This is a genomic window from Burkholderia sp. Bp9142 (assembly GCF_003853415.1).
Lineage (GTDB): Bacteria > Pseudomonadota > Gammaproteobacteria > Burkholderiales > Burkholderiaceae > Burkholderia.
The window spans coordinates 1-57449 of record NZ_QTPP01000023.1 but is presented as its reverse complement, the minus strand read 5'-3'; the positions used below and the strand labels follow the sequence as shown (position 1 = coordinate 57449).

Below are 57449 nucleotides of genomic sequence, written 5' to 3'. Positions count from 1 at the left end.
GACACATCATTCATGCAACGGGATGGATCGACGTTCAGTCCGATCAGCGCAAAACCATGGCCGAGCAGATCATCCAGTTTTCTCCGGTCGCCGTTAAAAAGACGCACCTCGGGTTGTGGAACCAACGCCCCCTCGGGGCCACGCCGGTGACGACGCGGCAAACCCAAGTAGGCGTTCTTTCGATAAACGGGCATCGGCTTGAAGCCGCCCTCCTGAAACCAGCGCCTGAGCGGCGGAATGGCGCGAATGATGCCGAGCGAGGCGTCCCGCAGCAGCGTTGCGGACAGACTGCGCGCCGACACGACGTCCTTGAGAAGGACGGACGTATCGATCATTGCCTTCGCATGTGCATGTCGTTCCGACTGGTACGTGTCGAGCAACGCCTCGCCCGCGAGGCCCCGCAATACAAGGTCGAGCTTCCAGCCGAGGTTGTAGGCATCGCGAACGCCCGAACTTGCACCCTGCCCCATGAACTGCGGCGTCATGTGGGCGGCATCGCCGCCGAGCAGCACGCGTCCGACCCGCCACTTCGACGCGATAAGCGCGTTGAACGTATAGACGAGTTTGCGCTTGACCACGAACTGGTCGGGGTCGACAAACATAGAAAGATATTTCCTGACCGTTTCCGGTCGCTCCATGTTTTCCTTCGTTTCACCCGGCATCAGCATGAATTCGAACCGGTGGAATTTACCCGGCTGAACACAGCTCACGACTGGCAGCTTCGGATCAACGACAAAATTGAAATACGGCAGGTGACGCAACGCGTCGGTTCCCGGCTTGCGTTCGAGGTCCACCACGAGCCACGGTTCCGGAAAGCTCTTGCCGGACATCTCGATGCCAAGCTTCGTGCGAACGATGCTCCGGCCTCCATCGGCGCCCACTAGATAGCGCGCCCGTAGCGTCCTGATATCGGAGTCGCCATCCACGCGCGCGAGGGCGTCAGTACTGTCACTGAACCGCGCTTCACGTGTCGTCTGATGCGTAACGCTCACACTGTCAGTGTCCTGTACGAAATCGACAACCTCTCGGCCGCGGCGCACCTCGACGTTGGGGTAACGTGCGAGCGTCTCGGCCAGCGTCGTCTCCAGGTAAGGCTGGTAAAAGAAGTTGATCACCGGCCAGCCGAATGGCCGCTTCCGCGGCATGTACTGAGTAAGCGGCGTGCCGTCGCGTCGAACGAGTTGGACCGGTGTCTCCATCATCATCCGCGACTGCACCTCGTCAACCACATTGAGATGCTGAAAGATCCGCATGCACTCGTCGTCTGTATAGACGGCTCGTGCGTTGCCGTAGAACACGGGTTCACGTTCGAGCACGACGACTTGGTGACCGGCCTGGCCAAGCATGTGCGCGAGGATGAGGCCGGTCGGTCCCAATCCTACGATCGCGACATCGCACGCATCATTCGGATGCGTTCCGTTCATGACTGCTCTCCTTGTACAGAAAATTCCGGACGCACCAGGGAAGCGAGCGCGCGACGAACACGGCCGAGCCTAACTCCCAGGTTGAGGTTTTCGGGACGATGCCCCCACAGACTGATGCCCTGATAAACCGTCGGCCGCCACGTCCGCTCGTCGACGACGATTGGATTCCATCCGAGTTCAATCTCGAAACCCGATGGCGTCTCGACATAGAAAGAAAGTTCGCGATCGTTTGGATGCTGGCCGATCGCATTGGCGATTGGATAACCCATCGCACGGCACCGCAGATAGGCCTGCGTCACATCGTCGATCGACGCGCACTGGAGATTCATGTGGTGAATCTGCGTGCGCAGCGGATTCAGGCGAATGCCGCGCGTCGATGCAGTCGCGAACGAATGGTGTCGTTCGTTGAATCGCAGGAAGGCGAAATCGAGGTTCAGACCGTCGATCTTGTCTTCAATTTCGTCGGACAGGCGCGCATCGAACACCTCCTTCCAAAACGTCTGCATCACTTCGGGTTGCCGGGTCGTCACGGCGACGTGCCCCATCCCGGAAGCGCCGGTCACGAAACCCGTAGCCTTCATTTGCAGAGGTTGTTCGCCAAAAACTGCGGTCGTGAACAGTTCGGTGCGCAGTTTCTTCGGACCCGCGAAGTACCAGAACCGCTCCACGCCACGCATCGCGGCCTCATCGCGGCTCCCTTCGGCGACGCGAATCCCCCGTGCGGACATGCGTGCGATGGCAAGCTCGAGCGCAGCCTCGTCATCCAGTTGCCATCCGATCGCAATGACGTCTTCCGCTGCGCCGTCGCGAATAATCAGGCGGCGCTGATGCGCATCAATTCGGCATGCGACGACCCGCGTATCGGATGTATCGACATGCAGACCAAGCCCCTCGGACGCGAACGTCGACCATTCGCGAAGCCGGACCGATTCGGCCAGCAGGTAGCCCATTCGCACCCGGCCGAACAGGCTGTTTATGGTTGGCCGCGGACTAACGATAGTAGGCATGACATCACACTCCGCTTATCGAGACGCGGCTGCGCGTGCCTTGGCATCGCTCTGCGCCAGGAACGCCAGCACGGCGGCATTGAATTCGTTCGCCCGCTCCCATTGAACCCAGTGACCGGTATTGCTGAACATATATGAGTCGCAGTTCGGCATGCGTTGCTGGAGCGCACGCGCGCCGCTTGGACGGTTGACCTTATCGTCAGCTCCCCACAACACGAGTGTCGGATTGCGCACCGACGCCAGTCGCGCGTCTCGCGTGAAGTCGATCTTGCTGAACTTTGGAATACCCTTCGGGCCAAGCAGCGGGGGGCTCGCGACGACCTCCGGGTCGATACTGGCCTGAAAGCGCTCCTGGATCACAGCTTCCGGCACGAGGTTACCGTCGAAGACCAGATCACCTCGAATGAACTCAGTGAGTTTCTCGAGGCTCGGGCCGGAGCCCTTGTAGTAGTTCAGCAAACGCTTGAGGCCAGGAGTCGGAATCTGCCGCGTCGTATTGACGCCGCCCGGCCCCATCAGCACCAGTCGATCGATCGCATTGGGCCGCTCTAGCGCCATGCGCAACGCGCAGGCCCCCCCGAGCGAATTCCCGATCGCATGCGCATGTCGGACGCCGAGCGCATCGAGCAACCCGAGCATGCTCGCAGCCAAGTCGCCGAATGGATCGCTGCGATCGACACCCTTGGTCGACTTGCCGTATCCGGGCATATCCGGCACCAGCACCCGGTAATGACGAGCAAGCGCTTCAATGTTGCGCGCGTAATTCGACACACCCGATGCACCCGGTCCGCCACCATGCAGCATCAGGACGGCGGGCCCTTCGCCCGCTTCCGCTAGAAAGATTCGCCGGGCGCCGACCCGAACGGTGCGCTGGTTCATTGCATGCGTGATGGACGGGATATCCATGGCGTCGATTGCTCCTGATTTCGCGAGGGTTGATTCATTGTAATGAGATAGTTGTCATTATGACAATACTATCGTTTTTACCTACCGATGACTCTGACGCCCCTCGTCCGCACCATATAATCGGCACATGAGTGAATCCACGACCATTGACCATCGGACCCGCGTGGCGGCCCAACGCCGCGAGCGGATGCGTGCGCGGCTGATCGAAAGCGCGATGCTGGTTTTTGCAGAAAAAGGGGTCGGTGCCAGTGTCATCCAGGACGTCATTGCGGCAGCCGATGTGTCGCAGGGCACCTTCTACAACTACTTCCGAACGAACGAGGAACTACTCGAGGCGGTGACACAGGAACTCAACAATGAGTTGCTTCGCCTGATCGAGACGGAAGTAGGCGCGTACGAAGATCCGGCCCGAAGAATCGCGTGCGGCGTGCGGATGTTTCTTCATGCCGCACGCGCCTATCCACTGCTGGCCCGGTTCATTTCAGCGGCCGGCCTGCATGCCGCCGGCCCCAGCAGCCTGATATACGTGTACCTACCGGTCCACATCCAGCAAGGACTGGCGGCCGGCAGGTTCCAGGGCGTCACGGTCGAGCTGGCGCTCGACGTGATCGCCGGAATCGCGCTGACCACAATCCAACGCTTCACCGACAACGGTGAAATGGCTGAAGAGCCCGAACAAATCGTGGCAGCAATTCTGCGGGGCTTGGGTGTTGAAGGAGAGGAAGCGCGGACGCTTGTGCTTGGCGAACTGACACCGATCACGCCGCCTGAAACGTCCTTACTAGAGCGCGGCCGCATGCGCGCGGAGAAGGAGCCCGACGCCGAGTCGGCGTGATTGCGCGAGCGCATTTGCGCTAAAGATCTGCGCTGGACCTCAATACTTGGCGGCACATATCAACCGGAAGTCTTCTCCCGCACCGCGTTGTGCAGATGCAACTTCATGAAATCGGCCGCCGCCTCGCGCTGATCGGTGATCAACAGATCGATCAGCGTCAGGTGTTCGCGACATCGACGCTCCGCCTGGTCGCGATCGACCGCTTTGCGGTACTCCATCAGGCGACGCAACCGGTCGAGACGACGCAGGCCGTCGAGGATGAAGACATTGCCCGAACACGCGGCGATCGTCTCATGCAGCCGGCTGTTCGCATCGAACAGCGCGGCCGGCGACGCGGTGCGCGCGCCGCCGTTCGCGAGCGCTTCCTGCTCGACGCGGCAGCGCATCAGCGCATCGCGGTCGACGCGGAACGTCGGCTCGAGGATCCCCGCCGCCTCGATCAGAAGCCGGTACCGGTAACCCTGTCGATAGGTCTCTGCGGACGTCAGCACCGACTGGAACATCCAGCCGTGCCCCGGCCGTCGTTCGATCCATCCCTCCTGCACCATCCGGCGCAGGATCGCGTTCAACTGCGCGCGCGTCACGCCGTAGCGGCGCATCAGCTCGTTCTCGGTCACGCGATCGGGGAGCTTGCCGGCGAGCCGGTCCTCCGCGATCGACAGGTAGGTGTCTTCGTCCGCGGCGGTGTCCGCCAGCTCCGGTGAATCGACCGCGTCGAGCGGCGCAGCGCTTTCGGCGACCGCATAACCGCCGTCGGGATGCGGCATCACGACCGCGCGAGCGGCCAGCCGCTTCAGCGCCTCGCGCACCGGCGAGCGCGACACGTTGAACTGCTCCGCCAGCGAACGCTCCGGCAAACGCGTGCCGGGCGCCATGCCGGAATTGGAAATGTGCTGATGAATGTTCGACGCGAGCACGTCGGCGAGAGCGCGGGTCATGGCGAATCGGATCACGAAAGACGACCGCATCGTACCACAGCCACCACATGGTCTTATGCGACTACACCAGACCACAAATCCCACCATGTAGGCAGCGACAAAACGAGCGACACATCGTCCCTTAGCTGGCGAATTTCTGGAAATCTCCCCGTCCACATCGAATAGACCCAGGAATCGGCGTTTACCCTCGCCGGTACTTTGAAACATCAAAAAACACTTTACATGGTCTTTTGAGTTCGTAAAATACCAACCATTCCAACCAGCACATCGTTCAAGGAGATCCATGTGCAGCGCAGGCAACTACTCGGCGCAAGTCTCGCGGCAATCGGCGGCCTTGCGCTGTCACGCGCGGGTTCGGCCGCCTCGTCATCCGACAGCGCGGGAGCAGCGATGAACGTCGATCCGCAGGACTACCCGACTCGCCCACTCGCGGCGCTGCCGTCGGGAAGTTGCGACTGCCACGTGCACCTGTTCGACGCGGCGCGCTTCCCGTTCGCGCCGAACCGCTCGTACACGCCGGGGAGCGCACGCGTCGCCGACCTGCTCGCGTTCGAGTCGCGGCTCGGGATCGAGCGGATCGTGCTGGTCCAGCCGAGCGTGTACGGCACCGACAACGCAGCCCTGCTCGCGGGCCTGCGGGAACTCGGGCTGCATCGCGCACGCGGCGTCGCGGTCATCGATCCTCACACCGCAACGCATGCCGAACTACAGGCGCTGCATGACCAGGGCGTGCGTGGCATCCGGCTGAACCTGCAGGTGCGCGGCGAGCGCGACCTGTCCGTGGCGTCGGCCCAGTTGCGGCGCGCGTCCGATGTGGTCGCGCCGCTCGGATGGGCAGTCCAGATCTATGCGGACCTGGACGTCGTCGCGGGTCTCGCGTCAGACATCACCCGACTCGACGCCCCCGTCGTGCTCGACCATTTCGCGGGCGCGCGCGCCGACAAGCTGCTTGGCCAGCAGGCCGCGTTCGCGACCGTCGTCGATCTCGTGAAGCACGGCAACGCGTACGTGAAGCTGTCCGCGCCGTACCGCGCATCGCGGCAGGCGCCGCAGTTCGACGATCTCGCGCCGATCGCACGCGCGCTGATCGACGCGCGCCCCGATCGGATGCTGTGGGCGTCGGACTGGCCGCACACCGGCAGCGCCAGCAGCCGCGACGGCGATCTCACGCGCATCGAACCGTTTGGCCGCGAAGACGCCGGCGGCGCGCTGAACCAGTTGCTGGGATGGACGGATGCCGCGGCGCTGCGTCAGCGGATCCTCGTCGACAACCCAGCGCGGCTCTATCGCTTCGCCGAACGACCGGCCACCTGAACCCTTCCTCTCCACGAACACGGACACGAACACCATGTTTCGCACCTTGAATCCCGCCACGGAAACCATCGTGGCCACCTTCGACGCCGACTCGCCCGCGCGAATCGAGCAGGCACTTGCCGACGCGAGCACCGCGCAACGTCGCTGGGCGCGCGAACCGCTCGCCGTGCGCGCCGCGACCGTCGCACGCATCGGCGACGTGCTGCTGCGCCGCAAGACCGAGCTCGCCGCGCTGATCACGCTGGAAATGGGCAAGCCGATCGCCGAAGCGGAAGCCGAAGTCGACAAGTCCGCGTGGACGTGCCACTTCTACGCCGAACACGCGGCGCAGTATCTCGGCGACGAAGCCGTCGCGAGCAACGCGAGCGAGAGCTTCGTCGTGTACGACCCGCTCGGCGTCGTGCTCGCGATCATGCCGTGGAACTACCCGCTGTGGCAGTTCATCCGTTTCGCGGCGCCCGCGCTGTGCGCGGGCAACGGTGCGATCCTGAAGCACGCCGGCAACGTGCCGCAATGCGCGCTGGCGATCAACGCGGTATTCGCCGACGCGGACGTGCCGGCCGGCCTCGTCGCGTCTCTGCTGATCGAGCCGGACCACGTCGCTCGACTGATCGACGATCCGCGCATCGCGGCGGTCACGCTGACGGGCTCGACTGCGGTCGGCAAACTAGTTGCGTCGCAGGCCGGGCGCGCGATGAAGAAGCAGGTGCTCGAGCTCGGCGGCTCCGATCCGTTCATCGTGCTCGCCGACGCCGATGTCGAGGCGGCCGCGAAGGCCGCGGTGAAGGCCCGTTTCTCGAACACCGGCCAAAGCTGCATCTCGTCGAAGCGCTTCATCGTCGACCAGAAGATCGCAGATCGCTTCGTCGAGCTGTTCTGTGCCGGCGTCGCGCAACTGAAAGTGGGCGATCCGACCCAACGCGACACCACGATCGGACCGATGGCGCGCGCGAACCTGCGCGACGAACTGCATCGCCAGGTCGAGCGGACCGTCGAGGCCGGTGCAGTACTGAAGGCAGGCGGCGAGCCGCTGCCCGGCCCCGGCTTCTTCTACGCGCCGACGGTGCTCGACCACGTCGCGCCGGACATGGCCGCCGCGTGCGAGGAGACGTTCGGCCCGGTGGCCGCGATCCTGCGCGTCGACGGCATCGAGCAGGCGATCTCGCTCGCGAACGCGACGGAATTCGGGCTCGGCGCCGCGCTGTGGACCACCGACCTCGACGCCGCGCGCCAGCTCGTGCGCCGGATCGAAGCGGGCGCGGTGTTCGTCAACGGCCTGGTCGCATCGGATGCGCGGCTGCCGTTCGGCGGGATCAAGCAATCCGGCTACGGCCGCGAGCTCGGTGCTGCCGGCATTCGCGAATTCACCAACATCAAGACGGTCTGGTTCGGTCCGGCCCGCTGAATTTACGATTCGACTCAGGAGTCCTTCATGACGATCATGACGCCTTCGGGCGCAGCGCTGCTGCAACCTGACAACCTGCCGACCTACGATCGCGGCGGCGGCGCGAGCACCATGCCGCTGGTCGGCAAGTCCGTCGGCTCGGACAGCTTCATCACCGGCTACACGTCGTTCGCGCCGGGCGTCGAAATTCCGTTTCACAGCCACAACTGCCAGGAAAGCGTCGTGCTCGTCGAAGGCGACGCGATCCTCGACATCGACGGGCTCGAATACCGGCTCAAGCCGCTCGACACCACGTTCATTCCGCCGAACGTGCCGCACCGCTTCCGCAACGTGTCGAAGACGGCGCCGATGAAGATCCTGTGGATCTACGCACGCACCGACGCCACGCGCACGCTCGCCGACGGCGGCGAGACGCGGGCCGTATCGGCCGAACACCAGACTTCCTCGAAATAACCGGATCGAATCATCATGCGCATCCTCGTTCTCCCCGGCGACGGCATCGGCCCCGAAATCATCGCGGCATCGATCGACGTTCTTGACAAATCTGATCGCCTGTTCGATCTCGGCCTCCAGTACGACTACGAAGACGTCGGCTTCGCGAGCCTCGACAAGCACGGCACGACGCTGCGCCCCGACGTGCTGGAAAAAGCCAAGAGCTACGACGGCCTGATTCTCGGCACGATCTCCCACGCCGACTACCCGCCGCCCGCGCAGGGCGGACGCAACGTGTCGGCCGCGTTCCGCTGCGATCTCGACCTGTATGCGAACGTGCGGCCGTCGCGCACGCGGCCGTTCCTCACGTCGAACATGCGTGAGGGCAAGCAGATGGACCTCGTGATCATGCGCGAGGCCACCGAAGGCTTCTACCCGGACCGCAACATGCACCTCGGCTGGGGCGAGATGATGCCGTCGCCGGACATGGCGCTGTCGGTGCGCAAGATCACGCGCCACTGCAGCGAGCGGATCGCGCGCCGCGCATTCGAACTCGCGATGAAGCGCAAGAAGAAAGTGACGGCGATCCACAAAGCGAACAGCTTCCACATGACCGACGGCCTGTTCCTCGAATCCGTGCGGCACGTGGCGAAGGACTTCCCGGAAGTCGAGCTCAACGACCTGCTCGTGGACGCGTCGACGGCGCATCTGGTCCGCGCGCCGGAACGCTTCGACGTGCTCGTCGCGACGAACTTCTACGGCGACATCCTCAGCGACCTCGCCGCCGAACTGTCCGGCAGCCTCGGTCTCGGCGGCTCGATCATGGCCGGCGATGACCTGTGCTGCGCGCAGGCACAACACGGCTCCGCGCCCGACATCCAGAACCAGGACAAGGCGAACCCGACGTCGATGATCCTGTCGGTCGGCATGCTGATGCGCTGGATCGGCGAACACCGGAGCAAGCCGGCGTTCATCGCCGCGGCCGATGCGATCGACGCAGCCGTCGATGCGGTGCTCACGAACCCCGACACGCGCACCGCGGATCTCGGCGGCACGATTGGCTGCAACGCGTTCGGCAAGCAGGTCGCCCACGCACTGCGCGCCGCCTGAGCCAACGGGAAGCCGAGCGGGCCGTACGACCGCGGCCCTGACGACAACACACCGGAGACACATTCGACGATCGCCGCGACCGGGCCGATGCGCATGCGATGGCGCATCTCGCCCGGCAGCGCTGCGCCTGTGCACGTCGGGATCGTCGAAGAATCGATCATGCATTCCGAATCAATGACGATTGACACGGCATCCGTTCCCGACGCGAACCGGCAAGCCGTCCGGCAGCGTGCACTGCGCAAGAACGCGTGGCGCCTGCTGCCGCTGCTGACGCTCGCGTTCGTCTTCAACTATATTGACCGCACGAGCGTCGGCTTCGCCGCACTCACGATGAACCACGAGCTCGGGCTGACCCCGACGCAGTTCGGCTGGGGCGCGGGCATCCTGTTTGCCGGCTATTGCCTGTTCGAGATCCCGAGCAACCTCGCGCTGTACCGCTACGGGGCGCGCCGCTGGCTCGCTCGGATCATGATCACCTGGGGCATCGCGGCAACCGCGACGGCGCTCGCGCAGGGGCCGGCCAGCTTCTACGTGCTGCGCCTGCTGCTCGGCATTGCCGAGGCCGGCTTCTTCCCGGGCGTCACGTTCTTTCTCGCATGCTGGTTCCCCGCGCAGTACCGCGTGCGCGTGCTGGCGCTGTTCATGCTCGGCGTGCCGCTGTCGTCGGTCGTCGGCGGCCCGATGTCGGCGGCGCTGCTGAGCCTGAATGGCGTCGCCGGGCTGCACGGCTGGCAGTGGATGTTCATCGTGCAGGGCCTCCCCGCGGTACTCATCGGCATCGCGGTGCTCGTCTGGCTGCGCGACGATCCGAAGGATGCGTACTGGCTCACGTCCGACGAGCGCAGCGAACTCGTCGCGATGCTCGCCGAGGAACCGCGCGAGAAGCCGAAGAAGGCGCTGTTCGCCGCGCTGAAGGACGGCCGCGTGCTGCTCCTCGCGGCGATCCAGTTCGGCTTCGTACTCGGTTCGTACGGCGTCGGCATCTGGCTGCCGATCATCCTGAAGAGTCACGGGCTCAGCCTCGCATCCATCGGGTTGCTGTCGACCGTGCCGTATATCGCCGCGGTGGCTGGAATGATGATCTGGGCGCGCGCGGTTGACCGCAGCGGCCGCAAGATATTCCATCTGTGCAGCGCATGCCTGTTGGGTGGGCTCGGTCTCGCGCTGTCGGCCGTCGCAAACGGCGTGGTGCTGGAGATGGTCGGCCTCAGCCTCGCGGTGGTCGCGGTCAGTTCTGCCCGCGCAATCTTCTGGACGATTCCGACACGCTTTCTGACCGGCGTCGCGGCAGCGGGCGGGCTCGCCTTCATCAACTCGATCGGTACGCTCGGCGGCTTTGCCGGCCCCTACCTCGTCGGCTTCCTGAAGCAGTCGACCGGCTCGTTCGCTGCCGGGATCTGGGCGATGGCGGCGATTCTCGCGGTGTCCGCCGCGTTGTCCGTGTCGCTGAAGCTGCTGATCAGGAAGGCGTGACGTCATTTTCGGCTTCGCGGGAACCGCATGCGACCACCGCGCAGCCGACTTCCGGTATCGTTGCCGGATGCGCCGTCCACGGCGCACGTCGCATCACGATCCGTTCGCATCATTCACCCCCAATGGAGCATCAATGATTCTGGAAATGGCATCGCTCGACATCGATCCGTCGCAGGCCGAGCAATTCGAAGCGGCGGTTCGCCAGGCACTCCCGCTGTTCGCGCGTGCGCGCGGCTGCGGCGGCGCCGAGCTGCACCGCGTGATCGAGCGCAGCGGCGGCTACCTGCTCGTCGTCAAGTGGGACACCGTGGACGACCACATGGTGCATTTCCGGCAATCGGACGACTTCCAGGCATGGCGACAGCTGGCGGGCCCGTTCTTCAAAAGCCCGCCGAAAGTCGTGCATACGGAAGTCGCGGTCAAGTAATCGCCACGGTAAAAAACGGGTCGGGCAAACGCCCGCCCCGTGTCACCGGCACGCCGCCGAAACCCGGCTTTACGCGCGCCGTTCCAGTCGCCCCGCCTGTTCAGAACCTGTGACGCAACCCGATCCGCAATGAAACCTGCTTGTCGGTCGCGGACGGCGTCAACCCGGTAATCTGCGCAACCGCCGGCTGCCCGAGCGAATCCGTCCCGCTCGCCTTCTCGAACACGGCAACCGTATAAACGTCCGTGCGCTTCGACAGGAAATAGTCGACACCCGCGCTGAACAGGTTGTAGTTCGCGCCGCCCTTGCCGCCGGCACCGCCGTTTCTCGTGTAGTCGTAGGCGACACCGGCCTGCAACGACGGCGTGAACTGGTATTTCGCGTTGATCTCGACGTTGTTGAACGCCGCGGTGCCCGCGTAACGCAGCGCATTCGGCCCCGACGCGGAGCCTAGCCCCTCGAAGCGCGTATTCGAATACGCGAGATTGACGCTGAGGGCGGCCAGCGTCACGCCCGCTCCGACGCCGGCGATTTCGAGCCGGTTCGCGGACGCATAGCCGGCGAACACGGGGTTGCTCTCCGGCGCACTCGCGCTGCCGGCGCTGCCGAGGTTGTTGCTCGTCGCCGGGCCGGCATTCGGATTCGCGCCGAAGAACGACGTGTTCGGATTGCGGACGTTCAGGTAGCCCGCGCCGATCGAAAACGGCCCCGCCGCATACGACGCGCCGGCACCCCAGATCCAGTTGGTCGAGAACGACCCGGCGGTGCCGCCGAGATTCATCAACGCTTCGAGCGTCAGCCCGCGGTAGCTGGCGCTGCGGAACTTGATCGAATTGTTGATGCGGCGCGTGTTCAACGCATTGTCGAGGTCGCCCGGATGCGAGGTCATGTAGCCGCCCCACTGCGGCGCGGCGAGGAACGGCCCATAGAAGTCGACGACGGGATCGTACTGCCGCCCGAGCGTGACCGTGCCGACCGGATGGCTCAGGCCGACATACGCCTGCCGCCCGAACATCGCGCCGCCCTGGTTCAGCACGCCGTTGTTGCTGTAGAAACCGCTCTCCAGCACGAACAGTGCCTTGAGACCGCCGCCGAGATCCTCGCTGCCCTTGAGCCCCCAGCGGCTCCCCTGCAGGCCAGCCGACCCGCCTTCGATCATCGCGATCTGATGGCCGCCGACCGGGCCTGCCGCCGTCCGTGCCGTCTGCACGTTGCTGGTGTAATTGATGCCGCTGTCGATGATCCCGTACAGCGTCACGCTGCTTTGCGCCAGCGCGATCGCCGGCACTGAATTCAGTACAACCAAGCAAAATGAAAGCTTCTTCATCAATCGATCTCCTCTTTCGGTTATATGTCCCGGCTCGCCGCCGGATTGCGCGTCATCGTGTCAATGGGTCTGGTTCACCACGTTCGACGGCGTGTCGTCGGCCGGCTGTTCGTGAACGCGAATGAAGAACGTCATCAGGAACGACACGACGAGCAGCGCCGCGAGAAACAGCAGCCCAGGCGTCGCGCTCTGCCCCGTTCCCTTGACGAAGCCGATCATGAACGGCCCGACGAAGCCGCCGAGGTTGCCGATCGAGTTGATCACCGCGATCGACACGGCCGCGGTCGAGCGGCTGAGAAACAGCGTCGGCAGCGCCCAGAACGGCGACTTGAACGCGTACAGGCCCGCGAGGCTCAGGCTGATCATCGCGATCGACACGTACGGGTTCGTCGCGAGCCCCGCGCCGAGCAACGCCGCGGCAGCCACCGCGAGCGGAATCGCCGAATGCAGGCGCCGCTCGCTGCGCCGGTCCGAACGACGCGACCACATCACCATCGCGATCGTCGCGACCACGTACGGCACCGTCGCGATGAGCCCGATCTCGGTATGCGTGAGCTTCGACGAGAAGCCCTTGATGATCTGCGGCATCCAGTAGCCGACGCCGAGACTTCCGCACTGGTAGACGAAGTAGATGAACGACAGGTACAGCACCTTCGGGTTCGTCATCGTCTTCAGCGAGCCGAGGTGCTGCGCGCGCGGCCGCGCCTTGCGGTCGTTGTCGAGCTCGTTCAGCAGCCACGCGCGCTCGTCGGGCGTCAGCCATTTCGCATCGCCCGGGCGATCCGTCAGGTAGAGGAAGCACAGGATCCCGCCGATCAGCGCGGGCGCGCCTTCCAGCACGAGCATCCAGCGCCAGCCGCTCCATTGGAGCCAGTGCACGTGATCCATGATCCACGTGGAAAGCGGCGCGCCGATGATGTACGACACCGGGATCGCGGCCGTGAAGAGCGCGACGGTCGTCGCGAGTTCCTTCGCGCGGAACCAGTAAGTCAGGTACACGATGATGCCGGGGAAGAAGCCGGCTTCGGCCACCCCGAGCAGGAACCGCAGCACGTAGAGCTGCGTGGCGTTCTGCACGAACGCGGAGATCACCGAGACGACACCCCACGTCACCAGGATGCGCGCGATCCATACGCGTGCGCCGAACTTGTTGAGCATGACGTTGCTCGGCACTTCGAACAAGAAATACCCGATGAAGAAGATGCCCGACGCAAACCCGAACGCTTCGCTGGACAGCGCGAGATCCTTGTTCATCTGCAATGCGGCATAGCCGATGTTCGCGCGGTCGAGATACGAAATGATGTAGAGGACGAACACGAACGGGATGATACGCCACGCGATCTTGCGCACCAGCGCGCGTTCGTCGATAGGGGCTGCTGAATTCATAAATGTGCGCCGGCGGACTGGCCGCCGGATGTCTCCTGATTGGGCGGGAAGGACTACGCGCGGTGTTGCGAGAACACCATGCAGACGGGGCTGCCCGACTCGACCGAGAAGCCGGTCGGCTTGAGGCGGCCCGTCGCGGCATCGATCGCGAACGCGACGATGCTGTCGCTGTCCTCGTTCAGCGCGTACATGAAGCGGCCGTCCGGCGTGCCGGTCATGAAGCGCGGCGTGCGGCCGCCGGTCGGCTCGGCCGCGACGAACGCCAGATGGCCGCTCGCCGGATCGATGCGGAACACGGCGATGCTGTCGTCGCCGCGGTTCGATGCGTAGACGAAGCGCCCGGCCGGATCGACCTCGATCTCCGACGCGCGGCTGTTGCCGATGTACGTGTCCGGCAGCGAGGACACGATCTGCACGGGCGTCAGCGCACCGTTCGACGACGTGTACCGATAGGTCGTGACGGTCGAGTCGAGTTCGTTGACGACATACGCGAGCGCGCCGTTCGGATGAAACGCGACGTGACGCGGGCCGGCCGTCTCGCGCGTGACGACGAACGCCGGATCAGCCGGCGCGAGCCGTCCGTCCTTGAACCGGAACGTGAACACGCGATCGAGACCCTTGTCCGGCACGATCACGAATTGCCCGGTCGGGTCGAACGGATTGAAGTGCGGCTTCGCCTGCTTCTGCTCGACGCGATGCGGACCGATCGGGCCTTCGAGCGGAACGAGCTGCGCGACCTCCTGCAGCGTCCCGTCGGCCGCGATCGGCAGCACCGCGATACTCGCGCCGATATGGTTGGACACGACGACGTAGCGGCCGGTCGGATCGATCGCGAGATGCACGGGGTTCTTGCCCTGCGTGCTCTGGCGATTCAGGAACGTGAGCTTGCCGCTGGCCTGGTCGACCTTGAATGCGCTGATGTCGCTCAGGTCGCCGTGGACCGTATACAGGTGTTCGCCGTTGGCGCTCAGCGCGAGGAACGACGGATTCACCAGATCCTTGACGAGCTGCACGAGTTCGAGCGCGCCCGTCCCGGCGTCGACGCGGTAGACGCTAATCCCGTCGCCGCGGGCGTTTCGTTCGCGCGTGGTGCGCGATCCGACATAAGCAATCATGGGTGTTTTTCCTTTCAAAGCCTTGTGTGATTCGTCTGCAGAAACCGGCCCGGCGGCCGCGCCGAGGAGCGCGAGCGCGCCGAGCGCCGCCGTGTGCCCTATCACGCGGCGACGCATCTGATCCGGACCGTTTTCGGCCGGGTCGTTGCCTGTTTTCGTCACGATCGTCTCCTGAATTGTTGTATCTCGGGTTAGCACTAGATTGCATTTTTACTTGTTAAAGTGCAAAAATACAGTCATGGAAAACACCAACTCCCCCTCGGAAGCCCGGTTGACGGTCGATGGCGCGACATATCGCTTCGTCGATCTTCCCGGCCAGTTCGGCGCCACGTTGCGCGAACTGCCCGTCGTGCTGCGCCTCCTGCTCGAAAACGTGATCCGCAATACCGACGGCGATGAGCGGCGGCAAGCGGTCGACGCGATCGTCGAATGGACGCGCCGCGCGACGAGCGAAGCCGAGATCGCGTTCCAGCCGAACCGCGTGCTGATGCACGACACGACCAGCACGCCGGCGCTCGTCGATATCGCCGGGATGCGCGACGCGCTCGCCGAAGCCGGCGCGGATCCGGCGTCGCTGAACCCGGTGCTGCCGGTCGATTCGTCGGTCGACCACTCGCTGGCCGTCGAATATTTCGCGCGGCCGGACGCCGCGCCGCTGAACCTGCAGCTCGAACTGCGCCGCAACGCGGAGCGCTACCGGTTCCTGCGCTGGGCATCGAAGTCGCTGACGGGCGTGCGCATCCATCCGCCGGGCACGGGGATCATGCATACGATCAACCTCGAGCAACTGGCGACGGTGGTCACGACGCTCGAGCGCGACGGCGAGCGCTGGGCCGTGCCCGACACGCTGATCGGCACCGACAGCCACACGCCGATGATCAACGGCATCGGCGTGCTCGGCTGGGGCGTCGGCGGGCTGGAGGCGCAGACGGTGATGTTCGGGATGCCCGTGATGCAGCGCATTCCCGACGTGATCGGCGTGCGGCTGACCGGCGCGTTGCGCGCGGGCGTGCTGGCGACCGATCTCGCGCTGACCGTCACGCAGCGGCTGCGTGCAATCGGCGTATCGGGGGAGTTCGTCGAGTTCTTCGGCCCGGGCGTCGCGACGCTCGGTGCCGGCGAGCGCGCGGTCGTCGCGAACATGGCGCCCGAGTATGGCGCAACGACCGGCTTCTTCCCGGTCGACGGCAACACGCTCGACTACCTGCGTGCGACGCACCGATCCGAATCGGCGATCCGGCTCGTCGAAGCGTTCACGCGGCAAGCCGGCCTGTGGTTCGATCCGGATGCCGAGCCACGCTACACGCGCACGATCGACCTCGACCTCGCGTCGATCGGCATGCATGTGGCCGGCCCGCGCCGCCCGCAGGACCTGCTCGATCATTCGCAGACGGCCGCCGCGCTCGCGCCGCTCGCGTTCCATCCCGCGCATCCGCATCCGTCGATGCCGAAGCATCCGGTCGCGATCGCCGCGATCACGAGCTGCACGAACACGTCCGATCCCGCGCTGCTGATCGCCGCCGGCCTCGTCGCACGCAACGCGTGCGCGCTCGGGCTGAAGGTGCCGGCATGGGTCAAGACGTCGCTCGGCCCCGGTTCGCCCGCGGCCGCCGCGTATCTCGAACGGGCCGGACTGGTCGACGACCTGTCGGCGGTCGGCTTCGATATCGTCGGGTACGGCTGCACGACCTGCATCGGCAACTCGGGGCCGCTGACCGAGCCGATCCGCGCGGCGCTCGCCGACGCGTCGATCCGGCCGGTCGCGATGCTGTCAGGCAACCGCAATTTCCCGGGGCGCATCCACCCGGATCTCGACCTCGGCTTCATCATGTCGCCGCCGCTCGTGATCGCGTTCGCGCTGGCCGGCGACGCCGAAATCGACGTGAGCCGCGATCCGCTCCAGCACGCGGCTGACGGCCAGCCCGTGTACCTGCGCGACCTGTGGCCGACACGCGAAGCCGTCGCCGAACTGACGGCGGCCGCCGCCGATTCGCACGACTACCCGCGCGCCTTCGCGCACGCCAGTGCGAACCCGGCATGGCACGACCTCGACGCGCCGGACGGTGCTCAATTTCCGTGGGATCCGGCCTCGACCGCGCTGCGCCGTCCGCCGTTCGCGTCGGCGTCGCAGCGCAGCCAGCTCGGCACGTACAGCGCGTACCCGCTGCTGGTGCTCGGCGACGACGTGACGACCGATCACATCTCGCCCGCCAGCGCGATTCCGAAGGACAGCTTCGTCGCCGATTTCCTCGTGTCGCGCGGCGACGATCGCGACGACCTGAACGTGTTCGCATCGCGGCGCGGCAACTGGGAAGTGATGATGCGGGCCGCGTTCTACAACCGGACCCTCGTCAACCGGCTGCGCGACGGCATGCCGGTCGCGCATACGCTGCACGTGCCGAGCGGCGACGTGTTGCCGATCTTCGAGGCGGCCGCGCGCTACCGAGAGGAAGGCAATCCGGTCGTGCTCGTCGCCGGCGAGCGCTACGGCACCGGGTCGTCGCGCGACTGGGCCGCGAAAGGCCAGCGGCTGCTCGGCATCCGCGCGGTGCTGGCGGCGAGCTTCGAGCGCATTCACCGCTCGAACCTGATCGGGATGGGCATCCTGCCGCTGCGCTTCGCCGCGGGCATCCACCCCGACACGCTGGACCTCCGGCCAGGTGATAAGCTCGAGGTCGACGCGCCGGCCGATGCGCTGTCGCCGCGCTGCACGGTGCCCGTGCGCATCGTGCGCGCCGACGGCCGCGTCGAGCCCGTCGACGCGACGGCCGCGGTCGAGACCCGTCTCGAATGCGAGTTGCTGCGCTCGGGCGGCGTCATCCCGCTGATATTGCAAAAGAACCTGGCGATGCAGGAGGCTTGAGACCGAAGCCGCCCGCGGCGCCCCGAATGCTCACTCACATGATCGACCGCTCCATCGCGACCCAGATTGTCGAACTGATCAAGACGGAAGGACTGGACGTCGGCGCGCACCTGCCCGCGCAGATGCTCGCCGACCGCCTGCGCGTGTCCCGTTCACCCGTCAACGAGGCGCTCGCGCTGCTGCACGAGAAAGGCATCCTGACGCGCGAGCGCAATCGCGGCTTCTTCGTCGCGAAACCTGTGATCGAGCCGCTGTCGGACGTCGTCGACGAACTCGGTCTCGGCGAAGCCGACGTGATCACGAGCGTGTATTTCCGGATCGCGGACGATCGCCTGAAGGGCGAGCTGCCCGACGAATTTTCGGAGCAGCTGATCCGCACCCGCTACGGGCTGACGAACGCGCAGCTCACGACCGTGCTCGGGCGTATCGCGCAGGAAGGCTGGGCCGAGCGCAAGCCGGGCTACGGCTGGCAGTTCTCGCCGATGCTGACGACCCCCGACAGCCTGCTGAAATCGTACCGGCTGCGTCTCGCGCTCGAGCCGGCCGCGCTGCTCGAGCCCGGCTACCGGCTCGACCCGCGCGTGCTGGAACGGTGTCGCGAGGTCGAGAAGCACCTGCTCGCCGGCGGCATCGAGACCGATACCGCCGATCAACTGCACGATCGCGGCGTGCGGTTCCACGAATCGCTCGTCGAAGCATCGGGCAACAGCTTCTTCATCGACACGATCCGGCGCGTGAATCGCGTGCGCCGGCTGCTGTCGTACCGCTCGATGCAGGATCGCGAGCGCTACGTCGAACATGCGAAGCAGCATCTGCACGTGCTCGAGCTGCTCGAGCGCGAGCGCAACGAAGAAGCATCGGAAGCCTTGCGTCAACACCTGTTGCATACGCTCGATGCGCTGTCACGCATCAGCGCCATTCTCAAACCCTGAGCGCCCGCGCAACCCGCACACCCGCTTCCCCCACGAGCCCTTTCATGCCCATCGACCCTTCGGTCCTCTCCGCGTTCACCCCGACCGGCAAGCTGCGCGCGTCGATCAATCTCGGCAACCCGATCCTTGCGAACCGCGACCCGGCCACAGGCGAGCCGTTCGGCGTGTCGATCGACCTCGCGCGCGCGTTCGCCGAGCGGCTGTCGGCCGAGCTGGAACTCGTGGTGTTCGACGCCGCCGGTAAATCGGTGCAGGCGCTGACCGAGGAGCGCGCCGACTTCGGCTTCTTCGCGGTCGATCCGCTGCGCGGCGAAACGGTCGCGTTCACCGAACCGTACGTGCTGATCGAAGGCTTCTACCTGGTGCGCGACGATTCGCCGATCCGAGGCAATGCGGACGTCGACCAGCCGCACAACCGCGTGGCCGTCGGCAAGGGCAGCGCGTACGACCTGTTCCTCACGCGCGAGCTGAAGGCGGCGCAGATCGTGCGCGCGCCGACGTCGCCGGCCGTCGTGCCGACGTTCGTCGAACAGCAGCTCGAAGTCGCGGCCGGCGTGAAGCAGCAGCTCGAAGCCGATGCGGCGAAGACGCCGGGCCTGCGCCTGCTCGACGAGCGCTTCATGGTGATCCGTCAGGCGATGGGCGTGCCGAAGAGCCGCGGCGACGCGGCCGCCGCGTTGCTCGGTGCGTTCGTCGAAGAGATGAAGGCGTCGGGCTTCGTCGCGGATTCGTTGCGTCGACACCGAATCACCGGAGCTTCGGTGGGACCACTGCGCTGACCGGTACATCGGCGGCGACGCCGTGGCGGTCGCCCAACGGTACCCCGACGTGGCCTCACCTTGCCCCGCTCAGAATCACCCACCTCCACGTCACATCAGCTAAGGAATGACCAAAAAAAAGGAATCGTGCTGTAGTGGTAAGGTTCCATATGTTGCTGGCGCATTCATCAATTCGTTGCATTGACGGGTTGAGTCCACAGGCGACGCGAACAACTCTGTGCGAACGGACCAGGGACCGCAATCTGCGAGCCGAGCGCTCGACCAATCGGCCTACTCCAAAGGCAGATGTTGAAATTGATTCAGCCGGGCAAGCCGACGCAGAATGCGTATATCGAGCCGTTCAACGGCAAGTTCCGCGATGAATGCCTCAATGAGCACTGGTTCACAAGTCTCGCGCATGCTCGGGTGCTCATAGCGACGTGGCGTCGGGACTACAACGAGGAACGGCCGCATAGCGCGCTGAACTACCTGTCGCCAGCAGATTTTGCTGCGAAACACAGGGCAAAGCGATGCTCCTGCCGCTTTCCAGGCGCTGGTTTAAAGGGACTTTGCTAGAAGCCCAATGGCCCTATTGATGGGGGCAGGTCAGCCACGACTTCTATCGTCGTCAGGTCAAACCAACCGCGAAGCTGAACGCATCGTAATAAAACTTGTTTCTCGGATCAGTCGTTTCGCGACGCGCCCATTGCGCTTGCAGATCACCGCGTCGGGCTTTGAGTACGGTGTCAGCACGCACAGTCGAGGCAGACGACTGCAGGCCGACTCGATGGCATAGGTAGCGCATCCCGGCAAGCCGGATGATCTGTTCCGGTCGTGAATAGCAGCCGTCGAGAAGTCTCCGGCGGCTACGCCGCCTCCGACTTCTCCCCACCGGCCAAAACCTCTGTCGCTATACCGGCCAAAATGATTGTCGCCGCGCATCTTGGCCGAGTGGCGCAGCGAACTAGTCGTACCGCTCTTTGTCAGCGAAGGCACGAAATCGCAGAAGGTATCGTCGATCCAGAACAGCTATTACCTTTCGACGGTGTATCGAGAAGTGCTCACCTCACAACGACAGGTGTTGACGTTGTTCGGGTGGGGTATAGGAGAGCATGACCGGCATCTGCTACAGCGCATGCGCAACACAGGCATTCAGCGGGTTGCGGTATCGGTATTTCGCAACGATCAGGTCTATTGCAACTATGCCTACCAGACGATTCGTAATGACCTTGGCCCGGTCCAGGTGGACTTCTTCGACTGCGAAAGCCCTGGATGCTGGATCCATCCGATTCCAGAGCAAGGTTGACGTCTATGGGAGCCTCAGCTCCGCGATCAGCGAAAGCCGAAGTGCTGCCCGACATGTAGCACCGGTCGAGACTTTCAGAAAGCGCCTCGCGGGCGAACGTCAAGGGCGCCTGCGGCTAGATGTTTCCGTTGCCGGTGGCCATCGTCGGAATTTGTGCAGCAGCCTGCTGCACAATTGCCGTGGGTTCATCTATGCACCTTGCTCGACAAAGCAAAGGATCCGGTGGTTCGCGATTGGTATGCGAGCAGAGCGCTTGAGCACGGCCGGTCCCGCAATGTTCTTGCGATGCAAATTGACACGCAAGCACATGCCCGGGCTGGTGCGGCCGTAACCAATTTCGACGCACGATTGCCGCCCCCGCAATCCGATTTGGCACGTGAAGCGCTCAAAGATCCATATATCTTCGACTTCCTCGGATTGACCGAAGATGCGCAGGAACGTGACATCGAGCAGGGACTTACACGGCACATCACCCGCTTTCTGCTCGAGCTTGGTGCCGGCTTCGCGTTCGTTGGCCGAAAGTATCGGCTCGAAGTAGGAGGCGATGAATTCTTCATCGACCTACTGTTTTACCACCTGACCCGCCCATGCCTTCTGCCCCGTCGAGCGCTGCGTTGAAAAACGTCTCCACCAGCTGGAACTGCCGCACCGCGTCCGCCTTGGTATAGAGCGTGGTGGTGCCCAAGCCGGCGGATGTCGGTCAATAAAGATGCGGGGACGAGTTCGGTCTTATGGTCAGGAACGGAGGAGTCGGCGGGCCGGCGCGCCAATAGGGGCCACGTTGCCGGGATCTCGGCAACGGCGGAACCCTGCCGACGCCCCTAATTCTCTCCGCACTGCGGAGGGAATTAGGCTACCTGCCCGCCGAAGCCGTCCCCTTTCTCGCCGCTGAGGGTAAGCGCCCGCAATTGAGCTTCAGCCGCGTCCCGGGCGAAACCACCTCACCAGTCGTCGCCAACGTCAGAAACACAGGGGCGCCGAAGTGGTGACGACACCGCCTCTCGATCGCCGTGGTGGAGCGCTCAATTCCCTATGGGGAGCGCGTCGCGAGCGCTCGCGCAACTAAAGTTCAACGGTTATTGCTGCGACGCAGTAATTCCGGCAAACCCTTTTCCATCAAGGGCAGGACACGATTTTCCACGTCAACTAAAGTTGTGTCTATCGTGCCCCTCTGCGTCAACTAAAGTTGTAACCCGATCGGCGATTTCATCTAATCTTGTGTCGTAATGGTCGACGCGATGGCGGAGGCTCAGGATGACACGGCGCTCACGGTTGCGGGCGAGTGGTGAAGCACAGGATGGCGACGCCGAGTTGCAGGGCGAGGTCGACCTGAACCGCTGGCCGGCCATCGACCCGCTGGCGCTACCTACCGAGCGCCGTGCGCTGTATCTCAGGCGTGAGCGCGCGATTCGCCTGTATCTCGAAGGCGCGACCAGCGCCCAGATCAAAGCGGCTTGCGGCATGGGGCGCGGCCAGGCTTATCGGCTACTGACCGAACGTTGCCTCAGACCGCATCCTGACGGACGTATCCAGGGGTGGCGTGGCCTGTTGCCGCATGTCCGCGTGAAAGCCTACGAACGGACGGCGCCGCTGGCACTCAATGCGTGGAGCGGCGGAGCCGTCGGCGCCCTGCAATGGGTGTTCGAGTCGCCAGCAGGGCGGGGATTCGAAGACAAGTTGCGCGAGCGTATCCTTGGCAAACGCGCCGACCTTGAGGCGTCGCGCCGGCCGCGCATGGTCGTGTTTCGCTGGTTTCTTGCCGAATTGCGCGAACGTGGCTTCGAGCGCCGCGGCGAATGGCCGTTCACCGTCGAAAGACGCGGCTACGTCACGCTGGCCCGCTACATTGATCGCGTCCTCGCCGAGCATCCAGCGCGTGCTCGCGCGTTGGTCGGCGGGCAAGAGGCTGTGCGCAAGGCCCGCGCCGGAGACGGCACGCATCGGCCACCCCTGGCGCCGTTCGAGCGCGTCGAATGCGATGCGCACAAGCTTGACGCCCGCATGGTTGTGCTGGTGCCGTCGCCACACGGCGGCACTGAGCCGCGCACGATTCATCGCCTGTGGGTTGTGGTGCTGGTCGAGGTCACGTCGCGTGCGGTGCTGGGCTATCACCTCAGCTTCCGGCGCGAGTGCGCGGCCGAAGACGTGTTGCGCGCGGTGCGCTGCGCCCTGATGCCATGGATGCCGCGCGATTTGCAGTTCAGCGACGCCGCCTACGTGCCAGGGGCCGGTTTGCCGTCATATCGCTTTCCGCAGCTCGCGGGTGCCTGCTGGAACGAATTCAGCGTCGACGGCGCACTGGCCAATATCTGCGGCCGCGTCGAAAGCGTCCTACGCGACGTGGTCGACGCCAGGATCGTCAAGCCGCAGGATGCGGCGAGCTATAGCTGTCGTCGCAGCAAGGACGACCGGCCGTTCGTCGAGTCGTTTTTCGGGCACTTGGCCGCCGGCGGCTTTCATCAGCTAGCGACGACGACCGGCAGCTCGCCGGCCGACAGGCGCGGCACTGATCCCAACGCCGTGGCCATGGCGACGCATTTTCAGGTCGAGTACGCGCACGAATTGCTCGACACGCTGATCGCCAATTACAACGCGACGCCGCATTCGGGACTGGGCTACCGCAGCCCGCTCGAGCAGCTGGAGCACATGATGGCCGACCGCACATGGACGCCCCGCCTGGCTGAGCCTGCCGCGGTGCGCCGCCTGGTCGGCACGCGCAAGCTGTGTACGTTGCTGGGCGGAATCAAGACGGGCCGCCGCCCACATTTCCATTTCTCCAATGCGCGCTACTCGGCCGAATGGCTGTGCGTGCGCACGGATCTGCTCGGTCAGGCCTTCTGGCTGCAACTCGACAATGAAGACGATGCGCGCTACGTCACGGTCTCGACGCAGCGCGGCCTGTTCCTCGGTATGGTCCGGGCCGCCCCTCCGTGGCACCTGACGCCCCACTCGCTGTACGTGCGCGCGGCGATCCGCGCACTCGAAAAGCGCCGGCTCCTGCATCTGGCGACCCACGGCGACGCGGTCGAAGCCCTGATCCGCTACGCCGAGGCCTCGCCCGACGGCAAATTGCCGGTTCACCCGGCCTATCTCGAGGCGCGACGCATCCTGCAGCAGCAGGCAGAGCGACTATCTGGACAGTCGATGGTGAGCCTTGCCAAGCGCCCCAGCACGCCGGCGGCGAACATTGAAGCGCCGACGGCGGCACGCAGCGACACGCCCTTGCCACCGATGCGCCGAGCCCAGCAATGGTGACGTCGCCTGCGCCCCCCGACCCGCTCGTCGCGGCGCACATCCCCCGCGATCATCTGGTCGTGACGCGTGACTACTCGTTGTTCACGATCGCGATTCACGACATGGTCGAACGCATCGGCAGTTGGCTGGACGATCAAGTCGATGGCGCGACGATCTTCGGGCCCTCGCGCTTCGGTAAGTCGAGCGCAGTCGACCACTGGCTGCAGCGCTTGCTGTCCGAGCGCCATGGTGGGTTTGTGCCGTTGGTGATCTGGAGCCACACGGATTCCGGCAGCAGCCAGGCCGTCGGCAGCTTTTACGCCCACCTGCTCGATGCGAGCGGTCACCGGCTTGCTCAGGCGCGGCGCAGCCCGCTGGAACGGCAAACCATGCTTGTCGAGCGCTGGATCGAGCTCGCCGCGCAGGGCGGCGGACGCTTCTTGGTGCTGGTGATCGACGAAGCGCAGGGCATGAGCCAGCGCGAGTGGTTGTGGCTGGTCGAATTGCACAGCTTGCTTGAGAAGCAGCGCATTCGATTGTGCGTGTTCTCGATCGCATCACTGCAGTTCTATGACGAACCGTTCGGTCTGGCGCTTGCGGGCAGCGCTCACGTCGCGGCGCGCTTCATGCTGGCCGCCGAACCGTTTCACGGCGTGCGCACGACCGACGAGCTCGCCTACGTGATGCGCGGGTACGACGACGGCAGCGAATGGCCACCCGGGTCGGGGCGCTCATTCACGGCGGGCTTGGCGCCACGCCCATGGGCCGGTGGGTTTCGAATGGAGCACCAGGCCGACGCGCTGATGCAGGCGATGCTCGACCAGCTGCCGCCGCGCTACGCGGGGCCGATCGACTTGCCCATGAAGACCGTCGCCCAGGCATGCCGCCACGTGCTGCTGCGTATCGCCGGCGGCGCCGACGTTGACGCCGTGACGACTGCGGACGCGTGGAGCACGACCGTCGGCGAGTGCGGGCACCGAGAACTGATGGCGCTCATCTCCGCCACGGCGGCGCTTCGGGGCGCGCATGCGCGCGAGCACGGCTCCCATGCCTGAACCTCGTCTGACCTGGCACGCCGGCAGCGTGCTGCCCTACGCATCGCTCTGGCACACGGTCCTGCGTGCCTGCGCACTCAACTCGCTACACCCGCGCGATCTGCCGTCGACCCAAACGCCTTCGCCCAGAGCGGTGCACCTCCTAGACAATCACGACGGCAACCTCGATATCCGCGCATTTGCCAATGAACTTGGCGAGTCGCTGGCAGCCTTTCGGTGGGCCACGCTCGAAGCGTTGCCGACGCCACTGCGGACCGCGCTCGCCGTGGCTCGGCCGCGCCTGTGCTTGGCGTGCCTGTCAGCGGGATACCATGCGGCGCTGTTTTCCGTCGGTCTGCTGGAGACCTGTCCGATTCACGGCCTGCCGTTGGTTGATTGTTGCCACTGTGGCGCGCCGTTTCACACCACGCTGCGCTCGATCGCCGACTTCGGGACGGCCGGTAGCTGTCGGTGCGGCCGATTGCACTTCTTCACGCGTGAAACGTGCCGCCGACCGACTCTGGCGCCCGAGACGACGCGTGCGTTCGAGCCGATTGTCGCCTGGCTGGAGGCCATGTCAACACTGATCCGGCCGGCACGGCTGGACGACGCGTTGCTCCGACGGGCGCCCGACAGCGTCCGATGGCTGGTGACCACTGCGTGCACGCTCGGCGTCGCATATCCTCCGTGCCTGCGACACGTGACGCCCACGGCTCCCGTCGTGGTGGTTCGGTACAGTGCGGACTCCTGCGGCCATGCGGATCGGAAGTCGCCGCAGCAGCCGCGGGAAGGCGACCGGCGATCGTACTGGCGGGCCTCGGCGACTACCACGGTGTACCGCGCGCTCGCGCGTCACATTCGTCGACACCTCGCCCGCGACGGCTGTCGCTGGGTCGCCCGCTTCGTCGACTCCAGTGATCCGATTCTGATCGGTGAGCAGGTGCGCGCCAGCGACCGAGCGCGACGGGCATTTGCCGACATGCTCTGGGCTCATACGATCGAGGCCGAAGTCGAGCGCCGACGCTGGCCGGATCGACGGCCGCCAATTGGTGAGGTTGTTCGCTTTACACCGCACGTGGTGGCCGGCAGTGAGGTCCGCGGCGCCCGCGCCCTTGCGACATCTGCACGGGACTGGCTCGAGGGACATGCGGCGCGTGTCAATCTTGCGGCGGTCTGGCAGGCTGCGGAAGCCCGGGCGACGGCAGTTGCTTGTTCGGGCGTCGCTGCATGGGACCCGATGACGCGGGATGCGAGCGACTGCGAGCGTCTTTGGTTGGCGCGCGTCGCAGAGGATGGATTGCACTTCGCGGCGCCGGCGACCCAAGGCTGGTCGGCGATCGCGCGCCTCGACAAGATTGCCCGCCAAGCCCGGGACACCGCGCGCAGGCAAGCACGTGAAGCGGCGATGTGGGCGGCCTGCCACGGCGCGTGCTTGAGCTGGTCGGAGGAAGCCGGCTGGCATGTGATCGACGCGATTGCGCCCGCGGACGGCGACTTGCGGCGGCGGCGCCTGCTGGGCGTGAAGGAGGGACGTCCGTGGTGTTGGCTCTACCGTGCTGCAGACGGCCGAATTGTCGCGCGCTGGGATCAGGCGCGCCTGCAGGTGCTGGACGTCACGCCCAAGGCTGCCATGGCCGCGCTACGGCGTTGCGCCAGCGATTACCGGCGGATTTGTCAGGTCGATCTGCCCGTTGGCCGCCCCATCCCTCTGGTCGCCCCCGAACCGATGGACGCCCGAGTGGCGGCGGACTACCGGTATTTTGTGGCGGTCATTCGTTACCAAAAGGGATTTTGGCGAGAAGCCGCGGTTCTAGCGGACGCGGCCCGCTACCACCAGCGGGCTCAGGCATTGCGCAACGGGCCGCCGGGCGATTCGCCGTGGGTCGAATGGGGACGCCAGAGGGGCGGCTGGAAGCGGATGGGTGGATAAGCCTTCGTCCAGTGGGCCGCCAGGAGCACCACAACATCTCCGACGACCGACATCCAGCCCGGCGACCTTAAAATGCCGAAAAGTACTCGAGCGTCATCCTCATGAGCAGCCAAGAAACTATCGATTTGCCCGTCAAAGAACGCGCAACTGTTGTGTGCCTTCAGGGTCAACGGGTCTTGCTGGTCGCCCGTGCGGCGTCGCGATGGGCGTTGCCGGGCGGCACCATTAAGACCGGCGAGACGCCGCTCGAAGCGGCACACCGCGAGCTGTTGGAAGAAACTGGTCTGGTCGGCTTGGACCTCACCTACGCAATGCACTTCGGCGGCCTCTCAAAAATGCACCACGTGTTTATCGGTGAACTCGGAGCCGACCTGAAGCCGCAAGCGAGTAATGAGATCGCGCGATGCAAATTGGTTCGTCACGACGCGATCGCCAAACTGCGGGCAAGTATTCCTACGAAGAAGATCATCGAGTTGGCCTACAGCAGCGACTGGTCCGCATAGGCAAGATTCATCTCGCAATCGGGGGGCACATGGCTATACTTCCCCGTGCCAACTTTCGGCATTTGCCCCACTCGCAGCGAGGCGAACATGACCAGCGCATACACTTACCGTGGCTATACGATCGACGTTCGCTGCGAACACAAGGTCGACGCGTCTCGCAGTAACGCGATCTCCTGCGAAGACCCATTCGTCGGCTTCGTCGCAATCGTCCAGGTGCGCGCGGCGCACCCACGGTCCTTCTGCCTAGCGCCAATTCGCTTGGCGGATGAAAAAGGCAAGCCGTTTGTCGACGGTCTCGATGCCTTGCGCGCGGGCCGCTCCGCTGGCGAAATCATCGTCGATGACCTTCTCGTGGACACCGGCGACGAGGGCTCCGGCGTTCAGCGTTGACGCGCCCGACGCAGCTCGTGGATGGCGTACACGACCAGGAAAATTCCGATCATCGTAACGCCGGACGCGACAAAATCGTTCAGCGTGTCGGTGCTATGCAGAGACTTGGGAAACACACCCATCGCTAGGCCAACGGCGGCCAGAATAAGACCCGCGACCACGCCCCAGATGGGCCCGGCATTCTCGTCGTTCGTGTATTTCATGTTATGCCCGTCCCTTGTTCGATCCCCGAGGCAATTTCAATATAGCTGATCAATATCAGGGCGCCAGCAAAGCTGCTTCCACGGCCGCATCCTGCGTGCAAAAGCCCCATCGGGGGAACGGTGCGGCCGAGGCAGAGAAACGGACACTGCCGCTGGCACAAGCGCGTTCAAGGGGCTTCGATGGGGTTGTGACGAACCGGTGGTACCAACCTCAAAAAGCGTGCAATCGTGTGCGCCAGCCGACGTCGGCAAGATAACCTTGTTATCACTATGGGCGTGTTCTGCTCGGCAACCGAGCTTGATGAACCGCGCGATTACCCCTCATCACGTCGGCCCGGTGTCAGCGCAACCATATCCTTCCGGGTGAAGTGATATCGATTCCTATTCCTTCAACAACCCCTGATTGCGAGCTGAGAAAACAGCGTCTAAGCTCGTGGCTCGCGATTTCGCGCGGTATCTCTTGCGACAGTGCCCCCCCGACAGGCCCCCTTGGTGCATGCGCTCGGCATGCACCGGACCATGGAGACTCGCAGTGATTCAGCAACCCGAATCGACACCAGCGGCATCACCCAGCCTCGCCGTAGGCGCGACCGCTATCCTGCACCATCAACTCGGCGAATTGCGGTTTCAAGCCGTCGTCGAGTCCATTACCGATTGCGCGATTTGCCTGCTCGACCGCCATGGCACCGTCGTGACGTGGAACGCTGGCGCGGAATTGACGACCGGGTATCACGCCGACGAGGTCATCGGCCGCCATTTCTCGTGCCTATATCCGGCCGAAGCCATCGAGGCGGATCGGCCGATGCGCGGTCTTGACGGGGCGACCAGCTCGCCCCGCTTCGAGGAAGAAGGATGGCGGGTGCGTAAGGACGGGTCGCGCTTCTGGGCGCACGTCACCATCACCGCTGTTCGTGACCCTGCCGGGCAGCTTTGCGGATTCATCAAAATCATGCGCGACATCACGGAACGCAAGCGCGTGGCCGAACTGGCGGCATCGACTCACCGGCTCCAACAGTTCATCGCAACGCTGGGCCACGAGCTACGCAATCACCTCGCGCCATTGCGCAACTCGGTCGGCATCTTACAGACGGCGCCCGATCTCGCGCCTGACATGGCCCAGTGTCGCGACGCGATCGATCGGCAGCTCGGGCAGCTCGCACGATTGGCAGACGACCTGCTGGACCTCGGCCACATCGCGGCCGGCAAGGTGAGGCTGGACATCCGCGTGGTCACGGCAGGCGATATCGTGACGCGTGCGGTCGACAGTGTTCAGGCAAAAACGAATGCACGTGGGCAGCGTATCGCCGTCGCGCTCCCGGCCGGCGACATCAACCTCCGCGGCGACCGGGCCCGACTGGTTCAGGTACTGCATAACCTGCTCGATAACGCATCCAAGTTTGCTCCGCGGGGTAGCCAGATCGACGTGGCAGCGCTGGCCGAGGGCGGCACCATTGAGATCCGTGTGACCGACCGCGGCCCGGGCATCGCTCCGAGTGCGCTCGTGTCGATCTTCGATCTGTTCGACCAACAAGGCGCGGTGAGCACCTCGCCCCCCGTCGGGCTCGGACTCGGCCTGGCGCTTTGTCGGTCATTTGTCCGCTTGCACGGCGGCTCGATCTTTGCGGAAAGCCCGGGCCGCGGCCAAGGAGCGACATTCGTCGTGCGGCTGCCGACCACGAGCGAAGCAATTTCAGAAGCCGCACCGTTCAGCGCGGACACCGATACGGCGATGATGCCGCTGCGGATTGTCGTGGTCGATGACGACCACGAATCGGCCGATACGCTCAGCATGCTGCTTCAGCTGGAGGGGCACGCCCCCCGAGTCGCCTATGATGCGCATGACGCCCTGCGGCTGGCGCGCGCCTACCGGCCGCACCTGATGTTGATCGACCTGTCGATGCCCCACGTCGACGGATTCGAGTTACTTCGCAAGTTGAGGTCGGCCGCGGGCCTTGCCCGCACCCATTTCGTCGCGGTGTCGGGCTACATCCGTCCGGCCGATCGCGAGCGCACCGAACACGCCGGCTTCGATGCCCACCTCGCGAAACCGGTCGAGATGCGCGCGCTCGAGCAAGTCCTGCTGCGCGCGGCGAAGACGCCGCGTCGCTGAGCGGCACAACCGGTGGCGAGAATCCAGCGCTCGCAGAGCGTCCGGCGCGGTTCGACACAACTTTAGTTGAAACATAGCCACAACTTTAGTTGCGCGAGCGGCGCACGCCGCGGCTTCGTCCATGTCCCGAAATGAAGGGTAACATAGCCCTTAATATGTTCCCCTTCATTTCAACCGGCCCGACATTGAGCGGCCGCAGACGCTAGCCGTCACGAATCAAGGTTAAGAAGCTCGAGCTCTTCCTCATCGCAACTTGAGCTTATCCACGGGCACAAGACTGAACTGCCGGTCGTCGGTTTAGCGCGATCGCGCAATACCATCACTGCTCTCCAGGGATGGGCTCTCCGACAGTCATGTTGGCTGCTGCCTGCCGTTGTTTCTCCCGAGATGCCTCACGCTTCGCGCTCTGCTCTGAAATGAACTGCACGAGTTCACTTCTCAGATCGGCATCCGGAACGATGGGCTTCCATGCTGCAACGTCATGCCTTGCGCGCGTCAAATGAGATAGCTCCAACGCCCTCACCGCAGCCTTCGCACACTCGAATTCCACTTCCACACACCGGTCGATCGGGTCACCGTATTCCCACTCGGCGGACAGAGCCTGACGGGTCGAATGCAGCATGGCTGGAAACTCGCGGAGTTGCGAGGCAACGTTGTGTTTCAGCCACTTCCAATCGATCGGCTCCGGGAATACGAACGGAGGTAACACAACGCCACGGATCGGCTCATACGACTGCAAACGGCCTGCCTCCTCCGCGGCCCAGACAGCGTGATGCATCATCAGTCGGGCATCACGGGCATAGCTTTCGAGCGAAAGCGCCACGGTCAGCGCCACATGCCGCGCTTCGCGCCTACTGACTCTGGCCTCCCGCAACTCATTCCAGCTCAGCGTGACGACCGAACTCACAATGCCAGCGACACCGCCAACTTTCAGCAGATCCAGCCAGCCACTCTGCTTCAGATACTCGATCCACTGAAGCGCCATACCCACCCCCATGTCCTGATGTCGGCAACAGTATACGGGGCGGGCACCTTCTGATGCCCATACGGCTCCGAGCAAGAGTGAACCGGGGGCGATCGAACGCTCGATTCCTGAACCATTTCGCGCTTACCGTACAGTTCGACGCAAAATCCAATACCGCTCAATTACTTACGCTCTGCACGCTCGAGTTGTTCACAGCGTTGTCCCCGGAAACTGTGAATAACCTGGACTTCGCCCTTCTTCCCGTCGAACTCTTGCCTCGGCGTGCGCCTGACACCCTGGTTCCTGCCCTATCCCGCGACCGTAGCCGAGGGCGGCACGGCATCAAGGGGCGAGGGACCGTGTTGCCCGCACCATCCCTCGCCGCTTTCCTTGACACCGTGCCACCCTCGGCTCCTTGGGTCGCACGGGCAGGAACCAGGGTGCCAGGAACAAGCAAAAGCCAACCCCGAGTTCCACCGGGAGGGTTTTTCGCGAAAGCAGCAAGGCCACCCCGCAGCCCGTCGTTCAACCCTTTTGCTGTGGAGATTGCCATGCAACTCGCCTCTTCTTTCCATTACAGCTCCCCGATGCTTCGTGCCGACTCGCCCCTGTCGGACGATCAGATTCGCAGCGTTGCACCGTCCATCTTCGCGGACGGCAAGCATGAAAGCCGATCGGAGCGCTACACCTACATTCCGACCATCGACGTATTGCGCGGCCTGCGTAACGAAGGATTCCAGCCGTTCATGATCTGCCAAACCCGCGTGCGCGATCAGGGCAAGCACGACTACACAAAGCACATGCTTCGCCTTCGTCACGCCGAGCAAATCAATGGCGACGAAGCCAACGAAATCGTGTTGCTGAACTCACACGACGGCACAAGTAGCTATCAGATGCTCTCCGGCTTGCTGCGCTTTGTCTGCCAGAACGGCATGATTGCGGGCGACAACGTCGCCGATATTCGCGTGCCGCACAAGGGGAACATCATTCAGAACGTCATCAATGGTGCGTTCGACGTGCTCGACGGTTTCGAACTGATTCGCGAACAAAAGGAAGGCATGCGCGACGTGTCGCTGAACCGTGACGAACAGCATGCGTTCGCCCGCTCCGCGCTCGCGCTGCGCTACGGCCCAACCGATGCCGAGGCCCCTGCCCCGATCACTGAAAGCCAACTACTCGCTCCCCGCCGTTTCGAGGATCGCCGCGACGACCTCTGGACGGTGTTTAACCGAGTGCAGGAAAACCTCACGAAAGGCGGGCTGCATGGCCGCTCGCGCACCGGGCGCGCTATGTCGACACGTCCCATCACCGGAATCGACCAGGACGTAAAGCTCAATCGCGCCCTGTGGATGCTGGCCGACGCCATGCGCCAAATGAAAGTGTAAGTACCGGAGGGCGACATCGCGTCGCCCTACTCAAACCAAGACAGTCAGGATAACTATCATATTTTTTCATGACGGGCTCTCCTTGAGTCCGTCATATAAGCCATATCACTGCTGCCAAACGGCAGTTGGCAAAGTCTGCGCGGCTCCCGAATATTCTCACCGACTGGGACGTTCCGACCTCAAGTAACAGGCGCGCGAGCGCACCGGGCGACCTCACCGCTCCAATTGCACATGATCTGTCAGCTTGACGAACATCGTGCCGTATATCGCACGCCAGCGCAGCAGTTCCGCCCGCTCACCAATATGCATCGTTTGCACCGCCTTCCCAACCGACAGACGCTGGCTACGCAGCTCGTCCGCGACGCGATCCGCAAGGTCGGGAAAATCCAACGATTGGCCTTGTGCCTCAACGGCGTTGCGCAATTGCGAGTCCCGGTAAAGGGAAAACTTCTCCGGCGAACCAAAGTAGCCGTTGCGCACAACATGTGTGATTGCGTTCGGGAACGTCGCGCCAAACTTGATCAGCAGTTCAAGACTATCGCGTTGCCGGTTAATGACCCACAGCACGACTAGACGCCGGGCGAGCTCATCAAGGGCGCTAGCGAGCGTTCCTCCGTACTGCTCGACACCCGACTGACTCCGGGCCGCCGTGTTGACGACAACGGTCGCATCCCGGTGCATATCGCAGAAGTTGACGAGGTCGATCCAGCCGCTCACATCATCCAGATCACATGACGCGCATTCGATTTCGGCGTGGACCGCTTTCATGACATCAGGATTGGACGTATCCGTCTCCACCAGCACGACGTTGATATCCGTGCGTTGCAGGTAATCGACCAGCGCCAGCGTCACAAAACTCTTGCCGACACCACCCTTGCTACCGCCGACCATATAGATTGGGGGATTTTTCCTTGCCATGTGAGACCTCTACAAATTTTCGGTATCCGGGCTGATCGGAAATCCAAGAAAGCCCTGTACCTGTTGCCCCGGCTTGGCTCCCCCCTTGCCTCCTTTCTGTTGCGATCCCATGTGTAGCGGGTTATCGCGTGACTCATCGACTTGTGGCGTCTTCTTGCCTCGAGCTGGCGCTGTCACCTGCTCTCGCGCCGTGTCCCGATTACCTCGTCGCGTTCTTCCCTTTTCGTCCGCACGGCGCATCGCATATCTCAGCGAATTGAGATTCACGTCAATTCCTTCCTGCGCCGCCTGCTCTATCAGTTCATGCAGCGCATATCCCTTCTCGCGTGCTGCCATGATCTGTGTACGAATAGCTTTGACGCCGTCTCCCACCTTTACAGGTTGCTCGTCTTTCGGTTTTTCCGGCAGCGCATCCAGTCTGCGCCCGAGCGCCTCCCACTGCCCTCGAGTGAAATTTCTGACAGCCGACATGACGAACTCCGACGCACATCATTCACTGCATCTTGCGCACGCGTTTACGCCTCGTCAACCCTCGTTTCATGGCGTTATCGAAGCAAATCGAATACAGAGGAATACGTAGGAATTTGTCGGAACAAATAATATTTTTCTCTCATCGGATGTCTCACCTGGCTTCTTATTCGCGCGCATACAGACGCGAATCACAGTGAACATCGTCTACCCGCCGATTCGCGCTGAAGAGCAATACAGGATACATTCGATGGCACCGGCGCGCACTCGGCATTCACCTCTTCTGCACTGCCCTTTCAACGCCGGCGCCATACGCGCATGCCCGCGGTACGCAGACGTTCACGGTCGCTTCACTGTTGATCCAACACGAGTACTACCAGCACAACGCGAAGCGATGCGTTGGACGCACCAATCACTCAAAACACGCTGGCAGTGATTCTCCACGTCCCTACATCTGACGCACTCTGGATCACACGATCGTGCATGCGCCAGTTACCTCTTCACAACGCTGTATCAAACTCGCTGCACATGGCCATAACACGGACGCGATTGCAGAATGCACATGGCTTGCACATCGCGCGCACGGAAGTCACGATCGGCAGAGAAAACAACATGAAAAGAGAATGACGGCAGGATAGGCTTGCGCCGGTTTTGGGCGCCATGCACATCTAAACTGCGCGGAATAATAGTTCAAGCGATGGAAAGCCGCTTCGCGACCCGTGGAAGTTCGGCTACTGTCCGACTGTGCCTCGGCCCTGCAATAGCCCGCGTCACCCGCCCGACAACATAGGTCAATGGTGAGCGGCACACATTAGGAAGTACAGGTCGTCGTTCCTAGGCAGGGACGTTGACGGGACTTCTTCTAGCCGAAGAGACATTGGCCTTACACGGTGCTCCGAATTCGTCTACAGATCACGATCGTCAGATCGTGCGATCCGTGAACGTGCCGACCTTTTCGTCACCCTACGAATCACCGTTCTTTTTCGCACGGTGCGTTGGTCCACCCATCGTGTCCATAAGCGCCAGCATTGCAATGCGCTGATCTGCGTCGAGCGCCCTGTATCTAGAGAGGATCCGCTGTTCCTCAACAGTCGATGCAAGCGTCGCGACCCGCCCAGTAAGCAGGTAGTACACGTCCACGCCAGCGGACGCCAGTCCGACGAGGTAATCGGAATTCGGTCGGCGCGTCCCTCGCTCGTAATGAAACTGAGCCTGCTTATGAACCCCACCCAGCTCTGCAAATTCGGGCTGGGTCAAGCGCATGCGCTTGCGCTCCTGCTTGAGGCGTATCGGAAAATCATCCATTTGTCATGTTTTGTTAGTTGACAATGGTACAAACGAGTACTAATCTCGTCATACCATTTGACTTCTCGATGTTACCGCACGTTGTCGAGCGGGGCCCCACCATGCCTGCTCGCACGAGCGGCGAATCGGTCCGGAGGAAACCATGGCCAACTACATACTCCGCGGCGCTCTACCGGTCGGTACCCAATTTCGCCGTGCACACGCCGAAAACCTCGCCAACAGATTGACCGAACAGGTCGATGTCGACGTTTATTTTGCCACCGACCCCGTGGCGCACTGTCTAGCCATCTGCCTCACAGGCGCGCTATTACCGAACGCATGGCTCGCGGTGGAGAGAGTGCTTGCCGACTTTGCGCAGAAACACGCGAGCGCCGCTGCAATTTTCACAAGGAATTGGGCTGGTGACGTTTCATTCTTGCCGCTCGGCCTTGATCGCCACATCGACCTCTCCCGAGATTCCATCATCTGGACCCGCAGACTAGAACGCTGCGCGTCGACAGTGCATGGCGACTCCTGACTTTTCTCCCGAACGCCCAGCACGGCAGCACGCCGTCGCATGGCCGCTGATCGCCTGTCCCCGCCGGAGCATCCAGTCAGTCGCTTGACCTCTCCGGCGAAACATCAGCGGAGTGACGATCGTGGATATCGAAGATGCCCTAGACAAGGGCGAATATGTATTGTGCGGCGCGATGCCAGTGGATGCAGATATGGAACTCGAGCATCTCGAAAGCGTTCGTCGGCACTTGAGCGGCATTGCGGATGTATATCTCGCGCGTGACGATGCGGCGAACACTGTCGCGATCCGCCTATCTGGATCCATTTCGCGCGACGATGCGAAGGTGATCGACCGACGGATCCAGAAGTTTGCACACGATCATTGCAGCGCCGGCGCCATCCTGTGGCGCGGGTGGAACAATTCGTGGAAATGGTTCGTGGTGGGGTTGGATTGGCAAGCTCAATGCCTGTTGAAGCTTGCCGCAGCTGAGGAGCAGTTCGAGCGCCTTGAGGACCGGGGCTTCGATTTCATTTTCTGGGTCCATCTAGATGCGACCGCCGACGTCGATCACAATCAACGTGACAACCCGGTCGGTCGCCTTTCAATCGAGGCCGAAAGGCCGGAGTGAATTGTGATCAGCTTTACGCCAGCGGTGCGGCGACGTCAGTAGTGGCGCGCAGTTGTGCGGGGGCCGGCGAAGTCGCTACAACCGGAATTCCGATCTGGACGCCGCATAGCTCGGTGGAAGTTCTGCGCCGTTCCCGCGAGAACCACTCATCGTGTGGGGGCAAATGTGGGGGCAAAATCCGCCCCAAATGGAAAAGGACTTACAGCTTTCACCGTAAGTCCTTGATTTTTCTGGTCGGGGCGAGAGGATTTGAACCTCCGACCACCTGCACCCCATGCAGGTACGCTACCAGGCTGCGCTACGCCCCGAAAGAAAAAAATTATAACAGACAGTTGCCCAGTTTAGAACGGGTCGCATGCATTTTGTGAATATTCCTGTGAAATTTTTTGCGAAACGCCGTGACGAGACGAGCCGGCCTCGATGCGGGCGGCAACGCGCATCCCGCCGCGCCCATGTACCGGCCAAGCAACCCGCTGATGCTCATGACTTGCGCGCGACACAGATGACCGTGAGGCCCGCCACCCGGTTGAACCGGAACATCGGCAACTCGACCCGGCAGATCAGCTTGAGCAAACCGTTGACGACCGGATGGTGCCGGCGCAATTGCGACGCCGGCTCGCGCGGTTGCCGGCGCGCCCGCTCGCTCAGTCGCAATGCCGCCGCGAGCGGAAACGTGAGGCCGAAGTAGTATGCGCCGTGCTCGACCTCCAGCCCTGCGCGACGCGCGACGTCTTCGAGACCGTCGAGCGTGTACCGGCGCTTGTGCTCGAGAAAATCGTCATGCGCGCTCCAGAGAAACTGAAACGCGGGAACCGTGATCAGGAACCGGCTGCCCTTCGGCGCGCCCGCCACATATCGCGCAAGCAACCCGACATCGTCGTCGACGTGCTCGAGAACATCCATCAGCAACACGAGATCGGCATCGAATCGATCGACGGCCCGGCGAAAATGAACGGGCTTGCCGGCCGCCTCCCCGTCGGTATCGTCGGTGTAGCTCGTATCGACACACCACGCTTCCGTCGCCCGCGTGCACTCGAGCAAATGCTTCGAAAAGAATCCCGAGCCCGCGCCGACATCGAGTATCCGGTGCGCGTCCGACGTGCCCAGGAACCGACGGATCGCGCTCGCCTTCGACGCGTAGTACCAGTGATCGCCGACATCCGCTCCCAATACGTCGAGTTCCTTCAGATCCATGACGCCTCCCCCGTGTCGGCCACCATGCTTTGATCTATCCAGCCACTGATGCCGATCTTACCGCGCCGCGGCCGTCGCACGTACGGCAAGTTGCGCGAATCGCACCGGTCACCCCTGTTGCGCCCTAATCGAAAAGGACGATGGCCGTTTCGCCGCGGATCGCTACCGTGCGCTTACCCGGCGCGAGATCGACGCGCACGGCGCATCGTCCGACTGCATGCCGGATCGATACGGTACGTCCGCGCTTTGCCGCGCGGCGCGGCGTGCCGGCAGCGGCTTCGGTCGCAGCCGCAGTCGCGACTTCCTGTCACCGTCTTCGACAAAGGCCAGTGAATGAATCAGAAAAACGAAATTTCCCGTCGACACTTTCTCCGGCTGGGTGCCGGAACGCTGGGCATCGCACTGGGAAGCGCGTCGCTTCTGTCCGCATGCGGCGGTGACTCGATCGCGGTCGCCCCCGTCACGACACCCAGGCTCGGTTCGGCAGCAAACTTTCGTGACACCGCGGGACCGAATGGAACGGGCTATGCCACCGCGAGCGGCGCACTGACGAAAAAAGGCGTGATCTACCGTTCGTCCGCACTCGCGTTGTCCGCGGCCGACCTCGCAACGGTCGATACGCTCGGCATTACGCAGGTGTGCGACCTGCGCACGACGTCCGAGATCCATGCGCAGCCGGATGTGCCATTGGCCGGCGCCATCTGGGAGAACCTCAACGTGCTCGGCGTCGCCAATCTCGGCCCGCTTCCGACCAGCGGCACGACTGCCGCAGCCTTCATGCAAAGCATGTACCGGGCGTTCGTGACATCGGATACGGCGCGGACGAGTTACCACACGCTATTCGCCGGCTTTGCCGCGTCCGGCGGCAACCTGGTGTTCCACTGCACGGCCGGCAAGGATCGCACCGGCTGGGCGACGGCCGTTCTGCACACGGTCCTCGGGGTCCCCCGGCAGACGATTCTCGCCGACTATCTGCTGACCAACGTCTACAGCGCGTCGGAAATCGCGGCGTATGTCGCGCAGGCACAGAAGAGCGGCGGGCAGGACGCGGCCGACATGATGGCCGCGCTGCAGAGCGCGCAGGCCGCCTATCTGCAGGCGGCATTCGATCAGGTCGTCACGTCGTACGGCTCGATGGCGTCCTACCTCGTTGACGGCCTGCAGCTGGACCAGACGACGCAGAATGCGATCCGGCAGCGCCTGCTGGTCTGATCGATCGTGCAGGCGGCAATAGCGATACCGCGTCCGTCGCCGCCCTGCCGCCTGCTCCCGCCTCGGACCGCAACCTTCATCGGGCACGAAAACCCGCGTCTGCCCACGCCGACGCCGGTTTGCCGATCGACGCGGCGCGCGCCGCCCGCCTCGACCGCAAAACCAAACGACCGTTTGATCCTGGCGACCCGCCATCGGGAATCCATTGTCCTGTCGTGCGCCGGCCAGCCTTGCATGGACGCCCGCTGTTTGGTAACGCCGCTCTAGCGCGCTATGCCACACTGCACGGCATCGACGTCCGCGCCGCGCATCGGCCGCGCGCCCTCGTCGATCACGACAAAGACATGGAGACAGACGATGCGGAATGCGGTCCGGCGCGGCCATCGCACGCCTTTGGCAAGGTTCGACTGGATGGCAGGCCCGCGGCGCGCGGCCGCCTCGGTTTCACAGGGCACCTCCCGTGCGCTCGGCTGCAGCGCGCTTGCGCTCGCGCTGCTCTGTGCCGGCTGCGCGGAACCGGCTGCGCAGCGTGACGGCAGCGGGTCGGCCGCATCGACGAAGATCGAGCGCGTCAAAGCCGAACGCCTCGCCCATGAACAGCAGATCGCCCGCACCGTGCCGTCGCTCGCGTCGATCAGCCTCACGCAGCCACGCCCGTTCACGCTGCGCGACTCGGGCCAGAACGGTGCGATGACGTTTCTGCGCGATGTCGATTTCCGCATCGTCAACAACCTCGGCTTCTTCATCCACCAGTTGTCCGCGACACTCGTGCCGACGCAGGCCGGCGCACCGATCGTGTTCGATGATCCGACGAGCTTCGAGATCGACGTGCACGAAGGCACGGTCACGCTCGACAACGCGAAGCTGACCGCGCTCTTCAACACCTACATTTTCGGTTACCGCAACGCGCCGCTGCGCAAGCTCGCGGTATCGGCCGGCGACGGCGTGATCCATCTGCAAGGCGAGATGCAGCGCGACGGCTGGGTGCCGTTCTCGCTGACCGGCACGCTCGCGATCCGCGATGGCAGCCAGCTCGTGTTCCACCCGACCGGGGTGCGCGTATCGGGCATCAATGCGCAGCCGGTGATGCGCGCGGCCAACGTGAAGATGGCCGATCTGCTGAAGGTCGAGACGCCGATCGCGCGGCTCGCCGGCGACGACCTCGTGATGTCGGTCGACAAGCTGATGCCGCCGCCGCGGCTGAAGATCAGGATCGCCGCGCTGCGCGTGACGCCGTCAGGCCTCGACCTGACGCTCGACGACGGCTCGCACGCCGGCTTCGCGCTGCCCGCGAATGCGCCGCAACAGGCGATGTTCATCCGCGGCGGCGACGTGAAATTCATGCGCTCGATGCCGATGAACGCCGACATCCTGATCGGCCCCGTCGATCCGACGAAGCGCGACCAGAATTTCGTGTTCGACCTGTACCACTATCGCGACCAGGTGTCGGCCGGCTATTTCAATTTCGACGAAAGCGGCGCGATGGCGATCCGGATGCCGTCGTATGCGGGCCCCGCGAGCGGCGCCGCGCTCGGCAATGCCGCCGCCCGCCTGAACGACAGCTTCCTCGCCGCGCAGCAGGACGCGTTGCGCGACTCGCGCCAGCACTGGGAAGCGTTTGCGCTCATGGCCGGCACGGCGCGATTCGGCATGCAGAAAGTCGCGATGCGGCGCTCGTCGACCACGCCGTTCAACGAACGGCACGTGTCGAACCGCCACCCGACGATCCACCTGCACAACGTCGACTTCAACCTGTCCGGCGACATCGGCTTCCATGTCGAGGACCTCGACGTGCAGCTCATCGCGAAACGGCCCGGCGAACCGGTCGACCTCGACGATCCGAACCAGTACGACATTCGCATTCTCGGCGGGACGGTCGTCGAATCATGGAAGGCGATGTCGGCGCTCTTCAACAACTACCTGCTCGACTACGCGCCGCGCTCGCTGAACGACCTGCAATTGAGCGCGGATGGCCAGGACCTGCGCGTCCAGGGCGGCATCAAGCTCTGGAATCACGTGCCCGGCGTGTGGCTGCCGACCGACATGAAGGGCGCGCTGTCGGTGCTCGACGACCGGCACCTCGCGTTCAAGCCGTCGCAGGTGTCGGTACTCGGCATCCCGCAGGCGAAACTGCTGCGCTCGCTCGGCATCGAGCTCGCGTCGCTGACGCCGCTGCAGCGCCGCGGCGCGCAACTGCGCGGCGACACGCTCGTGCTCGACCAGTACACCGTCTTTCCGCCGCCGATGCTGAACGGCAAGCTCGGCGAGGCGACGGTCGAACGCGACGGACTGCGGCTCACGTTCCGGCGCGCCGCCGACACACCCGTGCCGAAGCGGCCGCAGATCGACGCGCCGAGCTACATGTGGATGGAAGGCGGCGACATGAAGATGTTCAACGTGCTCGAACTGAACGTGCGCGCGCTGATCCGGAATTCGGCCGAGGCCGGCCCGATGCGTTTCGACCTGTACGGCTACCGCCGCCAGGTCGCGCAGGGCTCGGTGCGGATGTTGCCGGACGGCACGCTGGTCGTCGACATGGGCAAGCCGGATCCGCTCGCATCGCGCTGACATCGAGGACACGCACGCATGAAAAAACCCGGTGGCGCTGAACTTCGCCAACCGGGCTTTTTCCTGATTCGGGCGTCGCACTCAGTCGTGCTTCAGTCCCTCGATCACGTCGAGGAGCGCCTGCCGCAACGCAATCACGTCGACCGTTGCACCCGGCCTGTCCGGCACACGCGCATCGGCGGCCGGGGCGTCGGGCTCGCCGGGTGCCGCAGCGCGTTCGCCGCCCGGCGAATCGAGCCGGTTGCGCGCCCCGTTGATCGTGAACCCCTGTTCGTACAGCAACTCGCGAATCCGCCGGATCAGCAGCACTTCGTGGTGCTGGTAGTACCGGCGATTGCCACGCCGCTTCACCGGCCGCAACTGCGTGAATTCCTGTTCCCAGTAACGCAGCACGTGCGGCTTGACCCCGCACAGCTCACTGACTTCACCGATCGTGAAGTAGCGCTTCGCGGGAATCGGAGGCAAGACGACTTTCTCAACCGTAGTGGTCATCGTCGGTTAACCGTCGGTAAAGGGTGCGCGGCGGCCGCGCAGAGACGACAGCGCGCGGGCGTTACTCCGTGCCGTTTTCGACCAGCGCCTTCAGCTTCTGGCTCGCGTGGAAGGTTACCACCCTGCGGGCCGCGATCGGAATCGCTTCGCCCGTCTTCGGATTGCGGCCCGGACGCTGCGGCTTGTCGCGCAGCTGGAAATTGCCGAACCCCGACAGCTTGACGCTTTCACCGTTTTCGAGCGCGTCGCGGATCACTTCGAAAAACGCCTCGACCATGTCCTTCGCTTCACGCTTGTTCAGCCCGACGCTGTCGAACAGCAGCTCCGCCAGTTCCGCTTTCGTCAGCGTCGGCGTCTCGGTGGACGCCGGCGCCGAAGCGTCGCGGTTCATGGCGCTGCGTTGCGCCGTCAGGAGGGCTTCGAATTCACTCGAGGTCATGTCGTTCATATCTGCCATACAGCGCGTTAAACCAAAACTCACGATGGGGAAAAGCAGCCCGCGAACGGGCAGCCCCTCTCCTTAGCCGCGCAGGCGAGCACCGGCACGCGCCATCCGCTCGACCAGCGTCTGGATCGCCTGATCGACGACTTCGTCCTGCAGCGTGCCAGCCGCGTCCTGTAGCGTCACGCGGAACGCAAGGCTCTTCTCGTGCGCGGCAAGACCACCGGAAGTATTTGATTTTGCACGAAATTCGTCGAAGAGTACAACCCTCTGAACGAATCGGCAGGCGTCTTCGGCCAGCGCCTTCTTCATTTCGTCGAAAAGTGCCTGAACCTCGACCGCTTGATCGACCACGACGGCGATGTCGCGCCGTACCGGCGGGAATTTCGACACGTCGGTCGGTGCCGGCAGCGCACGCGCGATCAGCGCGTCCGCGTCGATTTCGAACATCACCGGCGCGTGCGGCAGCTCGTACTTCTGCATCAGGCGCGGATGCAGCTCGCCGATCCAGCCGGCCGCGCGGCCATCGACTTCGATGCGCGCGCTGCGGCCCGGATGGAGGGCCGGATGCCCGGCCTTCACGAAGCGCGCGGCGGCCGGCGCGAGCAGCGCCTCGAGATCGCCCTTCACGTCGAAGAAATCGACCGCGCGGGTCGCCACGCCCCACTGTTCGTCGACCGCCGGGCCGTACGCGAGCGCGCCGACACGCTTCGGCTGCGTGTAGCCTTCGACGGTCAGCTCGCCGGCCTTCACCGACGGATCGGCGAGGAACACGCGGCCCGCCTCGAACACGCGCACGCGATCCGCGCGACGGTTCAGGTTGTGGCGCAGCACCGAGATCAGGCTGCCGAACAGCGTCGTGCGCATCACCGACAGCTGGCTCGCGATCGGGTTCAGCAGGCGGATCGGGTTGTCGTTGCCGGCGAAATCGTGCTCCCACTCCGCATCGACGAAGCTGAAGTTGACCGTTTCCGCATAGTCGCGCCCCGCCAGCGCATGACGGATGTCGTGGATCGATCGCTGCGTCTCGTTGGTCGCGCGCATCTCGCTCGTCGCGACCGGCGGACGCGCCGGAATTTTCTCGAAGCCGTAGATGCGTGCGACTTCCTCGATCAGGTCTTCCTCGATCTCGATGTCGAAGCGGTGCGACGGCGGCGTGACCAGGAATGCGTCGTCGTCACGCTCGAACGGCAGGCCGAGGCGCGTGAAGATGTTCGCGATCTCGTCGGCGTCGATCTTCACGCCGATGATGCGGTTCGCGCGCGACACGCGCATCTTCACCGGCGCGCGCTGCGGCAGGTTGACCGCCTGATCGTCGACCGGGCCGGCCTTGCCGCCGCAGATCTCGAGAATCAGCTGGGTAATGCGCTCGACGTGCTCGACCGTCGTCGCATAGTCGACGCCACGCTCGAAGCGATGGGCCGCATCGGTCGAGAAGTTGTACTTGCGCGCGCGGCCACGGATGCTGTCCGGCCACCAGAACGCGGCCTCCAGATAGATGTTGGTCGTGTCGAGCGTGACGGCCGTGCTGTCGCCGCCCATGATGCCCGCGAGGCTTTCGACGTGACGGTCGTCCGCGATCACGCCGACCGCTTCGTCGAGTTCGATCGTGTTGCCGTTCAGCAGCTTCAGCGACTCGCCGCGCTGGCCCCAGCGCACCTCGATGCCGCCGTGGATCTTGTCCAGGTCGAACACGTGCGACGGACGGCCGAGCTCGAACATCACGTAGTTCGAGATGTCGACGAGCGCCGACACGCTGCGCTGGCCCGAACGCTCGAGGCGCTCGACCATCCATTGCGGCGTCTTCGCGTGCGCGTTCACGCCGCGGATCACGCGGCCCGAGAAGCGGCCGCACAGATCGGGCGCGGCAATGCGCACGGGCAGCGTCTCGTCGAGCTCGACGCGCACCGGGCGGATATCGACAGGCGTCAGCGGCGCGCCGGTGATCGCGGCCGTCTCGCGCGCGATGCCGAACACGGACAGGCAGTCGGCCTTGTTCGGCGTCAGCTTGATTTCGAAGATCGTGTCGTCGAGATTGAGCGTGTCGCGGATGTCCTGTCCGACCGGCGTGTCTCCCGGCAGGATCAGCAGGCCGCTGTGGTCCTCGGACAGCTTCAGCTCGCGTGCGGAGCACAGCATCCCCTGGCTTTCCACGCCGCGCAGCTTCGACAGCTTGATCGCGAACGGCTTGCCGCCCTCTTCTGCCGGCGGCAGTTCCGCGCCGACCAGCGCGACCGGCACCTTGATGCCGGGCGCCACGTTCGGTGCGCCGCACACGATATTCAGCGTCGCGCCGGTGCCGGCGTCGACCTGGCAGACATTGAGCTTGTCCGCATCCGGATGCTTGACGACTTCGAGCACGCGCCCGACGACGATCTTCGACGTCGGCGGCGCAGCCTTGCTCAGCGATTCGACTTCGAGCCCCGCCATCGTCAGCGCGTGCGACAGTTCATCGGTCGTCAGCTGCGGGTCGACAAAGGTTCTCAACCAGGATTCAGGGAATTGCATGGATGTCTACGTTCGAAACAGGTTAGATCGACGCCCGGGCCCCGTCGGAAACGTCCGGCGGGGCGTGCGCGGGCACATGTCGGCGCGGCGCGTGCGTTATGCGAACTGGCGCAGGAAACGCAGATCGTTCTCGAAGAACAGCCGGAGATCCTGCACGCCGTAGCGCAGCATCGTCAGGCGCTCGAGGCCGCTGCCGAACGCAAAGCCGATGTAGCGCTCGGGATCGAGGCCCATGTTGCGGATCACGGTCGGATGCACCTGCCCCGAGCCGGAGATCTCGAGCCATTTGCCGGCGTTCTTGCCGTGCTCGAACATCATGTCGATCTCGGCCGACGGTTCCGTGAACGGGAAATACGACGGACGGAAGCGCACGAGGATGTCGTCGCGCTCGAAGAATTTCTTCAGGAAGTCGGTATAGACACCCTTGAGGTCGGCGAAACTGATGTTTTCGTCGATCCACAGCCCCTCGACCTGATTGAACATCGGCGAGTGGGTCGCATCGCTGTCGACGCGATACGTGCGGCCCGGCGCGATCACCTTGATCGGCGGACGGTTCATGCGCGCGTAACGCACCTGCATCGGGCTCGTGTGCGTGCGCAGCAGCAGCTGGCGGCCGTCGGCATCCTTGCCTTCGACATAGAAGGTGTCCTGCATCGAACGCGCCGGATGGTTCTCCGGGCTGTTCAGCGACGTGAAGTTGTACCAGTCGGTCTCGATTTCGGGACCGTCGGCCACGTCGAAGCCGATCGAGCGGAAAATCTGTTCGACACGCTCCCACGTGCGCATCACGGGGTGCAGGCTGCCTGCGCCGGCGCCGCGGCCCGGCAGCGTGACGTCGATCGCCTCGGCGGCGAGGCGCTGGTTCAAGAGCGCATCGGCGAGCGCCTGGCGGCGTGCGGTCAGCGCGGCTTCAACCTGCTGCTTCACGACGTTGATGCGTGCGCCTTCGGTCTTGCGTGCTTCGGGATCGAGCTTGCCGAGGCCCTTGAGCAACTCGGTCAGCGCACCCGACTTGCCGAGAAATCGTGCTTTCTCGTTTTCGAGCGTGGTGATGTCGGCAGCCTGTTCGAAGGACTGCTGCGCGTCGGCGACAATCTGGTCCAGATCCATAGATCCCATCATTTCCAACGTCATTCGGTCTTGGCGGGCAAAACTGCTCACCAAACAAAAAAGGGGCTCGGAAGAGCCCCGTTTTCGCTGCAGCGGCCGAGACTACCGGAACCTCGCTGCAACTAACCACGCAGTGCTAATTTCGCAATTAGGCTGCAACGGCGGCTTTCACCTGCTTGACGATCGCAGCAAAAGCAGCCTTGTCGAACACCGCCATGTCGGCCAGGACCTTACGGTCGAGTTCGATCGACGCCTTCTTCAGGCCGTTGATGAACACGCTGTAGGTCATGTCGTGCTGGCGAACCGCCGCGTTGATACGCGTGATCCACAGTGCGCGGAACACACGCTTCTTGTTGCGGCGATCGCGGTACGCGTACTGGCCAGCACGCATCACCGCCTGCTTGGCGATGCGGTAGACGTTATTGCGACGGCCGCGATAACCCTTGGCCAGGTTGATGATCTTCTTGTGGCGGGCCCGTGCGGTTACCCCACGTTTGACTCGAGGCATGTTTCTCTCCTTGGAGTATCAGTTGAGGGGTTACGCGAACGGCAGCATCGCGCGGACGGAGTTCAGATCGGAATCATGAACTGCCGTTGCGCCGCGCAGGTGACGCTTGTTCTTCGTGGTTTTCTTGGTCAGGATGTGACGCTTGAAGGCTTGACCGCGCTTGACGGTGCCGCCCGGACGCACCACGAAGCGCTTTGCAGCGCTCTTCTTGGTCTTCATCTTAGGCATGACGAACAACTCCAGTTTATTAGATGGCGATGGGTGTGCGGTTGGCTTGCGCCCTTGACCCGCCCTTCGAAACCCAGTCCACTTGTGTACGGCGAACCGCTTGCGCAGCCGCCGTCATCGTTGGCGCGCCGCCCTGACCGGGCAACGCACCGAACCACTTTCGAACCTGCGCGCGTTGCGCGCGGGCCCGTTACTTCTTTTTCTTCGGCGAGAGCACCATGATCATCTGGCGCCCTTCCATCTTCGGCATCTGCTCGACCTGGCCGACTTCCTCGAGATCCGTGCGCAGACGCTCAAGCATCCGCATGCCGATCTCCTGGTGAGCCATTTCGCGGCCGCGGAAACGCAACGTGATCTTCGTCTTGTCGCCCTCTTCGAGGAAGCGCACGAGGTTGCGAAGCTTGACGTTGTAGTCACCGTCATCGGTACCCGGGCGGAATTTGACTTCCTTCACCTGGATAACCTTCTGCTTCAGCTTCGCTTCGTGTTGCTTCTTGGACTCCTGATACTTGAACTTGCCGTAGTCCATCAAACGGCAGACCGGCGGAACGGCTTGCGGCGCGATTTCCACCAGGTCAACGTCAAGCTCTTCCGATTTACGGAAAGCATCAGCGAGTTTTACGATTCCGAGCGGTTCGTTCTCGATCCCGACCAGACGCACTTCCGGCGCAGAGATTTCACCGTTGATGCGATGCGACGACTTATCAGTAGCGATGTTACGTTTCCTCTAAAAATTAAAAAAACGAGCCGCGCTGCCAGGGCGGTTACTTGAACGAGCGCAGGTCTTCCTGCAGACGCTCAACGAAGGCTTCGATCGGCATAACGCCAAGATCGACGCCGCCACGGGCACGCACGGCTACCGTTTGCGCATCACGCTCCTTATCGCCCACGACGAGGAGATAAGGCACCTTTTCCAGCGTGTGCTCGCGTATTTTATAGCTAATCTTCTCGTTGCGCAAATCGGCCGCCACTCTAACCCCTTGTTTTTGCAACGTTTGGGCCAGAGATTGTGCATATTCGGCCTGACTTTCGGCGATATTGAGCACAATTGCCTGGAACGGCGCGAGCCAGGCCGGCATCGCACCAGCGTGGTGCTCGATCAGAATGCCGAGGAAACGCTCCATCGAACCGACGATTGCCCGATGCAGCATCACCGGCCGGCGGCGGCTGCTGTCGTCCGAGACATACTCGGCACCGAGGCGCTCCGGCAGCACCATGTCGAGCTGCAGCGTGCCGCACTGCCACGAACGGCCGAGCGCATCCTTGATGTGGTATTCGATCTTCGGACCGTAGAACGCACCCTCGCCCGGCAGCTCTTCCCACGTGAGGCCGCAGGCCGTCAGCGCGTCGCGCAGGCCCTGCTCGGCGCGATCCCACGTCTCGTCCGTGCCCGCACGCTGGTCCGGGCGCAACGACAGCTTGATGTCGATGTGATCGAAACCGAAGTCCTTGTACACACTCATGGCCAGCGTGTTGAACGCAATCGACTCCGAGATGAACTGGTCTTCCGTACAGAAGATGTGCGCATCGTCCTGCACGAAGCCGCGCACGCGCATCAGGCCATGCAGCGCACCCGATGCCTCGTTGCGATGGCACGAACCGAATTCCGCGTAGCGCAGCGGCAAATCGCGGTACGAGCGCAGGCCGTGCTTGAACACCTGGACGTGACCCGGACAGTTCATCGGCTTGATCGCGTAGTCGCGCTTTTCCGACTCCGTCGTGAACATGTTCTCGCGGTAGTTCTGCCAGTGGCCCGACGCCTCCCACAGCGAGCGGTCCATGATCATCGGCGTCTTGATCTCGAGGTAGCCGGCGTCGTTCACGCGGCGACGCATGTACTGCTCGACCTGCTGCCACAGCGCCCAGCCCTTCGGATGCCAGAACACCATGCCCGGCGACTCTTCCTGCATGTGGAACAGGTCCAGCTGCTTGCCGAGCTTGCGGTGGTCGCGCTTTTCCGCTTCCTCGAGCATGTGCAGGTACTGATCCTGGTCTTCCTTCTTCGTCCAGGCCGTACCGTAGATGCGCTGCAGCTGCTCGTTCTTCGAGTCGCCGCGCCAGTACGCGCCCGCGACCTTCATCAGCTTGAAGACCTTCAGCTTGCCGGTCGACGGCACGTGCGGGCCGCGGCACAGGTCCGTGAAGCCGCCGTGCGAGTACAGCTTGATTTCGTCGCTTCGCGGAATCGATTCGATGATCTCGGCCTTGTACTTCTCGCCGAGGCTGCGGAAATAGCCGGCCGCCTCGTCGCGCGACACGACGCGGCGCGTCACCGGCTCGTCCTTCTTCACGAGCTCCTGCATGCGCTTTTCGATCTTTTCCAGATCTTCGGGCGTAAACGGGCGGTTGTACGAGAAGTCGTAGTAGAAGCCGTTGTCGATCACGGGACCGATCGTCACCTGCGCATCCGGATACAGATCCTTCACCGCGTAGGCGAGCAAGTGCGCGGTCGAATGACGGATGATGTCGAGACCGTCGGCATCCTTGTCCGTCACGATCGCGAGCGATGCGTCGCGATCGATGACCGTGGACGTATCAACGAGCTCGCCATCGAGCTTGCCACCAAGCGCAGCCTTCGCAAGGCCGGGACCGATCGAGGCGGCAACCTCGGCAACTGTCACCGGATGCTCGTATTGTCGAACTGAGCCGTCAGGCAAGCGTATCGAAACCATGGCAATCTCCGTGATGCCGACAGTGGGCGGCAGACCAAGCACGCGATGTAAAAGTCACGCGCGAAAATTTCGCGACAAAAAAAATGCGGCCCCGCTTTCGAGGGGCCGCATTCGATACTTCACTCAAACTGAAAGGGCGAAAGGGTTCCTCGACTAGCGTCGCTCCGAAAAGGTTTCGGTCAACGTTCGCGGTGTCATAACCGTATTCGCCTTGTTCGCGTTGAGTTATTTACTGCATCGAACACCCGGAAACCGGGCATTCTCAATTCGTTGGTAGGCTCGATTGGACTCGAACCAACGACCCCCACCATGTCAAGGTGGTGCTCTAACCAGCTGAGCTACGAGCCTAGAGAAGCTAAGATTATATGGGGCTACCGATGACTTGGCAAGCGTTTTTATGCAGTCGCAGCAAAATGCTCGCGTTCCAGCCCTATTACGGGGACGTCACCCCTTGCGCCCCGCCCGCACGACGCCCGGCACCTCGCCGAGCAGCGTGCATGCACGCTGCACCTGCGCGGAATTCGACACCTCGACCGTGAACTGCATGAAGGCCGCATTGCGGCGGCTTTGCGTCTTCACGCCCACCACGTTCATCTTCTCGCGCGCGAACACTTCGGAGATGTCGCGCAGCAAGCCTTGCCGGTCGCTCGCCTCGATCATCAGGTCGACCGGATAGACCGACACGCCGCGCCCGCCCAGCACGTCGGCCGACCAGGTCGTCTGCAGCACGCGCTCCGGCGCCCGCTCGACCATCCGCCGGAACGTCGGGCAGTCGCTGCGGTGAATCGACATCCCCTTGCCGCGCGTCACGAATCCGCTGATCGGGTCGGGCGGCGCCGGACGGCAGCAGCGCGCGAGCTGAGTCAGCAGTGCATCGACGCCGACCACCAGCACGCCGGTCGACGCGCCGTGCGCGACACTCGCCCCGCTGCTGCGCTTCTCGAAATCGGCGGGCGCCTCCGGCGCGTGCTCGGGCGGCGGCGCATCGGACAGCGCGTGCTCGACGTTGCGCAGGCTGAATTCTTCCTTGCCGACCACCGAGAACAGTTCCTCGGGCGACTTGAAGCCGAGCTTCGCGGCGAGATTGTCGAGGTTGACCGACGTCTTGCCCTCGCGCTGCAGCGTCTTTTCGACGAGCGCACGACCATGCGCGATGTTTTCTTCCTGCTCGATCGAGTTGAACCACGCCCGCACCTTCTGCCGCGCGCGCGAGCTCTTCAGATAGCCGAGTTGCAGGTTCAGCCAGTCGCGCGACGGCCCGCCCTCCTTCACCGCGACGATCTCGACCGTCTGGCCGTTCGCGAGCGACGTGTTCAGCGGCACCATCACGCCGTCGACGCGCGCGCCGCGGCAGCGATGGCCGAGCTCGCTGTGCAGGTGGTACGCGAAGTCGACCGGCGTCGCGCCCTGCGGCAGCGCGATCACGCGCGCCTGCGGCGTCAGCACGTAGATGTGGTCATCGTCGAGCGACGTCTCGCGCAGCTGGGCCCAAGCCTTGTCTCCCGACACTTCGGTGCCGTCCTCGACGTCGTCCTTCCATGCGAGCAGCTGGCGCAGCCACGCGATCTTCTCGTCGTACTTGTCGCTTGCCGAGAACTGGCCGCCATAGCCGCGCGCGCCCGCTTCCTTGTAGCGCCAGTGCGCGGCGACGCCGTACTCGGCGAAGCGGTGCATTTCCTGCGTGCGGATCTGCACTTCGAACGCGCGGCCGTCGTCGCCGATCACGACCGTATGCAGCGACTTGTAGCCGTTCGGCTTCGGGCGCGAGATGTAGTCGTCGAATTCCTTCGGCACCGGCTGCCACAGGTGATGCACGATGCCGAGCACCGCGTAGCAATCCTTGATGTCCGGCACGATCACGCGGAACGCACGCACGTCGTACAGCTCGGAGAAGTCGAGCTCCTTGCCGCGCATCTTGCGCCAGATGCTGTAGATATGTTTCGGCCGCCCGCTCACGTCGGCCGGAATGTGCGCTTCCGCCAGCTCGTGCTGGAGCCGCTCGATGGCCTGCGCGACGTACGCCTCGCGTTCGACGCGCTTCTCGTCGAGCAGCCTGGCGATGCGCTTGTAGGTGACCGGATCCTCGAAGCGGAACGCGAGGTCCTCGAGTTCCCACTTCAGTTGCCAGATGCCGAGACGGTTCGCGAGCGGCGCATAGATCTCGAGCGTCTCGCGCGCGACGTCAGGCGGCGGATCGATCTTCGACGCCGCGTAGTAGCGCAGCGACTGCAACCGCGACGCCAGGCGGATCAACACCACGCGGATGTCCTGCGCGAACGCGAGCAGCATCTTGCGCAGCGCCTCGATCTGCGTGCGCCGCTCCTCCGCGGCGTCACGCCCGGCGTCGGGCATCGCGTTCTGCGTGACGCGCAGGCTGACGGTGCCGAGCCGCAGCAGCTTGCGCACATCGGACACGAGCCGCGCGACCTCTTCGCCGAAACGCTCGGTCAGCTCCCGCCCGGGATCGTTCAGGTGCGGCGTCAGCACGAACAGCGCGGCCGCCTGCATCGCGTGCGGGTCGACGTTCAGCGTGCGCATGATCGATGCCGTGCCCGCCGAGTGATCGGCGAGCAATTCCCCCGACGACAGGCGGGCGTCGCCGGCCCGCTCGCGCACGAACGCGAGCACGTCGTCGAACGACGGCGCCACGACGGAAGAAGGGGAAACGGACTCGGTCATCGCACGGCCTGGCGTATTGCTGTCATCGTGACGCTTCGCTCAACTCCGCTGCGCGGCGACGACGACGATCTCGACGAGCAGCGCCGGATCCGCGAGCTTCGCCTCGACGGTGGCGCGCGGCGGCGTGTTGCCCTGCGCGACCCACGCGTCCCACTCCGCGTTCATGCCCTCGAAGTTCGCGAGATCCGAAATATAGATCTGCACCGACAGCAGATGCGCCTTGTCGCTGTTCGCTTCGGCGAGCAGGCGGTCGATATGGCCGAGCACTTCGCGCGTCTGGCCCTTGATGTCCTGGGTGGTGTCTTCGGCGATCTGACCGGCCAGATACACGGTACCGTTGTGGATCGCGGTTTCGGAGAGACGGGCCCCGACGTGGTGACGAATGACTGCCATGGAATGTTCCGGTCGTTGAGTGGGTGAAGAATCGGCGACACGCGGCCCGCGTGCCGCCGAACCGCATATTATGACGCGTTTATGCGTCGCCTTCGACGAAAAACCGGCGGGCGAGCGCAATCTGGTCGGCGCTCAGGAACGCCGGCGCGTGCCCCGTGCCGGAGATTTCCGCCTGCATCACACGCCGGCCGCGGCGCACCATCTCGGCGACGGTCTCGCGCGACAACAGGTCCGACTCGGCGCCGCGCACGATCAGCAGCGACGCATCGGTCGTCTCGATCGCGCGCCACAGCGCGGCCTCGCCGAGCGCGGCGAGTTCGGGCGTCGTCGCCTTGAACGGCTCGGCGATGCGCGGGTCGTAGCGCATCGTCCAGCCGCCGTCGGGCAGCTCGCGCAGCAACGGCCCGTTGATCTCGCGCCATTCGTCGCCGGTCAACGCGCCGAACGGCAGCGACAGCGACGTCAGATAGTCGATGCCCTCCTGCTCGGTCGCAAAGCGCGGCTGCACGCCGAGGTATTCGCCGATGCGCGTCAGCGAATCGGGCTCGATGCGCGGGCCGACGTCGTTGACGATCACCCGGCGCAGCGGCGAACCGGGCAGCCCCGCGAGCGCCATGCCGATCAGCCCGCCCATCGACGTGCCGAACCAGTCGACCGACTCGACGTCGAGCCGCGCGATCAGCGTGACCATGTCGGCCACATATTGCGGAATCGCGTAATGCCGCGGATCGGCAAGCCAGTCGGAGCGGCCGCGCCCGACGACGTCGGGGCACACGACGCGATACGTATCGGACAGCGCGGCGGCAAGCCGGTCGAAATCGCGCCCCGAACGGGTCAGGCCATGCACGCAGACGAGCACGCGCGAATTGGCGGGGTCGCCCCATTCGGTGTAGGCGATGTGGTGCAGGCCCGCGACGCTCGCACACTGTACGCGTCGCTGACGGGGAACGGGAGGATTCGCTGAGGGGGTTGGCATCGTTGGCATCCTGTCGAACGTGGGCGGCGCGGCGGGCAGCGCTTGCGCCGCCCGATGCAAACGATTGTAAACCGCTTCGGTCATACGGGTCGCCGCAACCGGACTGCCCATGCATCGTCCGCCCGCCTCCAATGACAAACGCCCCGCGTGCCGTCGTCCGGCACGCGGGGCGTCGCAGCAGCGCTTGCGCGCAGCGAACTTACGCGACCGCGCTCACATCGAGCGGTGCACCCGTCTTCGCCTGGATCTCTTCCGCGCTCACGCCGTCGGCGAGTTCGAGCACCTTCAGGCCGTCCGGCGTCACCTCGATCACGCCGAGATCGGTAATGATCAGGTCGACCACGCCGACACCCGTCAGCGGCAGGTTGCATTCGTCGAGGATCTTGTGCTGGTCGCCCTTCGCGACGTGCTCCATCAGCACGACGACGCGCTTCACGCCCGCGACGAGATCCATCGCGCCGCCCATGCCCTTGATCATCTTGCCGGGGATCATCCAGTTCGCGAGGTCGCCCTTCTTGCTGACCTGCATCGCGCCGAGGATCGCGAGGTTGATATGGCCGCCGCGGATCATCGCGAACGAATCGGCCGACGAGAAGATCGACGAGCCCGGCAGCGTCGTGACGGTCTGCTTGCCGGCGTTGATCAGGTCGGCATCGACTTCTTCCTCCGTCGGCGACGGACCGATGCCGAGCAGGCCGTTCTCCGACTGCAGCCACACCTCGACGCCTGCCGGCACGTGGTTCGCGACGAGCGTCGGCAGGCCGATGCCGAGGTTCACGTAGAAGCCGTCCTGCAGTTCCTTCGCCGCGCGCGCGGCCATCTGGTCACGATTCCAGGCCATGTCAGTCTCCTTTCGCGCGTACGACGCGTTGTTCGATGCGTTTCTCGGGCGTCGCGTTCAGCACGATGCGCTGCACGAAGATGCCCGGCGTGTGGACCTGGTCCGGATCGAGCGTGCCGTTCTCGACGATCTCCTCGACTTCCGCCACGGTGATCTTGCCCGCCATCGCGCACATCGGGTTGAAGTTGCGCGCGGTGCGGCGATAGATCAGGTTGCCGGATTGGTCGGCCTTCCACGCCTTCACGAGCGCGACGTCGGCGGTGAGCGACGGCTCGAGCACGTAATGGCGATCACCGAACTGGCGCGTTTCCTTGCCTTCCGCGATCACGGTGCCGTAGCCCGTGTTCGTGAAGAACGCGGGGATGCCGGCGCCGCCCGCGCGCAGCTTCTCGGCGAGCGTGCCCTGCGGCGTGAATTCGAGCTCGAGTTCGCCGGCCAGGTACTGGCGCTCGAACTCCTTGTTCTCGCCGACGTACGACGAGATCATCTTCCTGATCTGGCGCGTTTCCAGCAGCAGGCCGAGACCGAAGCCGTCGACGCCCGCGTTGTTGCTGATGCAGGTGATGCCCTTGACGGCGGAATCGCGCAGTGCCGCGATCAGCGCCTCGGGAATCCCGCACAGGCCGAAGCCGCCCACCGCGAAGGTCTGTCCGTCGCGGACGATCCCCTCCAGCGCGGCAGCCGCGCTTGGATAGACTTTGTTCATCTGTATGTCCCTTCCTCTATGGAAACCAGCAAAACCGGTTCACGCGCCCACTGGGCCGCAAGCCCGCCGCATCATTCTATGCATGCACGGCGATGCCTGCGTCGAGGCGCGCTGTTTTTATATCGCGACAAACCACCGCGAGATGCCTGGAAGGGTACGATGCGGCGCGGATGCGGCACAATACGCAAAAATACATAAGCGTTTGCCTCCGCTTGCCTGCTCCATGCCCGCTCTCGATTACCAGACTGCCTTCCACCTCGCGCCGCTCGGCCTCGTGATGTCGCGCGACCGCGTGATCGAGGACTGCAACGACGCGCTCGCGTCGATCTTCCGCTGCGCGCGAGCCGACCTGATCGGGAAGTCGTACGAAGTGCTCTATCCATCGCCGGACGAATTCCAGCGCATCGGCGAGCGCATCTCGCGCGTGATGATCGCGAACGGCATCTATGCCGATGACAGAATCATGAAACGGGCCGACGGCGAGCTGTTCTGGTGCCACGTGACGGGCCGCGCGCTCGACCGCACCGCGCCGCTCGCGGCGGGCGTGTGGACTTTCGAGGACCTCAGCGCGACGCGCCGGGTCGCCGTCGAGCTGACGCCGCGCGAACGCGAGATCGCCGCGCAGCTCGCGACCGGCAAGACCAGCAAGCAGATCGGGCGCGTGCTCGACATCAGTTCGCGCACGGTCGACATCTACCGCGCGCGGCTGATGCGCAAGTACGGCACGAACAATACGCCGGAACTGCTGCAGCGCCTGCTCGGCCAGTGACACGCGCCCCGGAATGGCGATCGGCCGCGTGACGCGGCCGATGCGGGGGATCATCAGGAAATGGCGGCACACCGGCGCCCGGGCGCCGGGTTCGATGGCGCCGCGCTCAGTCGACCTTCGCCGCGAGCGCGCGCTCGATCGTATCGCGCAGCAGTTGCGGCAGCGGCACCGACTTGCCGAGCGCATAGTCGACCCACACGCAGCGCGCGTTGCCGCGCGCATAGACGTGCTGCGGATCGTCCGCGCGCGTCAGCTCGAAACCCGTGTCGAAGCTGCTGCGGCCCGGCTTCGCGGCCGACATCCTCGCGATCACGTCGCCCGGATAGTGCAGTTGCTTCAGGAACTCCATCGACGCCGTGACGATCACGGGGCCCTGCCCCTCGCCGTTGCCGCCCGCGATGCCGAGTTCCTCGAACCACGAGATCCGGGCCTGTTCCATGTAGCGGAAATAGACCGTGTTGTTCACGTGGCCGAACGCGTCCATGTCGCCCCAGCGGATCGGCATCGACATTTCAAATACGGGGGAATATTCGCTCATTGCAGTCTTCTTTGTTGCTGAATGTCATCCACTCAGGCGAGGCCGAAGCCGTCGTCGGCGGAGATAATCGAGCCATTGATGAACTGCGACTCGTCGGCCGCGAGCAGCAACAACAGCCCGTCGAGATCCTGCGGCTTGCCGACGCGCCGGCGCGGCAGCATCGACTGCAGCTTCTGGCCCTGCTCGGTTTCCCACAGGTAATGATTGATTTCGGTATCGATATAGCCCGGACAGATCGCGTTGACGTTGATCCCGTGGCGCCCCCATTCGAGCGCCATCGCACGCGTCATCTGCACGACCGCCGCCTTGCTCATCGCATACAGCCCGATCTGCGGAAACACGCGCAGACCGGCCACCGACGCGATGTTGATGATCCGGCACGGCGGCTTGCCGTTGCCGTTCGCGCGCATGATCATCCGCTTCGCCACCTCCTGCGCGACGAAGAATGCGCCGCGCGTGTTGGTATCGAACACGAATTCGAAATCGGCCGGCGTCACGTCGACGAGCTTCTGCATCGTCGAGACGCCCGAATTGTTCACGAGGATGTCGATCGTGCCGGCCTCCGTCTCCGCGTGCGCGATGGCCGCCTTGATGCTCTGCACGTCGGTGACGTCAAGCGACACGACGTGCGCGGCACCGCCCGCCGCCTCGATCTCCGCGCGCAGCTCCTTCAGGCGCTCGACGCGGCGGCTCGCGAGCACGACCTTCGCGCCGGCCTGCGACAGCACCTGGGCAAAGCGCTGCCCGAGGCCGCTCGATGCGCCCGTGACCAGCGCGACCTTGCCTTCCAGATTGATCGATCGACCCATTGCACATCCCCTTTCGATGTCGTTTCGCCGCGGCGGACGCCCTGTCCCACGCAGCATAACCCTAGCACAAAAAATAGAACGATCGTGCTAATCTATTCGCGTGCTGTTGCGGCAAGCGTTTTGTTTCGCGGACAATACGCTCCCGAATAAAAGCATTCTAACGGTTAGAGGAACGCCAATGACCCCCGCAAGCCTCATCGAGCAATACGGCCCGCGCGAATCGATGGAATACGACGTCGTGATCGTCGGTGGCGGCCCCGCCGGGCTGTCGGCGGCGA

General features: G+C 63.9%; 50 protein-coding genes, 2 tRNA genes and 3 pseudogenes (1 of these 55 running past the window's edge). 25 read left to right on the top strand and 30 right to left on the bottom strand.

Going from position 1 to position 57449, the window contains the following annotated elements:
- The 3 genes in view from DIE22_RS23745 to DIE22_RS23735 are tightly spaced (at most 15 nt apart) and all read right to left on the bottom strand, a layout consistent with a single transcriptional unit that may run on beyond the window.
- On the bottom strand, positions 1-1424 hold the 5' portion of the coding sequence (locus DIE22_RS23745) for a bifunctional 3-(3-hydroxy-phenyl)propionate/3-hydroxycinnamic acid hydroxylase (protein WP_124606222.1). Its footprint begins 340 nt before the window's first position; only the first 1424 of its 1764 coding nucleotides appear in the window; its start codon is at positions 1422-1424; its stop codon lies off the left edge, out of view.
- Positions 1421-2431 (bottom strand): VOC family protein, encoded by a 1011-nt coding sequence (locus tag DIE22_RS23740; RefSeq protein ID WP_124606221.1) that lies wholly within the window; start codon positions 2429-2431, stop codon positions 1421-1423. The genes DIE22_RS23745 and DIE22_RS23740 overlap by 4 nt, the downstream gene beginning before the upstream one ends.
- 15 nt (positions 2432-2446) lie before the next feature.
- Positions 2447-3337 carry an alpha/beta fold hydrolase gene (locus DIE22_RS23735; protein WP_124606220.1) on the bottom strand — a complete coding sequence of 297 codons (891 nt, stop codon included), beginning with the start codon at positions 3335-3337 and terminating at the stop codon, positions 2447-2449.
- A 127-nt stretch (positions 3338-3464) separates the two neighbouring features.
- Between DIE22_RS23735 and DIE22_RS23730 the strand changes: the two genes are divergently transcribed.
- Entirely contained in the window at positions 3465-4172 is a 708-nt protein-coding gene (locus DIE22_RS23730) for a TetR/AcrR family transcriptional regulator (RefSeq protein ID WP_124606219.1), read from the top strand.
- Between the two features lie 59 nt (positions 4173-4231).
- On the opposite strand, the gene DIE22_RS23725 is transcribed toward DIE22_RS23730, so the two are convergent.
- Positions 4232-5317: a GntR family transcriptional regulator gene (locus tag DIE22_RS23725; RefSeq protein ID WP_260426744.1), complete on the bottom strand. Its 1086-nt coding sequence runs from the start codon at positions 5315-5317 to the stop codon at positions 4232-4234.
- Between the two features lie 183 nt (positions 5318-5500).
- Between DIE22_RS23725 and DIE22_RS23720 the strand changes: the two genes are divergently transcribed.
- The 6 genes from DIE22_RS23720 (at position 5501) to DIE22_RS23695 (ending at position 11271) form a co-directional block, all read left to right on the top strand.
- Positions 5501-6424 (top strand): amidohydrolase, encoded by a 924-nt coding sequence (locus DIE22_RS23720; protein ID WP_124501089.1) that lies wholly within the window; start codon positions 5501-5503, stop codon positions 6422-6424.
- Positions 6425-6458: 34 nt separating this feature from the next.
- The gene (locus DIE22_RS23715; protein WP_124606218.1) at positions 6459-7829 is read left to right on the top strand and encodes an NAD-dependent succinate-semialdehyde dehydrogenase; all 1371 of its coding nucleotides are present in this window, start codon (positions 6459-6461) and stop codon (positions 7827-7829) included.
- Between the two features lie 27 nt (positions 7830-7856).
- On the top strand, positions 7857-8282 hold the full coding sequence (locus DIE22_RS23710; protein ID WP_124606217.1) for a cupin domain-containing protein: 426 nt from the start codon (positions 7857-7859) through the stop codon (positions 8280-8282).
- Between the two features lie 15 nt (positions 8283-8297).
- Complete coding sequence (locus DIE22_RS23705; RefSeq protein WP_124606216.1) at positions 8298-9371, top strand: isocitrate/isopropylmalate dehydrogenase family protein; 1074 nt, start codon at positions 8298-8300, stop codon at positions 9369-9371.
- 174 nt (positions 9372-9545) lie between these two features.
- Positions 9546-10844: an MFS transporter gene (locus DIE22_RS23700; RefSeq protein WP_124606234.1), complete on the top strand. Its 1299-nt coding sequence runs from the start codon at positions 9546-9548 to the stop codon at positions 10842-10844.
- A gap of 133 nt (positions 10845-10977) precedes the next feature.
- Positions 10978-11271: an antibiotic biosynthesis monooxygenase gene (locus tag DIE22_RS23695; protein WP_124606215.1), complete on the top strand. Its 294-nt coding sequence runs from the start codon at positions 10978-10980 to the stop codon at positions 11269-11271.
- Positions 11272-11371: 100 nt separating this feature from the next.
- Here DIE22_RS23695 and DIE22_RS23690 read toward each other — a convergent pair whose 3' ends face one another.
- Genes DIE22_RS23690 through DIE22_RS23680 form a run of 3 tightly spaced genes read right to left on the bottom strand, consistent with a single transcriptional unit; the run spans position 11372 to position 15099 of the window.
- Positions 11372-12598 (bottom strand): porin, encoded by a 1227-nt coding sequence (locus DIE22_RS23690; protein ID WP_057927415.1) that lies wholly within the window; start codon positions 12596-12598, stop codon positions 11372-11374.
- 60 nt (positions 12599-12658) lie between these two features.
- Complete coding sequence (locus DIE22_RS23685; protein WP_124606214.1) at positions 12659-13984, bottom strand: MFS transporter; 1326 nt, start codon at positions 13982-13984, stop codon at positions 12659-12661.
- A gap of 53 nt (positions 13985-14037) precedes the next feature.
- Positions 14038-15099 (bottom strand): lactonase family protein, encoded by a 1062-nt coding sequence (locus DIE22_RS23680; protein WP_124606213.1) that lies wholly within the window; start codon positions 15097-15099, stop codon positions 14038-14040.
- A 238-nt stretch (positions 15100-15337) separates the two neighbouring features.
- Between DIE22_RS23680 and acnA the strand changes: the two genes are divergently transcribed.
- The 11 genes and pseudogenes from acnA to DIE22_RS23625 all read left to right on the top strand — a co-directional run bounded on the left by acnA (position 15338) and on the right by DIE22_RS23625 (position 28049).
- Positions 15338-17962: an aconitate hydratase AcnA gene (gene acnA, locus DIE22_RS23675; RefSeq protein ID WP_124606212.1), complete on the top strand. Its 2625-nt coding sequence runs from the start codon at positions 15338-15340 to the stop codon at positions 17960-17962.
- A gap of 38 nt (positions 17963-18000) precedes the next feature.
- Complete coding sequence (locus tag DIE22_RS23670) at positions 18001-18894, top strand: GntR family transcriptional regulator (protein ID WP_124606211.1); 894 nt, start codon at positions 18001-18003, stop codon at positions 18892-18894.
- 44 nt (positions 18895-18938) lie between these two features.
- Positions 18939-19673 (top strand): ABC transporter substrate-binding protein, encoded by a 735-nt coding sequence (locus DIE22_RS23665; protein ID WP_124606210.1) that lies wholly within the window; start codon positions 18939-18941, stop codon positions 19671-19673.
- 214 nt (positions 19674-19887) lie between these two features.
- A pseudogene (locus DIE22_RS23660) lies at positions 19888-20228 on the top strand (integrase core domain-containing protein); the annotation flags it as partial.
- 364 nt (positions 20229-20592) lie between these two features.
- Positions 20593-20958 (top strand): annotated as a pseudogene (locus tag DIE22_RS23655) (DUF4917 family protein); the annotation flags it as partial.
- A gap of 117 nt (positions 20959-21075) precedes the next feature.
- A pseudogene (locus DIE22_RS23650) lies at positions 21076-21549 on the top strand (PDDEXK nuclease domain-containing protein); the annotation flags it as partial.
- Positions 21550-22212: 663 nt separating this feature from the next.
- Positions 22213-24213 (top strand): hypothetical protein, encoded by a 2001-nt coding sequence (locus tag DIE22_RS38930; protein ID WP_260426742.1) that lies wholly within the window; start codon positions 22213-22215, stop codon positions 24211-24213.
- Positions 24207-25247: an ATP-binding protein gene (locus DIE22_RS23640; protein ID WP_124606209.1), complete on the top strand. Its 1041-nt coding sequence runs from the start codon at positions 24207-24209 to the stop codon at positions 25245-25247. Before DIE22_RS38930 ends, DIE22_RS23640 begins: the two co-directional genes overlap by 7 nt.
- Positions 25240-27156 carry a hypothetical protein gene (locus DIE22_RS23635; RefSeq protein ID WP_124606208.1) on the top strand — a complete coding sequence of 639 codons (1917 nt, stop codon included), beginning with the start codon at positions 25240-25242 and terminating at the stop codon, positions 27154-27156. The genes DIE22_RS23640 and DIE22_RS23635 overlap by 8 nt, the downstream gene beginning before the upstream one ends.
- Positions 27157-27257: 101 nt before the next feature.
- Complete coding sequence (locus DIE22_RS23630; RefSeq protein ID WP_124606207.1) at positions 27258-27659, top strand: NUDIX hydrolase; 402 nt, start codon at positions 27258-27260, stop codon at positions 27657-27659.
- A gap of 87 nt (positions 27660-27746) precedes the next feature.
- Positions 27747-28049 carry a hydrogenase maturation factor gene (locus DIE22_RS23625; RefSeq protein WP_124606206.1) on the top strand — a complete coding sequence of 101 codons (303 nt, stop codon included), beginning with the start codon at positions 27747-27749 and terminating at the stop codon, positions 28047-28049.
- Here DIE22_RS23625 and DIE22_RS23620 read toward each other — a convergent pair.
- The gene (locus tag DIE22_RS23620) at positions 28040-28252 is read right to left on the bottom strand and encodes a hypothetical protein (protein WP_124606205.1); all 213 of its coding nucleotides are present in this window, start codon (positions 28250-28252) and stop codon (positions 28040-28042) included. The genes DIE22_RS23625 and DIE22_RS23620 overlap by 10 nt on opposite strands.
- A gap of 496 nt (positions 28253-28748) precedes the next feature.
- On the opposite strand from DIE22_RS23620, the gene DIE22_RS23615 reads away from it, so the two are divergent.
- Complete coding sequence (locus DIE22_RS23615; RefSeq protein ID WP_124606204.1) at positions 28749-30362, top strand: ATP-binding protein; 1614 nt, start codon at positions 28749-28751, stop codon at positions 30360-30362.
- A gap of 319 nt (positions 30363-30681) precedes the next feature.
- Here DIE22_RS23615 and DIE22_RS23610 read toward each other — a convergent pair whose 3' ends face one another.
- Complete coding sequence (locus DIE22_RS23610; protein WP_185640671.1) at positions 30682-31353, bottom strand: hypothetical protein; 672 nt, start codon at positions 31351-31353, stop codon at positions 30682-30684.
- Between the two features lie 524 nt (positions 31354-31877).
- Between DIE22_RS23610 and DIE22_RS23605 the strand changes: the two genes are divergently transcribed.
- On the top strand, positions 31878-32711 hold the full coding sequence (locus DIE22_RS23605; protein ID WP_124606202.1) for a DUF932 domain-containing protein: 834 nt from the start codon (positions 31878-31880) through the stop codon (positions 32709-32711).
- A gap of 213 nt (positions 32712-32924) precedes the next feature.
- Here the strand turns inward: DIE22_RS23605 and DIE22_RS23600 are convergent, their stop codons facing one another.
- The 3 genes from DIE22_RS23600 to DIE22_RS23590 form a co-directional block, all read right to left on the bottom strand.
- Positions 32925-33629, bottom strand: a complete 705-nt coding sequence (locus DIE22_RS23600) for a protein mobD (protein WP_124606201.1) — start codon at positions 33627-33629, stop codon at positions 32925-32927.
- A gap of 9 nt (positions 33630-33638) precedes the next feature.
- Entirely contained in the window at positions 33639-34100 is a 462-nt protein-coding gene (locus DIE22_RS23595) for a hypothetical protein (RefSeq protein WP_124606200.1), read from the bottom strand.
- Between the two features lie 960 nt (positions 34101-35060).
- Complete coding sequence (locus DIE22_RS23590) at positions 35061-35402, bottom strand: helix-turn-helix domain-containing protein (RefSeq protein ID WP_059858511.1); 342 nt, start codon at positions 35400-35402, stop codon at positions 35061-35063.
- A 142-nt stretch (positions 35403-35544) separates the two neighbouring features.
- Here DIE22_RS23590 and DIE22_RS23585 point away from each other — a divergent pair, with 142 nt between their 5' ends.
- Both DIE22_RS23585 and DIE22_RS23580 read left to right on the top strand, forming a co-directional pair.
- Entirely contained in the window at positions 35545-35919 is a 375-nt protein-coding gene (locus DIE22_RS23585) for a hypothetical protein (protein ID WP_124606199.1), read from the top strand.
- 121 nt (positions 35920-36040) lie between these two features.
- The gene (locus DIE22_RS23580; protein ID WP_124606198.1) at positions 36041-36526 is read left to right on the top strand and encodes a hypothetical protein; all 486 of its coding nucleotides are present in this window, start codon (positions 36041-36043) and stop codon (positions 36524-36526) included.
- Between the two features lie 231 nt (positions 36527-36757).
- On the opposite strand, the gene DIE22_RS23575 is transcribed toward DIE22_RS23580, so the two are convergent.
- Together DIE22_RS23575 and DIE22_RS23570 are read right to left on the bottom strand one after the other, a co-directional pair.
- Positions 36758-36834 (bottom strand) — tRNA-Pro (locus DIE22_RS23575).
- Between the two features lie 172 nt (positions 36835-37006).
- Positions 37007-37720 carry a bifunctional 2-polyprenyl-6-hydroxyphenol methylase/3-demethylubiquinol 3-O-methyltransferase UbiG gene (locus DIE22_RS23570; RefSeq protein WP_124500471.1) on the bottom strand — a complete coding sequence of 238 codons (714 nt, stop codon included), beginning with the start codon at positions 37718-37720 and terminating at the stop codon, positions 37007-37009.
- Positions 37721-38053: 333 nt separating this feature from the next.
- Between DIE22_RS23570 and DIE22_RS23565 the strand changes: the two genes are divergently transcribed.
- Entirely contained in the window at positions 38054-38932 is an 879-nt protein-coding gene (locus DIE22_RS23565; protein ID WP_124606197.1) for a tyrosine-protein phosphatase, read from the top strand.
- 357 nt (positions 38933-39289) lie between these two features.
- Positions 39290-41500 carry a hypothetical protein gene (locus DIE22_RS23560; protein WP_124606196.1) on the top strand — a complete coding sequence of 737 codons (2211 nt, stop codon included), beginning with the start codon at positions 39290-39292 and terminating at the stop codon, positions 41498-41500.
- An 81-nt stretch (positions 41501-41581) separates the two neighbouring features.
- On the opposite strand, the gene DIE22_RS23555 is transcribed toward DIE22_RS23560, so the two are convergent.
- From DIE22_RS23555 to DIE22_RS23485, 14 genes are all read right to left on the bottom strand, one after another.
- Complete coding sequence (locus DIE22_RS23555; protein WP_124606195.1) at positions 41582-41992, bottom strand: MerR family transcriptional regulator; 411 nt, start codon at positions 41990-41992, stop codon at positions 41582-41584.
- Between the two features lie 61 nt (positions 41993-42053).
- Positions 42054-42440 (bottom strand): integration host factor subunit alpha, encoded by a 387-nt coding sequence (locus tag DIE22_RS23550; RefSeq protein WP_046545481.1) that lies wholly within the window; start codon positions 42438-42440, stop codon positions 42054-42056.
- 72 nt (positions 42441-42512) lie between these two features.
- Positions 42513-44942 carry a phenylalanine--tRNA ligase subunit beta gene (gene pheT, locus DIE22_RS23545; protein ID WP_124606194.1) on the bottom strand — a complete coding sequence of 810 codons (2430 nt, stop codon included), beginning with the start codon at positions 44940-44942 and terminating at the stop codon, positions 42513-42515.
- Between the two features lie 96 nt (positions 44943-45038).
- Complete coding sequence (gene pheS / locus DIE22_RS23540) at positions 45039-46052, bottom strand: phenylalanine--tRNA ligase subunit alpha (RefSeq protein WP_014897235.1); 1014 nt, start codon at positions 46050-46052, stop codon at positions 45039-45041.
- 148 nt (positions 46053-46200) lie between these two features.
- Entirely contained in the window at positions 46201-46560 is a 360-nt protein-coding gene (rplT, locus tag DIE22_RS23535) for a 50S ribosomal protein L20 (RefSeq protein WP_004192938.1), read from the bottom strand.
- A gap of 30 nt (positions 46561-46590) precedes the next feature.
- Positions 46591-46788 carry a 50S ribosomal protein L35 gene (rpmI, locus tag DIE22_RS23530; RefSeq protein WP_004191477.1) on the bottom strand — a complete coding sequence of 66 codons (198 nt, stop codon included), beginning with the start codon at positions 46786-46788 and terminating at the stop codon, positions 46591-46593.
- 190 nt (positions 46789-46978) lie between these two features.
- Positions 46979-47503 (bottom strand): translation initiation factor IF-3, encoded by a 525-nt coding sequence (infC, locus tag DIE22_RS23525; RefSeq protein WP_124500466.1) that lies wholly within the window; start codon positions 47501-47503, stop codon positions 46979-46981.
- Positions 47504-47552: 49 nt separating this feature from the next.
- Positions 47553-49460, bottom strand: coding sequence for a threonine--tRNA ligase (thrS, locus tag DIE22_RS23520; RefSeq protein WP_124606193.1), 1908 nt, complete (start codon positions 49458-49460; stop codon positions 47553-47555).
- A 271-nt stretch (positions 49461-49731) separates the two neighbouring features.
- A tRNA-Val gene (locus DIE22_RS23510) sits at positions 49732-49808 on the bottom strand.
- A 96-nt stretch (positions 49809-49904) separates the two neighbouring features.
- Entirely contained in the window at positions 49905-52139 is a 2235-nt protein-coding gene (locus DIE22_RS23505; RefSeq protein WP_124500464.1) for a bifunctional (p)ppGpp synthetase/guanosine-3',5'-bis(diphosphate) 3'-pyrophosphohydrolase, read from the bottom strand.
- Positions 52140-52178: 39 nt separating this feature from the next.
- Entirely contained in the window at positions 52179-52532 is a 354-nt protein-coding gene (locus DIE22_RS23500; protein WP_014897238.1) for a RidA family protein, read from the bottom strand.
- 79 nt (positions 52533-52611) lie between these two features.
- Entirely contained in the window at positions 52612-53508 is an 897-nt protein-coding gene (locus DIE22_RS23495) for an alpha/beta fold hydrolase (protein WP_124606192.1), read from the bottom strand.
- A 199-nt stretch (positions 53509-53707) separates the two neighbouring features.
- A complete protein-coding gene (locus DIE22_RS23490) occupies positions 53708-54349 on the bottom strand; it encodes a CoA transferase subunit B (RefSeq protein WP_124500459.1) in 642 nt (213 codons plus the stop codon).
- Between the two features lies 1 nt (position 54350).
- Positions 54351-55055, bottom strand: coding sequence for a CoA transferase subunit A (locus tag DIE22_RS23485; RefSeq protein ID WP_124500458.1), 705 nt, complete (start codon positions 55053-55055; stop codon positions 54351-54353).
- Positions 55056-55278: 223 nt separating this feature from the next.
- On the opposite strand from DIE22_RS23485, the gene DIE22_RS23480 reads away from it, so the two are divergent.
- A complete protein-coding gene (locus tag DIE22_RS23480) occupies positions 55279-55824 on the top strand; it encodes a LuxR C-terminal-related transcriptional regulator (RefSeq protein WP_124500456.1) in 546 nt (181 codons plus the stop codon).
- A 106-nt stretch (positions 55825-55930) separates the two neighbouring features.
- Here DIE22_RS23480 and DIE22_RS23475 read toward each other — a convergent pair whose 3' ends face one another.
- Both DIE22_RS23475 and DIE22_RS23470 read right to left on the bottom strand, forming a co-directional pair.
- Positions 55931-56362 (bottom strand): thioesterase family protein, encoded by a 432-nt coding sequence (locus DIE22_RS23475; protein ID WP_124500455.1) that lies wholly within the window; start codon positions 56360-56362, stop codon positions 55931-55933.
- Positions 56363-56394: 32 nt separating this feature from the next.
- Positions 56395-57171: an SDR family oxidoreductase gene (locus DIE22_RS23470; protein ID WP_124500454.1), complete on the bottom strand. Its 777-nt coding sequence runs from the start codon at positions 57169-57171 to the stop codon at positions 56395-56397.
- Positions 57172-57449 lie beyond the last annotated feature (278 nt).

Excerpts from the sequence above, each read along its gene's own strand:
- DIE22_RS23585 (WP_124606199.1), top strand. The coding sequence starts at position 35,545 with ATGGCCAACTACATACTCCGCGGCGCTCTACCGGTCGGTACCCAATTT.
- DIE22_RS38930 (WP_260426742.1), top strand. The coding sequence starts at position 22,213 with ATGACACGGCGCTCACGGTTGCGGGCGAGTGGTGAAGCACAGGATGGC.
- DIE22_RS23720 (WP_124501089.1), top strand. The coding sequence starts at position 5,501 with ATGAACGTCGATCCGCAGGACTACCCGACTCGCCCACTCGCGGCGCTG.
- DIE22_RS23485 (WP_124500458.1), bottom strand. The coding sequence starts at position 55,055 with ATGAACAAAGTCTATCCAAGCGCGGCTGCCGCGCTGGAGGGGATCGTC.
- DIE22_RS23705 (WP_124606216.1), top strand. The coding sequence starts at position 8,298 with ATGCGCATCCTCGTTCTCCCCGGCGACGGCATCGGCCCCGAAATCATC.
- DIE22_RS23700 (WP_124606234.1), top strand. The coding sequence starts at position 9,546 with ATGACGATTGACACGGCATCCGTTCCCGACGCGAACCGGCAAGCCGTC.
- DIE22_RS23570 (WP_124500471.1), bottom strand. The coding sequence starts at position 37,720 with ATGGATCTGAAGGAACTCGACGTATTGGGAGCGGATGTCGGCGATCAC.
- DIE22_RS23565 (WP_124606197.1), top strand. The coding sequence starts at position 38,054 with ATGAATCAGAAAAACGAAATTTCCCGTCGACACTTTCTCCGGCTGGGT.
- DIE22_RS23560 (WP_124606196.1), top strand. The coding sequence starts at position 39,290 with ATGCGGAATGCGGTCCGGCGCGGCCATCGCACGCCTTTGGCAAGGTTC.
- DIE22_RS23550 (WP_046545481.1), bottom strand. The coding sequence starts at position 42,440 with ATGAACGACATGACCTCGAGTGAATTCGAAGCCCTCCTGACGGCGCAA.
- DIE22_RS23685 (WP_124606214.1), bottom strand. The coding sequence starts at position 13,984 with ATGAATTCAGCAGCCCCTATCGACGAACGCGCGCTGGTGCGCAAGATC.
- DIE22_RS23595 (WP_124606200.1), bottom strand. The coding sequence starts at position 34,100 with ATGTCGGCTGTCAGAAATTTCACTCGAGGGCAGTGGGAGGCGCTCGGG.
- DIE22_RS23725 (WP_260426744.1), bottom strand. The coding sequence starts at position 5,317 with ATGTTTCAAAGTACCGGCGAGGGTAAACGCCGATTCCTGGGTCTATTC.
- DIE22_RS23695 (WP_124606215.1), top strand. The coding sequence starts at position 10,978 with ATGATTCTGGAAATGGCATCGCTCGACATCGATCCGTCGCAGGCCGAG.
- DIE22_RS23475 (WP_124500455.1), bottom strand. The coding sequence starts at position 56,362 with ATGAGCGAATATTCCCCCGTATTTGAAATGTCGATGCCGATCCGCTGG.
- DIE22_RS23505 (WP_124500464.1), bottom strand. The coding sequence starts at position 52,139 with ATGACCGAGTCCGTTTCCCCTTCTTCCGTCGTGGCGCCGTCGTTCGAC.
- rplT (WP_004192938.1), bottom strand. The coding sequence starts at position 46,560 with ATGCCTCGAGTCAAACGTGGGGTAACCGCACGGGCCCGCCACAAGAAG.
- DIE22_RS23730 (WP_124606219.1), top strand. The coding sequence starts at position 3,465 with ATGAGTGAATCCACGACCATTGACCATCGGACCCGCGTGGCGGCCCAA.
- DIE22_RS23665 (WP_124606210.1), top strand. The coding sequence starts at position 18,939 with ATGCCCATCGACCCTTCGGTCCTCTCCGCGTTCACCCCGACCGGCAAG.
- DIE22_RS23710 (WP_124606217.1), top strand. The coding sequence starts at position 7,857 with ATGACGATCATGACGCCTTCGGGCGCAGCGCTGCTGCAACCTGACAAC.
- DIE22_RS23590 (WP_059858511.1), bottom strand. The coding sequence starts at position 35,402 with ATGGATGATTTTCCGATACGCCTCAAGCAGGAGCGCAAGCGCATGCGC.
- pheT (WP_124606194.1), bottom strand. The coding sequence starts at position 44,942 with ATGCAATTCCCTGAATCCTGGTTGAGAACCTTTGTCGACCCGCAGCTG.
- DIE22_RS23600 (WP_124606201.1), bottom strand. The coding sequence starts at position 33,629 with ATGGCAAGGAAAAATCCCCCAATCTATATGGTCGGCGGTAGCAAGGGT.
- DIE22_RS23500 (WP_014897238.1), bottom strand. The coding sequence starts at position 52,532 with ATGGCAGTCATTCGTCACCACGTCGGGGCCCGTCTCTCCGAAACCGCG.
- DIE22_RS23670 (WP_124606211.1), top strand. The coding sequence starts at position 18,001 with ATGATCGACCGCTCCATCGCGACCCAGATTGTCGAACTGATCAAGACG.
- DIE22_RS23625 (WP_124606206.1), top strand. The coding sequence starts at position 27,747 with ATGACCAGCGCATACACTTACCGTGGCTATACGATCGACGTTCGCTGC.
- DIE22_RS23470 (WP_124500454.1), bottom strand. The coding sequence starts at position 57,171 with ATGGGTCGATCGATCAATCTGGAAGGCAAGGTCGCGCTGGTCACGGGC.
- DIE22_RS23640 (WP_124606209.1), top strand. The coding sequence starts at position 24,207 with ATGGTGACGTCGCCTGCGCCCCCCGACCCGCTCGTCGCGGCGCACATC.
- DIE22_RS23635 (WP_124606208.1), top strand. The coding sequence starts at position 25,240 with ATGCCTGAACCTCGTCTGACCTGGCACGCCGGCAGCGTGCTGCCCTAC.
- DIE22_RS23690 (WP_057927415.1), bottom strand. The coding sequence starts at position 12,598 with ATGAAGAAGCTTTCATTTTGCTTGGTTGTACTGAATTCAGTGCCGGCG.
- DIE22_RS23735 (WP_124606220.1), bottom strand. The coding sequence starts at position 3,337 with ATGGATATCCCGTCCATCACGCATGCAATGAACCAGCGCACCGTTCGG.
- DIE22_RS23605 (WP_124606202.1), top strand. The coding sequence starts at position 31,878 with ATGCAACTCGCCTCTTCTTTCCATTACAGCTCCCCGATGCTTCGTGCC.
- DIE22_RS23480 (WP_124500456.1), top strand. The coding sequence starts at position 55,279 with ATGCCCGCTCTCGATTACCAGACTGCCTTCCACCTCGCGCCGCTCGGC.
- DIE22_RS23680 (WP_124606213.1), bottom strand. The coding sequence starts at position 15,099 with ATGATTGCTTATGTCGGATCGCGCACCACGCGCGAACGAAACGCCCGC.
- rpmI (WP_004191477.1), bottom strand. The coding sequence starts at position 46,788 with ATGCCTAAGATGAAGACCAAGAAGAGCGCTGCAAAGCGCTTCGTGGTG.
- DIE22_RS23620 (WP_124606205.1), bottom strand. The coding sequence starts at position 28,252 with ATGAAATACACGAACGACGAGAATGCCGGGCCCATCTGGGGCGTGGTC.
- DIE22_RS23555 (WP_124606195.1), bottom strand. The coding sequence starts at position 41,992 with ATGACCACTACGGTTGAGAAAGTCGTCTTGCCTCCGATTCCCGCGAAG.
- DIE22_RS23740 (WP_124606221.1), bottom strand. The coding sequence starts at position 2,431 with ATGCCTACTATCGTTAGTCCGCGGCCAACCATAAACAGCCTGTTCGGC.
- DIE22_RS23715 (WP_124606218.1), top strand. The coding sequence starts at position 6,459 with ATGTTTCGCACCTTGAATCCCGCCACGGAAACCATCGTGGCCACCTTC.
- acnA (WP_124606212.1), top strand. The coding sequence starts at position 15,338 with ATGGAAAACACCAACTCCCCCTCGGAAGCCCGGTTGACGGTCGATGGC.
- DIE22_RS23495 (WP_124606192.1), bottom strand. The coding sequence starts at position 53,508 with ATGCCAACCCCCTCAGCGAATCCTCCCGTTCCCCGTCAGCGACGCGTA.
- DIE22_RS23490 (WP_124500459.1), bottom strand. The coding sequence starts at position 54,349 with ATGGCCTGGAATCGTGACCAGATGGCCGCGCGCGCGGCGAAGGAACTG.
- pheS (WP_014897235.1), bottom strand. The coding sequence starts at position 46,052 with ATGGATCTGGACCAGATTGTCGCCGACGCGCAGCAGTCCTTCGAACAG.
- thrS (WP_124606193.1), bottom strand. The coding sequence starts at position 49,460 with ATGGTTTCGATACGCTTGCCTGACGGCTCAGTTCGACAATACGAGCAT.
- DIE22_RS23630 (WP_124606207.1), top strand. The coding sequence starts at position 27,258 with ATGAGCAGCCAAGAAACTATCGATTTGCCCGTCAAAGAACGCGCAACT.
- DIE22_RS23615 (WP_124606204.1), top strand. The coding sequence starts at position 28,749 with ATGCGCTCGGCATGCACCGGACCATGGAGACTCGCAGTGATTCAGCAA.